We start from the raw sequence: 57,671 nt of genomic DNA on the forward strand, positions 1-57,671 counted from the left end.
CAGTCGATGCCGCTTTCCAATAGCAGTTCCAGGGTCGACAAGTCCCTGGCCACCAGTTGCGAGAGCAGCGCCTCCTTGCTCGCCACCAACTGGTACAGGGTCTTCTTGGAGATTCCGGCGGCGCGGGCGATGGCATCCATGGTGATGTTGGCGAAATTGCCGCTGCCAAGCGCCTGCGCCGCGGCATCCAACAGCGAGGTCATTTGCTCCTGGCGGCTGCGTATCGGCGGACGACCGCGCCTGACGGGCTGCTCAGTGGTTTCAGTCATTACGGAGCCTGTTGATCGGCATGGTGCAGGTGTTCCGGTGGTGGTTTCACCGAGGGGCCCCGCTTAGCACCGCCCGCCCTCGCAAACGCCTCACGCAGGGAGTCCTCGATGAGTTGCCAAGCCTCCTGCGCCGTCGCATCAGGCCCTAGATGGGTGAACATGTGGTCGCAGTCGGTGAACATTTTTTCGTTCACCACGACACCGGCCTGGCGCAATTTCTGCGCGTAGGCCTGACCCTCAGCACGCAGGATATCGTGCTCGGCGGTGATCAACGTTGTCGGGGGCATGCCCTGCAATTGCTCAACCGTCGCCAGCAATGGCGAGGCCAGAGGGTCCCGGGCCTGGGCCGGATCGCTCAGATAACAGCTATTGAAAAAGCGCACCAGACCCGCACCGAGTAAGGGTTTGTCGATGGGAGAAAGCTTCAGTCCGGGATCCTGGGCCAAGTCCAGTACCGCATAGTCAATGACCTGATGCACCACCCGCAAACGCTGATGCCCCCGCGCCAGATTGGCCACGCCGGTGGCCAGGTTGCCGCCCGCGCTGTGCCCACCGACCGCGATGCGTTGTGGGTCGATGCCCAGGGTCGTGGCCTGTTCGGCCAGCCACTCAAGCACCGCGAAGCTCTGTCGCAAACCTGCGGGAAAGGGAAACTCGGGGGCCAGGACATAGTCCAGATTGACCACCAGGCAACCCAGGTTGTGAGCCAAGCGCCGGCAATAACTGTCGTCATGCTCCGGCACCCCGGCTACGAAACCGCCGCCATGCAGGTTCAAATAGACCGGCAGAGGCTCAGTGGACGACGTATGGGGCCAATAGAACAAGGCCCGTGCCGGGCCCCACGCGGTGGGGATGAGCGTCTCGTCGAGCAAGCGCAACGGATACTGCGCCGCGTCGTAGGTGAACTTGGCTTTCATGCGTTTGGCAAAGGCGCGCAGCAGCTTGGCCTTGAGGGTTGACAGCGTGTTCATGGTCATACTCCTGAACGACTCAGTGGGCAGTCAGCAATTGATCCAGCAGACCGTGGATCATTGCGCCGTAAGGCGCGCGCATCGCCAGGTTGGACTCACCGACCGGGCTCTGCACCACCACCGCCTTGGCATGGCTGAACATACGGAAACCGTAGACCCCGTGATACGCCCCCATACCGGAGTGACCGACACCGCCAAATGGCAGCGCCTCGAACACCACGTGACTCATGACGTCATTGATCACCACACCGCCCGAAGTCGTGCGCTCCAGCACCTGCTGGCGCTCACCGGCGTCCTCGCCGAAGTAATACGCGGCAAGGGGTCGCGGTTGACCGTTGACGTAGTCGATCGCCGTGGCGAAATCGCGATAGGTCTTGATCGGCAACAGCGGGCCGAAGATTTCCTCGCGCAGCACCTGCATCTGCTCAGTGGCATCCAGCACCAGCGTCGGAGCGATCTTGCGGGTCTGGCGATCGCCCAGGTCCTCCTGCGCCGGGTTGATCTCGATCAGCCGGGCCCCTTTGGCGCGCGCATCGACCAGATAGTCCTGCAGGCGGTCGAAATTGCGTGGGTTGATGATGGAGGTGTAGTCCGGGTTGCTGTGCAGGGAGGGATACATGGCAGCGACGAAGCGCACCGCCTCGGCGACGAAGTCCTCCAGGCATTCTTCCGGTAGCAGCACGTAGTCCGGGGCCAGGCAGATTTGCCCGGCGTTGAAGGTCTTCACCGTCATGACCCGCTGCACCACCGTCGCCAGGTCGGCGCTACGGGACACCAGCACGGGTGACTTGCCGCCCAGCTCCAGGGTCACCGGCACCAGATTGTCCGAGGCTGCCCGCATGATGTGCCGGGCCACTGCCGTACCCCCGGTAAAGATCAGGTGGTCGAAGGGTTGGGCACTGAACAGCGCGCCGACTTCGGCATCGCCCAGCACCGTGGTCAGTTCATTCTCGTCAAAATATCGGGCGATCAATTGGCCCATCAATACCGACGTTCGCGGGGTCAGTTCCGAGGGCTTGAGCATGGCCCGGTTACCGGCGGCGAAAATACTCGCCAGCGGCCCGAACGCCAATACGATGGGAAAATTCCAAGGGCTGATCACACCTACCACACCCAACGGCTGGTACTCGACCCGCGCCTCGCTGCCAGGGAAAGGGGCCGGATGCGACTGCGACTGCATCCACTCGGCCAGATGCTCACGGCAATGCTTGAGGCTTGCCACGGAACCGCCAATATCGGAAAGCAGCGTCTGTTCGCGGCTGCGATTGCCGAAGTCCGCCGATACAGCCTCAACAATGGCTTCACGGTTATCCAATAGCAATGCAATGGCCCGGTCCAGTCGGTCGCGCCGTAGTTCCAGGCTCGCCGGCCCGTCGGCCAGGTGGGCCTGCTTCATCTGTGCAAGCCTGGCAGTGAGTTGTTCGGTGCCGACGGGCGCCGCGGGGTGACCGGGAATGTTCATGGCGTAGGTTCCTGCTGGTTATTGTTATTTAACAGCACTAAATACCCTGTGAGCAGGCGCACAAGCCGACTCGAAAATGGAGTATGCCAAAAAACCGAAGAAAGGAAACCGTTAGGTTTCTTAATTTTAAAGAATCGCTCATGAAAGCCATTTCCCCGTAAACAGGCATCAAAATCGATAATTCAGGGCGAGACAGGAAAAAAATGTGAATCCCACGGCTGGAGACCTTCGTGGCGCTTTAGCGCTGCTCACGAACCGCCCCTTCGCAAACTGGTTAGTTTTTATAATTATTTTCTCCACATCCTTCCATGCACCGCAGCGCCGGGCCTAACGGATGAAGTGCATTTGACTCTCCTGACTTAATGGTCCAGTTTTTTAGCTAACGGGAGGTTTCGCAGGTTTGTGACAGGCATGACCTCCCCCGCTGTTCAACTTGAATGGGCGTCCCAGTGTCAGTGATCCCCCTCGTGGTGTGTGACGACTCCAACATGGCACGCAAACAGGTGCTCCGTGCATTGCCGGCGGACTGGCCGGTTTCGGTCACCGAGGCCAGCAATGGGCGCCAGGCCATGGACGCCATACGCCAGGGCCTGGGCCAGGTGGTGCTGCTCGACCTGACCATGCCGGAGATGGATGGTTATCAGGTGTTGAGCGCCTTGCGCGCCGAAGGCTTGAAGGCGCAAGTCATCGTGATCTCCGGCGACGTCCAGGAGCAGGCGGTACAGCGCGTGCTTGAGCTGGGCGCATTGGCATTCCTGAAAAAACCATTCGATGAAAACGAGCTGCGCCAGACGCTCAGTCGGTTGGGCCTGCTGACGCAACCCGGCCAGACGCCGCCGCAAACGCGTTCGCTGACGAACACAGCCATCAGTTTTCACGATGCGTTTCGCGAGACGGTCAACGTTGCCATCGGCCAGGCAGCCGCCCTGATCGCCAACGTGCTGGGTGTGTTTGTACAGTTACCGGTACCGAACGTGAACATCCTTGAGGTCGGTGAGCTGCATATGGCGCTGAACGATGCCGGCAGCTCCCAGCAACTCACGGCCATCTGCCAGGGCTTTATCGGCAGTGGTATTGCCGGCGAAGCCCTGCTGATATTTCACGAATCGGAAATCGCCGACATCGCGCAACTGATGCAGCGCCAAAGCAGCGATTATTCCGACCTGGAAATGCTGCTGGACCTTTCCAGCGTTCTGATCGGCGCTTGCCTGAGCAGCATTGCCGATCAGATCGACGTGGTGTTCTCGCAGGGGCATCCGCAGATTCTCGGCCAGCACGCGGCCATTGAGGAGCTGATTCACGTCAACCGCAAGCACTGGAAAAAGACCCTGGCGGTGGAAATCAGCTACAGCCTGGAAGGGCACGATATTCGTTTCGACCTCTTATTGCTGTTCACGGAAGACTCGATCGAGCGGCTGACCCAAAAACTCACCTACCTGATGACCTGAGCCATGCCTGATTCCATTGATCTGAACGAGTTTCACTGGTTGCTGGCCATTGTTCAGAGCATCGATGTCGGTGTGGTGGTGCTGGACCGCGACTACCGCGTACAGGTCTGGAACACGTTCATGGAGAACCGCTCCGGGGTGCAGCCAAAGGACGCCCACAACCAGCATTTTTTCAGTCTGTTTCCCGAAATCGATCGCCAGTGGTTCAGCCGCAAGGTGGAAAGCGTCGCGGCCCTGGGCACCCCAGCGTTCACTGTCTGGGAGCAGCGTCCCTATCTGGTGCGGTTCAAGAGCTACCAGCCCATCACCGGCCAGGAAGAGTTCATGTACCAGAACACCACGCTGTTACCGTTGCGCTCGCCCGACAGCAAGATCAGTCACATCTGCCTGGTGATCTATGACGTCACCGACGTCGCCACCAACCGGCATCAACTACAGGCCGCCAATGCGCAATTGCAGCAGCTCTCCAGCACCGATCGACTGACCGGGCTGTACAACCGCGGTCATTGGGAGGCGAGCCTGAAAGCTGCCTACGCGCGGCATCAACGCTACGGCAATGCCTTGAGCCTGGTGATGCTCGATATCGACCACTTCAAACGGGTCAACGACACCTATGGCCACCAGGCCGGGGATCAGGTCATCGAGCAGGTCGCCCGGCTTTTGCACGAACATGTACGCGACTCCGACGTGGCCGGGCGTTATGGCGGCGAAGAGTTCGGTGTGGTGCTGTCGGACACCGACAAGGTCGGCGCCCGGATGTTCGCCGAGCGCCTGCGCCATGCAGTCGAGGAGCTGCAAGTGCTGTTCAACGACCAGAGCATCCGATTCACCATCAGCCTGGGAGTGGCGGACCTGAGCCAACCCGCGACCGACCACGCCGAACTGATCGCCCGGGCCGACCAGGCGCTGTACACATCGAAGAAAACCGGGCGCAATCGGGTGACGGTGTACACAGATTGAATGCGGTTTTTTCGGACCCCGCTCAGCGCCAGGGCGCAAACCAGCCCAGGCCATCCTCGGTCAGACCGCGGGGGTTGTACTCGCAGCCGATCCAGCCCTCGTAGCCGGCTTCGTCGAGCAGTTTGAACAGGTACGGGTAGTTCACTTCTCCCAGGTCGGGTTCGTGCCGATCCGGCACGCCGGCGATCTGGATATGCCCGACGCCGGCCTGGAAGCGCTGGAAACCGGCAATCAGATCGCCCTCCATGATTTGTGCATGGAACAGGTCCAGTTGCACGCGCAGGTTCGGCTCGCCCAGTTCGGCCAGGATTGCATGGCCCTCGGTCTGGCGATTGATGAAGTAACCCGGAATCGAGCGGGTGTTGATCGGCTCAATCAGCAGTGTCAGTTGGTGCTCGGCCAAACGTCGGGCGGCGTAACGCAGGTTTTCCAGATAGACCTCGCGCATGCGCGGACGCTGGCTCTCGTCACTCACCAGCCCGGCCATTGCGTGCAGTTTGGGGCAGCCCAGCGCGTGGGCGTATTCGATGGCGCGGTCGACACTTTCGCGGAATTCCGCCTCGCGCCCCGGCAACGCCGCGATACCGCGCTCGCCCGCGGCAAAATCCCCCGGCGGCAAGTTGAACAGCACTTGGCTAAGCCCGTGCTCGGCCAAACGCCCGGCCAGCTCGGCCGGTGCGAACTCATAAGGAAACAGGTATTCCACGCCCTTGAAACCGGCCTTGGCCGCCCGGCCGAAGCGATCGAGGAAGGGTGCATCGTTGAACATCATGCTGAGGTTGGCAGCGAAACGTGGCATTGCAGTCACCATTGGGCGCCGAAGGTCTGGCGCAGTTCGTCGATTTGTTCGTCGTCCAGCGACCGTACCGGCTGCTGGCGCAGCAACAGGTAGAGCTTGGCGGTTTCTTCGAGTTCTTCGATGGCGTAGGTGGCCGCCTCCAGGCTCTTGCCGGAAACGACCGGCCCGTGATTGGCCAGCAACACCGAACTGTGCTGCCCTACCAGTCCGCGAATCGCCTCGCCCAACCGCGGATCACCGGGCCGGTGGTACGGAATCAGCGGCAAGCGGCCCACGCGCATGACGAAGTAAGGTGTCAGCGGTGGCAGGCACGACGTAGCGTCCAGACAGTCCAGGCAGGACACCGCCGCCGAGTGCGTGCAATGCAAATGCACGATGGCACCCGAATCTTCGCGGCCCTCATAGACGGCACGGTGCAGGAACGCTTCCTTGGAGGCGGGTTTGCCGGCCAGGTGGTTACCTTGCCAATCGAGCTTGGCGATGTCCGCCGGGTCCAGGCGACCGAGACAGGCATTGGTCGGGGTCAGCAGCCAGCCATCGTCCAGTCGCACGCTGATATTGCCGGAGGAGCCGGGGCTGAGCCCACGCAGGTAGAGTGAGCGGCCGATCTCGACGATCTCTTCGCGCAGTTGACTTTCCTTCATGTCAGCATCTCCCAGGCCTTGATCATGAAATCGGCGCTGCCGAAATTACCGGACTTGAGCGCCAGGGTCAGCGGCCGCCCTGACTGGCCGAGCGTCTGGGTCCAGGGCACGCCGGGGTCGATGCTCGGCCCGATGCGCAAACCTTCGATGCCCAGCGCGCCGACCACTGCGCCGGAGGTTTCACCACCGGCGACCAGCAATTGACCCACGCCCTGCTGTTCGACCAGCGCACGGGCAATCGCCGCCAGGGCCGCTTCAATGCGTTCACCGACCTGCTGCGCGCCGAACTGTTGTTGCACCCGGCGAACCTCGTCGGCTGGGCTGCTGGCATAGATCAGTACCGGGCCCTGGTAGCCGGCAGCCCAGGCCAGAGCCTCGGCCACCAAGGCGTCACCGCGGGCCATCAGCTCGGCCGCCTCCAGACGAAAGGCCGGATAGACCGCTGCCGCCTGCTCGATCTGGCCGAGGGTCGCTCGCGAACAGCTACCGCTGAGAATCGCCTGACGTCCCCAACCGGCTTCCAGCCGACTGGCCTCGCCATTGGCCTGTAACAAGCCTCTGGCCTGCCAATCCTGGGCCATACCCAACGCCAGCCCCGACCCGGCCGTAACCAGCGGCAGGTCGGCACAGGCGGCGCCAAGCACCTGCAAATCTTCATTATCAATAGCGTCGCTGACGGCGATGCCCACGCCTTCAGCGCGCAACGCGGCGATCCGCTGACGGGTCGCCTCGACGCCCGCGCGCAGGGTCCGGTAGTCGATCAGGCCGACCGGGTGGCGGGTTTGCGGCTGCAACACGCGCAGCAGATTGGCATCGCGCATGGGCGTGAGTGGATGATCCTGCATCCCGCTTTCGTTGAGCAGCACGTCATTGGCGAACAGGTAGCCGTTGAACACGCTACGGCGGTTCTCCGGAAAGGCCGGACAGGCCACGGTGAAGTCGCTGCCCAGGGCTTGAAGCAGCGCATCGCTGACCGGGCCGATATTGCCCTCGGCGGTGGAGTCGAACGTCGAGCAATACTTGAAGTAGAACTGTCGGCAGCCCTGCTGGCGCAACCACTCCAGCGCCTGCAGCGACTGTGCGACTGCCTCCTCGGGCGCCAGGTTGCGCGACTTGAGCGCCACCACCAGCGCGTCAGCTTCGCCCAGCGCCAAGGGTCCACGTGGAACGCCGATGGTCTGCACAGTGCGGGCGCCGCCGCGCACGAGCATGCTGGCCAGGTCGGTCGCTCCGGTGAAGTCGTCGGCAATGCATCCGATCAGGGGCATGGTCAAATCTCCTCGTTGGCGGCGGCAGGCAGGCTGATACCGGGGAATATCTTCACCACGGCGATATCGTCCTCGCGTCCCAGCCCGGAAGCCGACGCTTGCTTGAACATCTGGTGGGCGCTGGCGGTCAGCGGCAACGGGAAGACCGCCTCCTGGGCGCTGTCGAGCACCAGGCCCAGATCCTTGACGAAAATATCCACCGCCGAGCGCGGCCGATAATCACCCGCCAGCAGATGCGGCACGCGGTTTTCGAACATCCAGGAATTGCCGGCGCTGTGACTGATCACCTCGTACAGCGCCTCGGGATCGCAGCCCTGGCGAATGCCATAGGCCATGGCTTCGGCCGCAGCGGCAATATGGACCCCGGCGAGCAACTGGTTGACCAGCTTGATCTGCGAGCCTTGCCCGGCCTCTTCACCCAGCCGGTAGACCTTGGCGGCGACCGCAGCAAGTGCGGTTTGCGCCCGTTCGAAGGCCGCTTGCGGCCCCGACGCCATAATGGTCAACTCGCCCGCCTCGGCACGCACCGCACCGCCCGAAATCGGCGCATCGAGCATCAGCACCTGGTGCTCGGCCAAGCGCTCGCTGATGCGCCGCGCAGCCGCCGCCGAGATGGTTGCACAGGCGATGACCACGGAACCCGGACGCAGCCGCGCGGCAATTCCCTGCTCGCCGAACAGCAGTTGCTCGGTCTGCGCGGCGTTGACCACCACGATGAACAGCAGATCGCTGAGCGCCGCGCTGTCACTCAGGCCGCTGACCGGCTGGCCGCCCTCGGCGCTGAAGGCCTGGCGCACGTCCTCGCGGATGTCGTAGCCCCACACGGGCAAACCGGCACGTAAAAGGGAACGCGCCATACCCAGGCCCATGGAGCCCAGGCCGACCACACCAATATTGGATATTGCTGTCACGGGTGAATCCTCTTGTGGTTGTTATCCGGACGCGTCGGCCTCGCTTCGCGCTTCACGCAGGCGGACTTCGGCGTTACGCAGGTGCGAGGAGGCTGCGGTACGTGCCGCCTCACTGTCACCGGCGGCGATGGCGGCGAGCAGCGCGTGGTGCTCCTGGTCGACCTGCTGCATGTACTGGCTGTTACGCGCCTCATTGCAACGGGTCACTCGGATCGCCTGTTGCAACAGTTGGTGCAGAAAATCGATGGTTTCGAGAAAGTGCTGGTTGCCGGTGGCGGCCACCACCGAACGGTGGAAGGCGAGGTCTTCGCGCACGCCGTCTTCACCCCGCTCGACCGCTTCGTCGAGCTCGGCCAAGGCGTTTTGCATCGCCCGCAATTGCGCATTGGTGCGCCGCGCCGCGGCCAGTTCGGCGGCCTTGATCTCCAGCGCGCTGCGCAACTCGAGGATTTCCACCACGGCCTCGAAGTTGCCCTGGGGCGGAGACAGGCGCAACGCGACACTGGGATTGGGCACGACGAAGGTGCCGCTGCCCTGGCGCGAAGTGAGCATGCCCTCGCGCTTGAGCATCGAAATAGCCTCGCGCACCACCGTGCGGCTGACACCGTATTGCTCGCACAAGGCCTGCTCGGTGGGCAGGCGGTTACCGGCGGCCAACTGGCCCTCATGGACCGCCGCACTCAGGCGTTTGGCCAGCCGTTCGGCCAGCTTGGGGGTAACGTCGTTCAGACTGTCCACTCAGATTCTCCCGGCAATCGTCGCGCTGCCCTGCCACTCGCTGTGAGCAAGAAGAAAACACGCAACGGTTGCGTCCACGTTAAATTCATCATACAACATGACAACTGCTTGTCACCTGGTTCATCAAATAACAAGAATACGGGGCGTTCGGCACGCTGCCCCGAATATTCTCCTTAAGCGGAGTGCAATACATGAAGATCCTGGTAACTGGCGGCGCTGGCTTTCTCGGCGCCCGCCTGATCGAAGCGCTGCTGGCGCCCACTGCGAGCGACCTGCTGCCCCCCGGCGCTAGCCTTGTCTCAGTCGACCTGACGCCCTGCCCCATCGATGACCCGCGTGTGGTGTCGCACACGGGCGACATCTGTGACCCGGCCTTTATCCAATCACTGATCGGTCCAGAGACCTCCCTGGTCTATCACCTGGCCGCGATCGTCAGTGGCCAGGCCGAAGCCGATTTCGACCTGGGCATGCGGGTCAATTTCGAGGCGACCCGCGCCCTGCTCGAAGCCTGCCGCCACCAGGCCCAGGCACCGCGTTTCGTGTTCGCCAGCTCACTGGCGGTATTCGGCGGGCCGATGCCCGAGCAGGTGCCCGAAGAACTCGCACCGCTGCCGCAATCGTCCTATGGCGCGCAGAAGGCAATGGCCGAACTGCTGATCAACGACTACTCGCGCAAGGGCTTCATCGATGGCCGGGTGTGTCGCCTGCCGACCATTTCCGTTCGCCCCGGCAAACCCAACGCAGCGGCCTCGTCATTTGCCAGCGGCATCTTGCGCGAGCCCCTGGCCGGCGAGGCGAGCAACTGTCCGATACCGCTGGATACCCGGATGTGGCTGTCTTCGCCGCAGACCGTGGTCGACAACCTGGTCCACGCCGCGCGCCTGGACGGCCAGGCGCTTGGCCTGCGTCGGACCCTCAACCTGCCCGGCATCAGCGTGCAGGTCAGCGAAATGCTCGACAGTCTCGCCCGTGTCGGTGGCGAGGCGGCCCGCGCGCGGGTCAGCTTTGAGCCGGACGAGCGGATCCAGCGCATCGTCTGCAGCTGGCCCGGCGACTTCGACATCCAAAGGCCGCTGCAACTGGGCTTTCGCGGTGATGCCGACTTCGACAGCGTGGTAAGGGCGCACCAGCTCAGCATGAATCACTGACCCAGACGGCCCCTGGCGGTGCCGTCGTTCCATCCAATAACAACAAGAGTGATTACCCAATGGACGCAACTTCTATCGCCGGTCCACAGCTGATGGTGAGCCTGGTCCTGGCCATCGTCATACTCATCGTGCTGGTTCTCAAGACCCGCATCCACGCCCTGCTGGCGCTGATCATCGCCGCCTCGATCGCTGGCCTGGGCGGCGGCATGGCGCCGGACGCGCTGGTCAAATCCATCACCACCGGTTTCGGTGCCACGCTGTCGACCATCGGCCTGGTCATCGGTTTCGGTGTGATGATGGGTCGCCTGCTGGAAGTCTCCGGCGCCGCCGAGCGGATGGCCTATACCTTCGTGCGTTGGCTGGGCAACAAACGCGAAGAGTGGGCGATGATGGTGACCGGCTACATCGTCTCGGTGCCGATCTTCTGCGACTCGGCGTTCGTCATCCTCAACCCGTTGGTCCGTGCGCTGGCACGCAACAGCGGCAAATCGATGCTGACCCTGGGTATTGCCCTGGCCAGCGGCCTGATGCTGACCCACCATGCGGTTCCGCCGACGCCAGGGCCGCTGGGGATTGCCGGGATCTTCAATATCGATGTGGGCTTGATGATTTTCTGGGGCGTGGTGTTCACCATTCCCGGCACCTTCGTGCTGGTGGCCTACGCGCGCTTCATGGGCCCGCGTATCGAGGCGATGATCGCGCAAAGCGGCCAGCAACCGGTCGAACCCGCCACCGCCTACCGCGAAGTGCTCGAACGCGCCGATGCCCGCGAGGCCGAGCTGCCGCCGCTGTGGCTGTCGATGCTGCCGATCGTGCTGCCCATCCTGCTGATCTTCGCCAACACCCTGGTCGTGGCCCTCGGCAAACTCAACGGTGACAGCACCCTGACCCAGAGCCTGTTCGGCCAGACCATCGCGTTTGTCGGCAACCCGGTCATTGCCGTCGGCCTCGGGGTCGTGGCAGCACTGTATGGCCTGGTGCCGCGGCGCCCGCGTGAGGAAGTCATCGCGCATATGGAGAAAGGCGTGGAAAGCGCCGGCATCATCCTGCTGGTCACTGGCGCCGGTGGTGCATTGGGTGCCGTGTTGCGCGACAGCGGTGCGGGCCAGTACATGGGCGAATGGGTCGCCACCTTGCCGCTGCCGGCGGTGTTGATCCCCTTCGTGATCGCTTCGCTGGTGCGCCTGATCCAGGGCAGCGGCACCGTCGCGATGATCACCGGCGCCTCGATTTCCGCGCCGATCCTGGCCTCGATTCCCGACGTTAACATGGTCTTCGCCGCCCAGGCGGCGGCCATTGGTTCGATGGTCTTTGGCTACTTCAACGACAGCTATTTCTGGGTAGTCAACCGCATGCTCGGGGTCACCAACGCCAAGCACCAGATGCTGACCTGGTCGGTTCCGACCACGATCGGTTGGTTCACCTCCCTGCTCACGCTGTTGCTGTTCAACGCCATTCTCGGATAACGAACGGCGAGGCAACCGGGCAGGCACTGCAAAGTCCTGCCCCGACTTGCCCCTCTGCCGTTTCCCCCTGACCAGGGCCGACCTCCCCGTACACTGGCGCCGCGGTTTCGACGACTGACGCTCAAGCGCCCGCCAGCCTTGCCGATAACCCTTGTGACGACGGTCCCCAGGCCTCGCCGCCTCTGCCGGTTGCATAGGGTCACTCTCGATGATTTTTCCGTTTAACCGTCTGCTGATGTGCTGCGTCCTGATGTTCCTGGGTGCAAGCGCAACCCTGCCAAACGCCGCCGCAGAGACTGCGCTGCGCATCGTTACGGAAGAACTGCCGCCCTATAACATGACGCAGAACGGGCGAGTGACCGGTATGAGCACCGAGGTGGTCCAGGCAGTGCTCAAGGAGGTCGGCGTAGAGGCGTCCATCCAGCCCATGCCTTGGGCGCGGGCCTACGAACTGGCGCTCAATGAAAGTAACGTATTGATCTATTCAATCGTTCGAACGCCTGCGCGCGAATCACTTTTCCAGTGGGTCGGGGCCATCGCCCCAACCCAGTGGTACATGTACTCGCTGGCTGAGCGCCCGGTAAAACTCAACTCGCTGGACGATGCACACGGTCACCAGATTGCCACCGTCAATCAGGACGTGGGTGAGCAATACCTGGTGTCAAAGGGTTTCCGCATTGGGAAAGACCTTCAGTCGAGCAACAAGTACGAACACAACTACCGCAAGCTCAAGGTCGATCACGTGGAGCTATGGATTTCCAACGAGCTCAATGCGCTGTACCTGACCCGCCAGAATGGGGAAGACCCGGATAAAGTGTTGATCCGCTCACTGCCGCTTCCCGAATTGAGCAGTCAGGATGGCTTGAGCATGGCGTTCAGTCGCAAGACGCCGGCCGCGACGGTCGAGAAATTCCGCTCAGGCCTGGAGACCATCCGCCGCAATGGCGTTTACGACGCCATCATGCGCAAGTGGTTATGACATGGCCGACGATTTTCGAACGGTCCCCCTTCACCCGCCAAAGACCAGAACATTCAGCTCATTGGGACGGCGTCTGGTTTTGGCCACGCTGGTGTTCTGCCTGTGCTTTACCTTGGCGATGGTCACGCTGCGTACCTGGCAGGCCTGGGAAAACAATCTGGCGCAGATGAATTCGGAGCTGCTCCTGATCGACCAGGTGTTCCAGAACACCTTGGCCCATGCCATTTGGGAAATGGACCGTGAGTCGCTGGACAAGCAGATCACCAGCGTCGCGAATGCGGCGCCGGTGGGACGCGTGGTACTCAATATCCTGCGACCCGGACAGTCGCCAGAAATCATCGAGTTCAATCGATATGCCAGCAATCCATCCAGCGTGGCGCCGGTGCTGCATCGTCAGCTCGTCGCGCAGCCCTATCTTGGCGCCAACGAAAAGGTCGGTGAACTGACCATCGAGGGCGATAACAACCTGCTTTGGGAACGTCTCTGGGACGAAGCCCGCAGCATCGTCATCACGCAGGTGATCCAGTCGTTGCTGCTGGCCGGGCTGGTCATGACCATGTTCAACCGTCTGGTGACCGTACACGTTGTCCATATCGCCCGGCATCTGGGAAAACTCTCACCACAAACACTCAACTTCCACCTCAAGCTGCAACGTTCGGTCCAGCGCCAGGACGAGTTGAGCCTGCTCGAATTCAAAGTCAATGCACTGCAAGACAACCTCCACGCCCATTTGGAACGCCAGCACTCGGACGAACTGGCCCTTGCAGCCAGTCGCGACCAGTTGGCCGAACTGGTCGAGGCGCGCACCTCGGAGCTCAAGGCCGCCAACCAGGCCCTCGAAGCGCTGTCGCGTCACGATGCCTTGACCGGCTTGGCCAACCGTCGTTACTTCGATGAACTGAAGGATGTCGAATTCCGCCGTGCGATCCGCCACAACACCCCGCTAGCCGTACTGATGTGCGATGTGGATTTCTTCAAGATCTACAACGACACCTACGGCCATATCAAGGGCGACGAGTGCTTGAAACAGATCGCCGGAACCCTGCGCAGTGTCTTCGGCCGCTCCGGCGAACTGACGGCTCGCCTGGGGGGTGAGGAGTTTGTCGTGGTATTGCCCAATATCAACGCCAGCCAGGCATGCGAGGCCGCCCAGCGGTTTCGTGAAAGCCTGGCTGAACTTGAACTGCCCCATGGCGGCTCAGCGGTTTCCCCTTTTGTCACCCTGAGCATCGGCGTCGCCGAGCTGGACACCAAAACCATGGACCACTTCGATCAACTGCTGCAACGCGCCGACCAGGCGCTGTACCGAGCCAAACGCCAGGGGCGCAATTGCGTCGCTTTATAAAACCATCATGTGCAGCGAGGTTTGTATGCACTATCGTCTGAAGCTCTGCTCGTGCTTGCTCCTGGCCTTGATCAGCGTGAAAAGTCACGCCGAGGCGATCGAAGTCGTGACCGAAGACTCGTTATACGCCTATCTGCGTGAAGGCGCGCTCGTCGGGCCGGGCACTCGAATAGCCGACGAAACCTTAAAAGGCGCAGGGATCAGCGATTATCGTATGTTGCTGTACCCATGGGCACGCGCTTACGAAAAAGCACTGCATGAACCCAATGTAATGATCTTCCCGCTCGATCGCACTCCGGCCCGTGAACAGATGTTCAAGTGGGTGGGTGAAATACATCGGGCGACGACCAAGCTTTACAAGCTGCGTGGACGTGACGGCATCGCCGTTGACAGCCTTGAAGACGCCAAGCAGTACACCATAGGCGTGGTGCGAAATGACGCCAAGCAGGTTTACCTGCAGCAGAAAGGCTTTACCCGGCTGGTGGTATCGGCGGACAACCACGATAACTTTCAAAAGCTGTTGAATCAGCAGATTCAGTTGCTGCCAATGCCCGAGAACACTGCGCGCCTGATGAGCAAAGATGCCCAAGTGGATTTCACCTCCCTGCAAGAGGTCTTTTCCCTGGATGAACAACCCCACCGAGTTCACATGGCGTTTAGTCTGAGCACCCCGGATGAGATCGTCACCCGGGCTCAACAGGCTTTCGCGAAGCTCAAGGCTTCAGGCGAAGTGGATCGGATCATGACCCAAGAGCGTTAGCCGGTGAGGCTAATGCTGTGCTTGCGCGCGGGGTGATTTGCTGACGCTGACCTTCCTATGGCAGGCTTGAGCCAGAGTTTTTTTCGCGGTTCACGCGGTCACTAAACGTCGGCAATGAGGCCCCTCCCATGAGCAAAGCGCCCTATGTACCGCCCAGAGTCTGGAAACACAACGCCCCGTCTGGCGGCCAGTTCGCCAACATCAACCGCCCTATCGCCGGGCCGACCCATGAAAAAGTATTGCCCGTGGGCGAACATCCGTTGCAGCTGTACTCACTGGCCACGCCCAATGGCGTGAAAGTGACCATCCTGCTGGAAGAGCTGTTGGCGCTGGGGCACACCGGCGCCGAATATGACGCCTGGCTGATTCGCATCGGCGAGGGCGACCAGTTCTCCAGTGGTTTTGTCCAGATCAACCCGAATTCAAAGATCCCAGCGTTGCTTGATCGCAGCGTGGAGCCAGCGATCCGGGTTTTCGAGTCCGGTTCGATCCTGCTGTACCTGGCGGAAAAATTCGGCGCCTTCCTGCCCACTGATCCGGCCGGGCGCACCGAAACCCTGAACTGGCTGTTCTGGCAGATGGGCGCAGCCCCCTATCTGGGCGGAGGCTTCGGTCATTTCTACGCTTACGCGCCCGATAAACTTGAATACCCCATCAATCGTTTCACCATGGAAACCAAACGCCAGCTCGATGTCCTGAATCGCCGTCTTGGCGAAAGCCAATACCTGGCCGCAGACAGCTACACCATCGCCGATATCGCGGTCTGGCCTTGGTATGGTCAATTGGTTCGCGACAACGTGTACTCGGCTGCCGAGTTCCTGGCTGCCCACGAATACACCCATGTGCAACGCTGGGCCGAGGAGATCGCCAACCGGCCTGCGGTGATCCGTGGGCAACGAGTGAACCGCACCTGGGGTGATGAAACGAGCCAAGTGCCGGAGCGGCATCGGGCTGAGGATCTGGATTAAAAGGACTGGGCCGGTCTTTCCCCGTCAGCGCCGGATAGCAACCGCGGTAGGCCGGGCGCTATCCGATCGCTGAACGCCGCGCAGATTAAACACGAATCGTGAATCCATGATTGGCTTTTCAGCCATTGAACCTGCAATCGCATTCCCTATGCTGGCATGACTGCTCATCGAGCGCGGCGCATCGTGAGGCCCTCCCGACGCGCCTTCCGATCACTCGCGAGAACCGTCATGAAAGGCCCCAGAACGCTCTACCAAAAGCATATAGATGCCCACACCGTCTGTACGCTGGATGACCACGGCCATGTGTTGCTCTACATCGACCGCCAGGTCGCCAATGAATACACCAGCCCCCAGGCCTTCAGCGGCTTGAGAGAAGCGAACAGAACGGTATGGCGCCCGTCATCGACGTTGGGCGTGGTCGATCATGTCAACCCGACCACGCCTGATCGCGTTGCGACCATGCCGGATGCGGGTGGCGCGCTTCAGGTTTCTTACTTCGAGCAGAACTGTCGAGACTTCGCAATCGAGCTGTTCGATGTCCTGGACAAGCGACAAGGCATTGAGCACGTGGTTGCCCCTGAGCAAGGCTTCATTCTTCCCGGGATGGTCGTGGCCGCAGGTGATAGCCACACAACGACCTATGGCGCGCTGGGCGCTTTTGGTTTCGGTATCGGCACCTCGGAGATTGAACACCTGCTCGCCACACAGACGTTGGTCTATAAACGTCTGAAGACCCTGCGCGTGAATGTGCACGGGCGGATGGGCGCAGGCGTCACCTCCAAAGACATCATCATGGCCTTGATCCGCGACATCGGCGCATCCGGTGCGACGGGCTACGCCATCGAGTTCTCCGGCCCCACCATCGAGTCCCTCAGCGTCGAAGCGCGCATGACCATCTGCAACATGGCTGTAGAGGCCGGTGCCCGTGGTGCTTTCATGGCACCGGACGAAAAAGTGTACGCCTATCTCAAAGACAAGCCGCGGGCCCCCAAAGGGGCGCAATGGGAGCAGGCTGTCGAAAAATGGAAAGCGCTTTATTCCGACCCGGGAGCGCATTTCGACAAGGAAGTCGAACTCGATGCCAGCGCATTGGAGCCGATGGTGACGTGGGGAACCAGCCCGGACCAGGCCGCGCCGATTGGTGAGTGCGTACCGGATCCGCGTTTGGAGAGCGACCTGATCCGCCGCCAGGACCTGCAGCGGGCACTGCGCTACATGGGCCTTGAGCCGGGAACCCGACTGGCGGGAGTGCCGATCAGTCACGCCTTTATCGGCTCCTGTACCAATGCACGCATCGAGGATCTGCGTGATGTCGCGCGCATCGTTCGGGGCCGCAAAGTAGCGGCGAGCGTGCGCGCGATGATCGTACCGGGCTCCACGCTGGTGCGTGAGCAGGCGCAAGCGGAGGGACTGGCGCAGATCTTCAAGGATGCTGGCTTCGAATGGCGCCAGTCCGGCTGCTCGATGTGCCTGGCAATGAATGATGATGTGCTGTCACCGGGCGATCGCTGCGCCTCCAGTACCAACCGTAATTTCGAGGGCCGTCAGGGCGCCGGAGCAAGAACTCACCTCATGAGCCCGGCGATGGTCGCCGCCGCAGCGATTTGCGGCCACCTCACCGACGTTCGCCAGCTGTCCATGGAGACCTGAAATGCAGCCATTCACCATCGTTCGCGGTACCGCCGCGCCGCTGCCCGCCGCGAATGTAGACACCGACGTGATCATGCCCAAACAGTTTCTCAAGGGCATCGATCGCAATGGGCTGGACCGCGGGGTCTTTTTTGACTTACGTTTCCTGGTTGATGGCGCCCCTAATCCTGCCTTCATTCTCAATCAGGCTCCCTGGGATCACGCCAGTTTCCTGATCACCGGGCCAAATTTCGGCTGTGGTTCCAGCCGCGAGCACGCGGTTTGGGGGCTGAAGCAATTGGGTATACGCGCACTGATCGGCACGAGTTTCGCCGGTATTTTCTACGACAACTGCCAGCGCAATGGTGTTCTTCTCATTCAAGTGAAGGAGTCAGAACAGCAGGAGATCAGCCATCTCGTTGGGTCACCTGAAAACTCGCAGATCACGATCGATTTGCATGCCCAGCAGATTCACCTTCAAACCGGAAAGATGATTGGGTTTGAGATCGATCCATTGCGCAAAAAAGCGCTGCTGGAAGGTCTCGATGCGATTGGCACAACGCTTGAGCATACGTCACGAATTCGCGACTTCGAGGCACGGCACCATCGTTCGAACCCCTGGCTGGCCTGAGCCTCAAGCGAACAAGGGCCTGCATCACGCGGGCCTGCGCAGCCGGACCAAGCCGTCGTCAGGGCTGGGACGCCTCAGGTAGCCGCAGCCTTTTCAGAGAGTTCTCCAGAAACTCCACACAAACGCGAAGTTTGGCCGAGTCCGCCAGCCTGGTCGGATACACCGCCCAGACGTTCGCGCTTTGGGTGTAGTCGGGCAGCACGCGGACCAGCTTGCCTTGATCCAGCAGGGGCTGAACATCCCACAACGACCGCAGAAGAATCCCGCGCCCAGCCAATGCCCATTGCAGTACGATCTCTCCGCTGTTCGACGACAGCCTGCCATTGACCCGGACGACCTCATCACGGTGGGCGTGATTCAAGTGCCAAACACCGAACGGGTTGTTCCGCTCCTTCAAGACCAGACAGTCATGATGAGCAAGATCCTTGAGCGTCATCGGGACCCCTCGCCGCTCCAGATAATCCGGCGTGGCACAGAGCACCCGTTGGTTACTGAGCAGCTTGCGGCTGATGTGATGTCCCGGCAAGTCGTCACCCACCCGGATCTCCAGATCAAAGCCTTCGGCAACGATGTCTACCACGCGGTCGAACACATCCAACCGCACCTCCAGTTCTGGATAGATCGATGACAGCTCTGCGATCGCAGGGGCGACATGATTACGGCCAAAACCAAAGCTGCTGCAAATGTGCAGCAGGCCTCGAGGGGCTTGGCGAATCTCGGTGAGCTCGCCTACGAAATCATCCATGTCGTCGAGAAAGCGCATCGCCCAGCGCCGAGTTTTTTCCCCCGCTTCTGTCAGCGCAATGCGCCGAGTGGTGCGATGCAAAAGTCGCGTGCGCAAGGTTTGTTCAAGCACTCGAATCCGTTTGCTCACAAATGCAGGTGAAAGCCCTAGCTCATCCGCAGCGCCGGCAAAACTGGATTTGCGAATCACGGTCAGGAAAACCCGAAGGTCCTCCGGCAGAGGAGTTTGAACACGAAACGTGTTTTCTGGGGTCATGACCGCCCTGCTTATTCCGCTTTTTGCGCAGAATAGCACCTATGAATGCTCGCCCGCCCGCTCGGACCTGATCAGTGCGGCGGGCCCAGGTCAATCGCGGGCCGCCACTGAGGCTCTTTCAGTTGGATTGGTTGGCCGCCTGGGCCGCTTCGATCAATTCAGTCCCGATCTGGGCTTCGAAGGCTTTCCAGGCAGGACGCACGGCATCGCGCCAGGCATCACGTTGCTGCGGGGTCAGGCTGATGATCTCGCTCTTGCCCGAATCGATGATGCCTTGCTTGGCCTGCTGATTGAGTGCCTCGGCCTGCTTGTTCACTTCGACGGTGACCTCATCGATGATCTGCTCCAGGTCATCGCGCACATCCACCGGCAAGCCATTCCAGAACTGGGTGTTGGCGATCAGCAAGTAGTTACCGATGGCATGGTTGGACTCGGTCATGTACTTCTGCACTTCATAGTATTTCTGGGAATAGATGTTCGACCAGGGGTTGTCCTGCGCATTCACCACACCCGTTTGCAGGCCCTGGTAGATCTCAGCGAAAGCCATCTTGCGCGGCACGGCGCGCAACGCGCTGTATTGCGCGGCCTGCAGGTCAGACGGCTGCACGCGAAACTTCTGCCCGCGGGCATCACTTGGCTTGACCAGCGGTTTGTTCGCGGTCAATTGACGCATGCCGTTGAGCCAGTAGGCCAGCCCGGTGATGCCTTTGCCTTCCATTGACCGGAGCAACGCCTTGCCTTTGTCCGACTGCTGAAAGCGCTGCGCCGCCGCGACGTCATCGAACAGGAACATCAAGTCGAACAACTGCAATTGCTTGGTGTATTGCTCCAGTTTCGAAGGTGCCGGCGCCAACATCTGCACCTCGCCGAGCAACAGGGCTTCCATCTCCTTGCCATCGCCGTACAACGACGAATTGGAGTAGACCTGCACTTGCACTTTACCCGGCAGGCGCTCCTCCACCAACTTCTTGAACATCAGGGCGCCCTGCCCCTTCGGCGTGCTGTCGGCGGTGATGTGGGAGAACTTGATCAGAATCGGTTCGGCGGCCTGGACAGACAACGCACCGACCAGGGCAAAGCTGGCAAGCACCCCGGTCAGGCCACGACGCACGGATGGATACTTCATGGTGAGCTCCTATTGTTTTTGTTTGAGCGTTGGGGACGCATCCCCCTCAGTCCGTTTGGACTCTAACTCCCGTCCCTGCGCGACTGAAATTCATATTTGAACAATGCTGCCTTCGGCGTTCACGAAGGCTCGACCATGGAAGCTTCCCGTTGCTCGCTGCTCATCAGGTGTTCAAGCATCTGGCGTGCTGTCATCGACAGCGCTTCCAGGCTGCGCACGGCAATCTTCAACTCGCGACGCGCCCAGGGATCGTCCAGCGCAATGACCTGCACATCGAGCGCCGGCAAATAGGTCCGCACGGCAAGCTCCGGCAGGATGCCGATCCCCATGCCGGTGTGGATCATCCGGCAAATGGCTTCGAAGCTGCGCACCTGGATCCGCAGGCGCAATGGCGTGCCCAAATGACGCGCAGCCTGCTGCAGCAGGCCGTGTAACGAGGCGTCCTGCTGCAACCCGATGAAGTCGTAGCTGACCGCTTCGTGCAGGCTGATGCGGCTGCGCTCGGCCAGCGGATGCGCGCGTGGGGTGACCAGCACCAAACGGTCGTGACGGTAGTTGAATACCTGCAGCTCGTCGGCGGGCACATGGCCGGCGAAAATGCCGATATCGGTAAGCCCTTCGCGCACCGCGCGAATGACTTCGCTGCTGACCCGCTCTTCCAGGTCGATTTTGACCTGCGGGTGCAACCGGGTAAAAGCACTGAGGTCCTCGGGTAAAAACTCTATCACCGCCGAGGTATTGGCGTGAAGGCGCACATGTCCCTTGACCCCTTCGCTGAACTCGCTGAGATCAGCGTTCAACTGCGCAAGGTTGTCCATCATATTGCGGGCGTGATGCAGCAAGGCATGCCCGGCCGGCGTCAGTTCGACACCCTTGGGCTGGCGGTAGAGCAAGGCGATACCCAACTGGTTTTCCAGGTCACTGACCCGTTTGCTCACCGCCGCCAGGGCCAGGTGCTCGCGCTCGGCAGCCTTGGTCAGACTGCGCTCATCGGCGATGGCGACGAACAGCTTGAGGGTGACGAAATCGATACGACGCATAGGCGCGGCCTCCTGTCAGTCGTGTATCACGACGTGCAGCACGATAAAGAACAGGTTCAAGGTTCTCACAGGTGGTACTTCGCAAGATACGAAGCCTGGCTTGGTCATTGATCAATTGTTCAGCTTCAGGGCCTGAGCCATCCTGCCTGACAAAGAACAGCGCACGACCCGAAGGTGCAGACATGACAGAACAACACGTAAGCAGCATGGCGCTGCAAGGCCTGAAGGTCCTGGAGATGGGCCAACTGATCGCCGGCCCGTTCGCCAGCAAGATGCTCGGGGAATTTGGTGCCCAGGTGATCAAGATCGAGCCGCCGGGTGTTGGCGACCCGCTGCGCAAGTGGCGCAAGCTCAAGGATGGCACCTCGCTCTGGTGGCATGTGCAATCGCGCAACAAGCAGTCGTTGACCCTTAACCTGAAAGCAGCGGAAGGTCAGGAGATTGTCCGCCGGCTGGTGGCCGAAGCCGATGTACTGGTCGAGAACTTTCGCCCCGGCACGCTGGAAAGTTGGGGGCTGGGCTGGGACACTCTGTCGAAGATCAACCCGCGCCTGATCATGCTGCGCATCTCCGGCTACGGGCAGACAGGTCCCTATCGCGACCGCCCCGGCTTCGGTGTCATCGGCGAGGCCATGGGCGGCCTGCGCCACCTCACCGGTCACCCGGGTCAGGCCCCGGTACGGGTCGGCATCAGCCTGGGCGATTCGTTGTCTTCCCTGTATGGGGTCATCGGCGTGCTGCTTGCTTTGCAGGAGCGCCACACCAGCGGCATGGGCCAGTTCATTGACGTGGCGTTGTACGAATCGGTGTTTGCCATGATGGAAAGCCTGGTGCCGGAGTACGACGCCTGTGGTTATATTCGCGAGCCCGCCGGCAGCGCCCTGCCGGGTATCACGCCGTCCAACTCCTATCCCTGCAACGACGGTCAATACGTACTGATCGCCGGCAACGGCGACAGTATTTACAAACGATTGATGCAACTGATCGGCCGCCCGGATCTGGCCGACGACCCGCGCCTGGCGCATAACGACGGGCGTGGCGAACACGCCGAGCGTATCGATGCGGCCATCGCCGAATGGACCCGGCAACACGATCGAGATCAGGTCCTGGAGGCACTGAATCAGGCGTTGGTGCCGGCCGGATTCCCCTACACCGCCGCCGATATCGTCAAGGACCCGCACTACCTTGCGCGCCAGATGATCGAGACCGTGCAGACCAGCGCCGGCGCGCTGAAAGTGCCGGGCGTACTGCCCAAACTCAGCCGCACCCCGGGGCGTCTCGGCGCCGGCGGCCCACAATTAGGCGAACACACCGACGACCTGCTGGCCGGTCTGGGCCTGAGCGGCGAACAGGTCCGCGGCCTGCGCGAGCGCGGCATCATCTGAACAAGGAGGCGCCTGCAAAAAAGCTTGCGCCCCCTCACCGTCACCCGGAGAACCGCCCCATGAGCAAACGCCTGTACATCCAGGAAGTCGTCACCCGCGACGGCTTCCAGAGCGAAGCCCAGTTCATCCCCAGCGCAGACAAGATCGCCCTGATCGATCGCCTGGCGCAAACCGGCCTGGCGAAAATCGAAGTCACCTCCTTCACCTCGCCCAAGGCGATTCCCAGCCTGCGCGATGCCGAAGAGGTGATGCGCGGCATCCGTCGCATGCCAGGGGTGGAATACAGCGTGCTGGTGCCCAATGTGAAGGGCTGTGAGCGGGCATTGGCCTGCGAGGTTGACGAGATCAACCTGGTGATGTCGGCCAGCGACAGCCATGGCGTGGCCAACCTGCGCATGACGGCCGAGCAATCGCTCGAGCAGTTCCGCCAGATCATCGCCGTCAGCCAGGGAAGCGGCGTGTTCATCAACGCCTCGTTGTCGACCGCCTTCGGCTGCCCGTTCGAAGGCCAGGTCGCCGAAGCGCGGGTCCATGGACTGATCCAGCGCTTGCTGGACATCGGCGTGCAGGGCGTAACCTTGTGTGACACCACAGGCATGGCCGATCCGGCACAGGTCGCGCGCATCTGCCGTGAAGCCCTGGCGCGCTGGCCGCACACCCCGTTTACCCTGCACTTTCACAACACCCGAGGCATGGGGCTGGCCAATGCGCTGGCGGCGCTGGAGGCCGGCATCGATCGTTTCGATGCCTCCCTCGGTGGGCTGGGCGGCTGCCCCTATGCGCCGGGTGCCAGCGGGAATATTTGCAGCGAGGATCTGGTGCACATGTTCCAGCGCATGGGACTGGACACCGGCGTCGACCTGGACAAGTTACTGGCGGCGGCGGCCACCCTGCCAACGCTGGTCGGCCACCCGGTGCCTGGGGCAATCCTCAAGGCCGGCAAGTCCGACCGACGCTATGCAAAAGCTCAATAGAACCCAGGCCGGCAGCCTCGGCCCGAGGCTACCGCACCGATAGGCAAGCGCCTCAGCGCGCACTCCAGCGTCCGCCAAATTGTTATGGCGTCCTGCACAGACCATTCAAACCTGCTGGCTTTATCGCCAGCGTACCCGCCTTGTAAGCTCCATCTCGATCCCATTGACGACAAAGCCCGCGAGTCATTGCCGATATCGATCGGGTTGAACCCGAGGGTGTCCCTCGCCAATCAGTGTCTTCGATGTCGCCACGGATCTTCTCTTTGCAGACTGGGAGTCAACGATGAAGCTACAGGTCAATGAACGCGAACTGGAGGTGGATGCGCCCGACGATATGCCGCTGTTGTGGGTCGTTCGAGACCTGATGAACATGACCGGTACCAAGTTCGGCTGCGGGATGGGTTTATGCGGCGCCTGCACCGTGCATATCGACGGCTCGCCCCAGCGCAGTTGCATCACGCCTGTCGGTGCCCTGGCCGGTAAAAAGATCACCACCATCGAAGGCCTGTCAGCCGATATCAGCCATCCGGTTCAGCGTGCCTGGACCGAACTGGATGTCGTCCAGTGCGGCTATTGCCAGTCCGGCCAGATCATGGCCGCCGCGGCATTGCTGACAAGCAACCCTGCCCCCACCGACGCCGACATCGATCAGGCCATGGCCGGGAATATCTGTCGCTGCGGCACATACCAGCGCATTCGTTTGGCCATCCACCGCGCCGCCGACTTGAGCAAGGCCTGACCCCATTCCATCAGCCACCTTTCAGCCAGGGAGTGCTCTGCAATGAATGCCACGATTGTCTCTTCTCGTCGCAGTTTTCTTAAGTCTGGTGCCGTGCTTGGCAGTGGCCTGATTGTCGGTTTCACGGTGCCCGCTGGCAAACGCCTGATGGCGCAAGACCTGGAGTCCGCCGAATTCGCGCCCAATGCCTTCCTGCGCATAGCACCGGATGACAGCATCACCATTTTGCTGGCTCATGCCGAAATGGGCCAGGGGGTCTGGACCACCCTGACCCTGCTCATCGCCGAAGAACTGGACGCTGACTGGAGCACACTCAAGGTCGAGCATGCGCCGGCCGCCGCCGTCTATGCCAGTCTCCGGCGGGGGTTTCAGGGCACGGTCGGCTCTTCCAGCATTCGTGATGAGTTCGAGCGTTATCGCCGGGCGGGCGCAATGGCGCGGACGCTGTTGATCCAGGCGGCGGCCATTCGTCTCGGCCAGGCACCCAGCTCATTGAGCACAGAGCATGGCGAGGTCATCGCCGGCAATACCCGTCTGCGCTATGGTGAACTGGCCGAACAGGCCGCCACGCTGCCGTCGCCAGATCCGGCGACGCTGCCCCTGAAAGATCCGGCGGCGTGGACGCTGATCGGCAAGGGCGCCTTACGGCTGGACTCGCCAGAAAAGATCAGCGGGCGCGCGAAGTATGGCATCGACATCCAGTTCGACGGCTTGCTCTGCGCCGTGGTTGCACGGGCGCCGATGCTCGGCGGCAGGGTCCGCACCTTCGATGCGACCCAGGCCAAGGCACTGCCTGGCGTACGCCATGTGGTTCAGATCCCCAGCGGCATTGCGGTCGTCGCTGATCATTACTGGGCGGCCAAGCGCGGGCGCGATGCGCTGCAAGTGCAATGGGAGGCTGCAAGCGGCACCGTCATCCTCGACAGCGATCAGCAACGCCAGGATTTAACCGCCCTGACCCACACAGCGGGCCAGGTCGTCACGCAACACGGCGAGGTCGAGTCAGCACAGAAGACGGGCCAAAAAATAATCGAGATGACATACACCGTGCCCTACCTCGCGCACGCCACAATGGAGCCACTCAACTGCACCGTGAAGCTCAGCGACGACGGCTGTGACATCTGGGTCGGCAGCCAGATGCAAACGTTCAATCAACGAACCGCCGCGAAGATCACCGGTCTTGCCCCTGAGCAAATACGTATTCACACCACCTTCCTGGGCGGCGGTTTTGGCAGGCGGGCGTTGCAGGATTTCATTGCCGAAGCGGTGGAGGTCGCCAAGGCTGTGAACGTGCCGGTGAAAACCCTCTGGAGCCGCGAGGATGACATGCAAGGTGGATACTACCGTTCAGCCTTCGCACAACACCTGCGTGTTGCCCTGGGGTCGGACGGGCGACCGGTGGCCTGGTCGCAAACCTCGGCGGGGCAGTCGATATTTCCGGATGCGCCGGGCATTCATCCGACGTCTGTCGAAGGCATGAGCGACTCGCCCTACATCATGCGCAGCCCGGCGTATCGGGTCGAAGCGCACTCCCCCCGGTCGAACATTCCCGTGTGGTACTGGCGCTCCGTTGGCCATAGCCACAACGCGTTCGTCATGGAGAGCGCGGTGGATGAACTGGCACACGCCGCCGGGCAGGACCCATTGGCGTATCGACGCCTGCTGCTTGAATCGGACCCACGGCACCTGGGCGTGTTGAACCTTGCCGCCGAACGCTTCGGTTGGGGGCGCACGCCGGCACCGGGGCGCGGCCATGGCCTCGCCGTGCATCAATCATTTGGCAGCTACTGTGCTCAAGCGGTGGAGGTTTCCATCGAAGGTGGGAATATCCGCGTACATCGCGTGGTGTGCGCGATCGACTGCGGCATCCCAGTCAACCCTGACAACATCAAGGCACAGATGGAAAGCGCTATTGTCTTCGGTCTCAGTGCAGCGTTGTTCGGGCAGATGAGCATCAAGGAGGGCCGGGTCCAACAGTCCAACTTTCACGATTACCGGGTGCTGCGTATCAACGAAATGCCGCAGATCGAGGCGCATGTACTGCCCAGCACCGAGAGCCCTGGCGGTGTAGGCGAACCGGCAACGCCCCCTATCGCTGCGGCCGTGGCCAACGCGGTTTTCGCGCTGACGGGTCAACGCTTGCGTGACCTGCCGTTGCGTCCATCGAGCAGCGCATGAAGCGAAGGCCGTCAGGTCAGGGGGCCAAAACGTTCGACATAAAGAGCGCTCACCCACTCGACAAACACCTTGAGTCGTGGGGAGAGCTGGCGGTGATAGGGATACAGCACCGAAATCGGCAGTCCTGGACTGGGCCAGTCACTGAGGACCTCGACCAACGCCCCTGACGCCAGGTATTGCTCCACGCGAAAGCGCGGCACCTGGATCAGTCCGCAGCCGTTCAACGCACAGCAGCAGTAAGACTCGGCGTCATTGACTGAAATCCAGCCGCCCGGCTCCAGCTCGACCACTTGGCCGTCAATGACGAAGGTGAAGGGGTAACGTATGTCGTGGTTGCTGGCAAAGAAGCCCACGGCCTGATGTTCAGCAAGCTGCTGTGGAAACATAGGCGTGCCGTGTTCGGCCAGATAGCCGGGGCTGGCACAGACGACTTCAGGCATCAACGCCAGCCGCTTGGCCACCAGCGAAGAATCACGCGGATTACCTGCACGGACCACGCAATCGACGCCTTCGCTGACCAGGTCCACCAACCGGTCACCGCAGCTGATGACCAGATTGATTTCGGGATAGCGCCGATGAAAATCCTGGATGTTCGGGAGGATGATCCGGGTCGCATGGCTCCCGTGCAAATCCAGACGCAAGGTGCCACGTGGATTCGCCACGACCGTGCTGAGTGAAGACTCGGCATCCTCCAGATCGGCGAGCACCGCCTTGCACCGCTCATAGAAGGCCTGGCCGTCGAGTGTCGGCCGAACCTGCCGGGTTGTTCGCTCGAGCAGACGCGCCCCGAGCTGGCGCTCCAGTTGCTTGATGGCCAGCGTCGCAGTCGCCCGCGGGATATCCAGACCATTGGCTGCACGAGTAAAGCTGCCTTGCTCGATGATGCGGATGAACAGTTGCAAGGCATCGAATTTGTCCATCGTTGACGCCTTTTTTATGGGTGAGGGATGAACAGTCTTACCTGCGATACCTGACTAATCCAGCCCTTCGAAGCAATCAGTATTACTTTTACGACGGCGCAAGGGGGACACGGTGCGCCGATTGTTCATGGGAGCTGAATTGTCATTGCAGCCCGGTCGATTTATCCATCGACAGGAAGACACCACAATCTTCTCGTCAGCCTTTTGATAAAACCACCCCAGGACATCATTCAGATGAAACCGACCTCTCATGCTCCCCATGCTGAACAGCCCTCGAAGCTGCTCCTCCCGGCCCTGGGTATTTTTTACCAATCAGGCGAGCCTCTGGCTTATGCAATGCTCAGGTTATGCCTGGGCATCATCATGGTGACCCATGGCTTGCCCAAGCTCTTGGGAACTTCACACGGGTCGATGGCCGATCCCATGGCCGGTTCGATTCACCTGATCGAAAACGTGCTGCATTTGCCATTCCCCCAGCTATTGGGCCTGTTCGTTGCCTGGCTTGAAGGTTTGGGTGGGTTGCTGCTGGCGCTAGGATTGGCGACCCGGCCATTGGCGGTGGCGATGGCCATACAGATGGCGGCGATCGCTTACATCCTTGGCCCGAACTGGCCCTGGATAGACCGAGGCATCGAATACCCGGTATTAATGGGCTTTCTTTTCACGTATATCTCCTTCAAAGGGGGCGGTCGTCATTCACTGGATCGCATTCTGGGTCGTGAACTTTGACGGCTGCGCAGCGCTTATCGACCGGCATCGGCTGACAGTCGATAACGGATTGCGGTGAGACGATGCGCAAAGGGCTCCCCCTTGTTCAATCATCGTTAAAGGGAGCGCTGGGATCCCTTTCACCCGGTGCTCCAGGTTTCTGGATCGTGGCGCAGTTCGAGTCATAGCGCTGCCCCTCGAGTTGGGAACGTGCAAACGCAAACGCTTCATTCAACGAGCCATGCATCACCCCGTCATGCCCCAGTCCTTCATAGCGCTGCCAGGTAACCTGGTTTCCAGCAGCGCACAGTGCCGCCACAACCGCATACTGTCGTACCGGAGTGATGGTCTCATCCGCCTGGCCGGTGGCAATCAGCAATGGAAAAGCAATCGTTGCCTGGGGCATATCGGTGGTGGGAGTGCGCAGAGCGCTCAACGATTGCGCACTGATGGTCAGCAGTTGCGAAAATGAACTGATTTTCAGCTCCCGCGATTTGAGGGCAATTTCCCGCGTACAGCTTTGCCGGGCAACGTCGAGAAGCTCAAGCCCTGCAGGTGTCAGCAAGTCATCAATTCGGGGCGCGTTTTCGCGTAAGCCGCCCGTCGCCAATGACAGGAACACGGTGTTGGAATGGCGCGCCTCTAGCGCGATGGGCCCGGCGGGGAATGTGCTGTTGGGCGCCGTGATGACCGCGCCAAGGATCTTGAGCTCCGGTGCATAGCTGGCGGCGAGTATTGACGCGCCCAGAGCAGCGCCTCCTCCCTGGGACTGCCCTGCCAGGATCGTGCGGTTGGAAATGACACCAGGCTTGCGTGCGCGGGCGGCACGAACCGCATCCAGGACGGAGCTTCCTTCTGCCTGCCAGACCGTATACGGGTGAGGCCCCGGACCTCCCAGGCCTTGATAATCCGTTGCCACGACGGCGAATCCGCGCTCCAGCCAACGATTGAGGTACGCAGCGTCACGTGCTCTGAACCCGGTCCACGAGGGCGCGCATATGTCGGCGATCCCCAGCGTACCGTGCGCCCAGGCCAAGAGTGGCCAACCTTCAGCCGGAGCAGGACCGCTCGGCAGAAACAGCGTGCCGCTGACAGGCACCTGACCTGAGTTCCAGCGCTGGTCCGTGGAACTGTAGAGCATGCGGATAGTTTGCGCCGCCGCGGGCACCCTCTCCTGCGGCTTCAGCGTTTCGCTCCTCAGCAAAACACCGGGCGCAGTGGGCATTGGATCCTGCCAGCGATAAAACGGAGAAAGATCCATATCACCGGCGGCACGACCGACCGGGAGTTCACCGGCAGCCATTGCGTTGAACGCAAGGGTAACGATGCCCCCAAGACAAATCCGTGTGAGAAGTGAAGAAGCAAGGGCTCGAAAAATCAGCATTTAGCGTTCGCCTCATGATGAAGAAGGCGCCAGACCAAAACCTGGGGCCACGGGGGTCAATGTTCAGAGTCAGGTTGATTGGCCGGACAGCGATCTACGCGAGTGCCTTACGCAACGCAGTGGCTTGCGCAAAAATCACATCCCGTACGACCGGTGCAACTTCGTTGAATCGCATGAAACCGTGGGTCATGTTCGCCAGGATTTCCAGGCTCGTAGCCACACCGGCAGCCCGCAATTTATCCGCCAGCTCACAGTTCTCGTCGTACAACGGATCTAGGCTTCCGACGATCAGGCGCACAGGCGGAAGTCCCGTCAAGTCTGCGGTGATCGGCTGCACGCGCCAGTCATCTTCATCCTCAGCCAGGTAGCTCGCCCAGTAGGCGCTCATCGTTTTGGCAGACAAGCTCTGCCCTCCATATCCACCCAGTCTCTGCCACGAATCGGAAGAAACACGTCGAGAATAGGAGCCGTAAAACAGCATCAACTGTCGCAGCGCATCCAGTCCGGCGTCGCGCAGGGCAAGGGCGGTACCCAGGGCCAGGTTGGCGCCCGCCGAGTCTCCACCCAGGGCATAACCGCGCACCGGACAATGAGTGATGACCCCCAGGTTGATGACCCTGCTGACAATCGACACCACCTCGTTAAACGCCACCGGAAAACGGTATTCCGGCGAGAGGGCATAGCCGATGGACAACACCGCCATACCGCTGTCACGCACCCACTGACGTAGAGGAGCGTCCCAATCGGCGAGCGTTCCGTGCCGGAATCCTCCGCCGTGGCAATAGAACATCAGCCACGGCGTGTCATCGTCCTCCGGCCAATACAGCTTGCACGGAACAACCCGACAATTGACCGAAAACTCCAACATGCGCTCGTAGGACAGAGGCACGCTGGGTCGCGACGCCCATGCGCCAATTCGTTCCAACTGAGCGCGAACCTTGTGGATCTCCCCTTCGACCACAGGGAGCAGACCCAATTGACGTAACGTACCCGCGACGCCAACCAAGTCTGGATGAACCTCATTCGGATCGACGAGCACACCGTCGTTCCCCTCGCCGCCCACTTTCGGGTTTTCGCACTTCCCACCGAGCCTGGACATCGTCCCCCCTGATTATCTGTTGTCTGGCGCCGCGTTGAATGACGGCGCCATTTGGCACCGGCCTTGATGCCGGGCTCAGGCTGATGATTGTTCGGCTGCGAGGAGTGCGTCCCTCACCATGAAGGCCCATTGCGCGCCATGCATATCACGATCCTGAAGCGCCCCCTGTATCACAGGGCGCGGCAGGCTGATCTTGATGACATTCAGAGCCTCAATCCGAAACACGCTGATCGATTCGACGCTCCGGCGAAAGAGCTGAGCAATGGCCGGCGCTTGCAGTTTCGGTTCGGCAGCCAGCCGGGCAAAAACGTCCGAGTCCTGACAAAACACATCAATGGTCAAAGAAAAGGGCCCGGCGTTCTTGGAGCGGATTTCGTAGCCAAGTGCTTCCATGGTATTCATTTCACGCTGCCTCAATGGTTTTCATGTCAAATCGAAAAGGTGCCAACGGATTCGCCACGACCATCACATGGCTGAGCACGAACTCATAGACCACCCCGCGATCCATCGAGGCCGGAGAGAAAGGGAACGCATGGGTCGGCAGGTCTTTGTCACCTGGCAACGGGAAGTGCAGCAGGTAAGGATTGAGCAAAGCGACGATGTCTTTCGTGCGCTCGGCCGTCGCGGAAGTCGCCATGGCCATGACGCCTATTTCCACTGGGGTGGCGGATCGCGATTCAAATTCACCCAATGCCGCGTTCCTGCCAATCGCACGAAACTGCAGGTCGTAGTCGCCCGATCCGATGTTCAGATGTTTTTCTATTCGCTGGCGCATCACTGCATCGAGACAGGCCAGCCATTCATCGAAGCGCTCAAGGTATTCGGTGTCCCGGACAATACTCATGACAACCGATTGAAACCCGCAAGGCGCCGCACCTTCCAGCTTGACGGTGTAGTCTTCACTGGGTTGCCAGATCGAGCCTTCTACCCGCACGGTTCGTTCGTCGATGGCGGTGTAGACAGCCCCCTCGACATTCAGCACACCACCGGGCTCGACGAGCACGTAGGGATTGCTGTTCTCATAGAGCATATGAGCCATCACCGATCGAGGCGTCAGCCGGGCACCCTCGCCGATCGCCTCAATGGTGAACCCCGTTTCGTCAATGGTTGCCATGACCACGGCCTGGGCGGGTGTGGTGGTGCAGGACGCGCCGCACTCTAAAATCTTTCCGGCGTGCCAGGCGGCCCCTTGATGCCCCCCTCGCATGATCGGTAGCGAGGCCATGATGGCGGTGTCCGTGGAGCGGCCGGCCAGGATAATATCCGCGCCTTCCTCGAGCGCATGAATGAACGGCTCCACGCCCATGAGAGCGACGATTCGGGAACAGCGATCCACCAGGGCATCATCAATAAAATCAAGCTGCAACGGTTTGATCCGTTTCTCCCATAACGCTGTTTTCACAACGCTTGCTGGCTGCTCGCTGTAGATACCCGCAATACGTACGGTCTGCCCCAACTCTGCGGCAACCTCCTCACAGAGCCCGCGCATCAAATCGACACCGGCGTCGGAACCACAGGTCCCACAACTGCCGATGATTAGCGGGATCCCCAGCTTCTCCCGGGCCTGCATGAAGACCCGAAGCTCTGCGCGCAATATCGAAGCGGAGGACTTTGTCGCGCCGGTCCCGAGATAGTGAGGGCCCGAGTCGGTGGACCCGGCATCCATTGCAATCACATCGGGACATTCCAGAAGCGCTTTCTCAAACGCCTCCCTTGGAAATCCAGTGCCGATTGCACCCGTTGGCGTAAGTACCTTGATCTTGGCGTTCATATATTTTCCTTTGGAACGGTCTGTCGACGTCCGTCTGCAATGACACAGTGCTCAGGCGGGCTACGGCCTTCCAGAACCGCCACCACACACTGGGCTGCAATTAGATTGGTGCGATTCAAGCCTTCCACCGTAGAGGCGCCGGCATGGGGGGTCACAACCACGTTGGGCAGTTGGATGAGCTGCTCTGTCACTGCCGACAGCGAAGGATCGGACTCGCTTTCGAACACATCGAGTCCCGCTCCCGCGATCGCTTCCTGTTGCAGGGCTTGCAGCAGATCCGCGTCGCGCACCAGCCCACCTCGGGCGGTATTGATAAGTACCGCAGAAGCTTTCATTGACTGCAAAGCGCGGCTGTCAATCATTCCCCGGGTGTGCGGGTTAAGGGGGGCATGAAGCGTAATAAAATCACTTTCCTGAAACAGGGTTTCCAGGTCTACGAAGCAGCTTTGCCCCCCGTTGGATTTTTCCGAACTGTCTGGACGGGGGGCATAAATCAGCGGTTTGACTTCGAACCCGGCGAGACGCAGCAAGACGCCTTTACCGATTCTGCCCAACCCGACGATGCCGACCGTTTTGCGATACAGGTCACCGCCCAACGGAATGCTCCAATCATTGGCAGCCAGGCCCGCCTGACACTGTTTCAGCTTGCGGCACACCGCGAGCATCAGCGCAATCGTATGGTCAGCAACGCTTGCATCATTGCCACCGACGGCGATCGTGGCGACCTTGCCGGCCGCCTCCACCGCTGCCGTATCGATGCGCTCATAGCCCACGCCACGACGGGAGATCACTTTGAGCCGAGGGAGCGCGCCGAGCAGGCTGGCGGTCACATTTGCGTGCCCTAAAATCCACCCGTCAGCGTCGACCAAGAGGTCGATCAACTGACGCTCATTTAAACTTCCGTCCGCAACGCCCGGCGCAAGTTCTGCGAGGATGACTTCGCAACCGCAATGCGTGAGGAAATCAATGGTCGCCGAATCAAAAAAACGCTGAGTGACCACGACCCGATGACGAAATCTAGGCATCGCACACCTCTCGACAGGGTTTGAATAACCCGTATTCCATGAACACACTCCGCTCAAAACGCATAATCCAGGTACACCCGGGCTTCTGAGCCATTGACCACGTTATTGGGTTGGGCGGAAACAAGCGCAACGAAGTCCTGGTCGATTCGGTAATCGATATAAATCAGTCCCACGGACAGGCCGGCGTATTCTTTTTCATCGAACCGATAATAAACGCGGTATTCGTTTTGCCTTTCCCACACATCCGTTTTCTGGCCACTGAAAGGGTTCACGGCGTCAAAGTTTCCTTGCTTATAGAGCGCCATGACTTTAAACCCATCCAATGATGCCCCGAGGAGTGAAATACCGCTCAGGTCGTACTCGGCGCCTACTTGCCAGGTTCTTTCACCATGATTGTTGAAATCGTTGCCGGAACGGGTCCACGCATCCATTCTTCCATCCACATTATCTGCATGATCAAAGTAGGCATAGCCAAGGTTGCCATTGCTCAGCTCGGCTTTTGTTTCGGAGAAGGAAACACCCAGGCGCAACTTATCAAGCAATAGACCGAGATTGACGTTTAACCACGTAGCCTCTTTATCATAGGCCGCATCACCGGCGGACCAATCTTGCTCCCACAATCGTCCGGCTTTCTGGAACCGATAATACTGGGTGTCTAAAATGACCCCTGCCGTTTCACCGATAGGTGCCTGCAGGGTCAAGCCATAACGGGTATTTTCATTGAAGTCCTTTGACACACCACGGGCATAGCTCAACTCAACGGCCTTTAGATCGTAGTTGACCCCATAGGTGTAGACGTTGCTTATTTCCTCACCCGACTGGCTGAGCAGCTTTCCGAACGCCTGCCTGTCCCGGGGAGAACTTCGATCGATGTAAGCCGCTTCGAAAGCCATCGTTCCGGGCAACGGCCCGATGCCCATGTCAGTCAAGTTGAAATGGGCACGCGCGCCCTGATAGGAACCTGGCACGAGTCGCGTGTCATTGCTGACCAGGGTGCCGGCGTCAAATCGGCCTCGACCTATTTGCGAATCCGCGTTCCATCCCTCGCCGACGTGGCGCAACTTCAAGTAACTTTGCCCGATTTTTGCAAAACCACCGTTAGAACCGTCGTCATTATCGAACAGGTCACGGCTGTCCTGCTCGGAATCAATCATGGCCACTCCGTACAGGGACGCATCAAAGCCAACGACGCCGCCCCAGTAGTTAGAGTTGTAGTCCAGGATCGCGCCGACCCCTAGCCCACCCAACTCGGAACCGGTCGAAAACCCACCGAAGTTATCCTCAATCAGATCGTTGGATATTCGAGTATTGATATACGCAGATCGGAGATAAGCATTCAACTTGCCTTCATGCTGAAATCTATCCGGATAGCTAATACTTGCGGAGAAACAACTGCCCGATGCCAACAGCGTAGCAAGATAAGTCGTTGCGACGGCTTTAGTCGATTTCATGATCACCTCAATTATTATTTTTATTTTCTCAATGAGCAGGCGTGAGCTGGCACTGCTTCAAATAAGCAGTGCGGGCGTACAGGTGAATCTTTAAATAATTGCTCTTGTAACGATGGCCGTTGCAATGAGCGTGAGGCTGCTGCCGATTGCCCACAGCAAGCAGTATCTTTGCATCTCCCCCATGTCCCGCTGGATAATCCCACTGATGAGATAAACAGCGGCAACGAGTGGACTTAATGCGTGAACCGGTTGCCCCAGCACCGAGGCGCGGGCGATGTGCATCGGGTCAATGCCATATTCGGCGCCCGCCGCGCCAAGCACTGGCAAGATCCCAAAGAAGAACGCGTCATTGGAAAGCAGGAAATTAAGAGGCAAGGCCACAAGGGCGGTAATAATACTGAAGTACTGTCCGCTACCGTCAGGAACCATCTGCACGATCCGCGCCGACATCCCATCGACCATTCCCGTGCCGGAAAGAATGCCCGTGAAGACCCCTGAAGCGAATATCAGAGCAATGACCGTTAACACACTCTCAGAATGCGCTGCGATTCTCGCCTTCTGTTCCGCCAAGCGCGGATAGTTGATCAGCAACGCCAGGGAAAAACCAACCATCATCACCAAAGGCAAAGGCGCCAATCCTGTTCCCATGGCGTACATCAGCGCAGCCGTGAGTGCCAGGTTCACCCAAAACAGCTTTGGTTTGTGCGTGGCTGATTCAATAATGGGCAAAGGCGGTTCTTCTGAGGCGGTCCCCTTTGCAACAGGCGTCCACCCCAAGCGACGCCGCTCTTTTCGGCCTATCCACACAGCGACGACGAACGCGTAGGCAAGGCCTGCAAACATGGCGGGGACAAGCCCCAGGAAAATTTCACTCACATCCAGATGCAGAGCACTGGCCGCCCGCGCTACCGGCCCACCCCAGGGAATAATGTTCACAACGGTATTGGTCAATAAAAGCATCAGCGCAAGGATCAGCGGATTTATCCCGAGGCGAAGGTAGAGCGGCAAAAACGCCGTTGTTACGATCAGCACCGTCGTTGCCCCATCCCCATCGAAAGAGATGACCGACGACAGCAAAGCGGTGCCGAGCACCACCCGAAGGGGGTCATTTCCCACATAACGCAAGATCCGGCGAACCGCGGGCTCGAACAGCCCCGCGTCGAACATGATTGCGAAATACAGGATTGCAAACATCAACATCAGTGCCGTTGGCGCTACTTGCTGGACGCCGTCCATCACCATGCCGCCCAGCTCCGGTCCTGCACCGCTGGCCAGGCCGAAAGCAATCGGGATGAGGATGAGCGCCGTCACAGCAGAAAGTCGCTTGCTGATGATCAACGCCATAAACGTGATGACCATTGCGAAACCTAACCAAGCCATGCCTATCACCTTTTCTTGTTTTTTTTATCAATGTCGTAGCAAATCAATGTGAACGACCGGCCACTCCCGAAGAATCTACATAGGGGAGAAAACACTGTAAATCTTGATTTTTTTCGTCAACATCCAGCAAATGCTGGGGCAAATGTGCCGGTGGTACGGCATCGAAGCGACACGAGGCAGATTTTTGATTCCCGCCTCCGTTGGACCCTCCTGGTAGACCGGCTATTGTTCCCCCCATCGAAAACACGGCGAAATGGATATCCTGGTGGACATTGACGCAAGGCGGGTATATTTAATGAATATGTACAAACCGCCATCAACCTGTTCGGATCCATCATGCCTGATCAAGAAGACCTTTACCTTTCGGCAGAAGAAGCGGCTGGAATGCTGGGGGTCAGCCTGCCAACGCTTTATGCCTACGTCAGCCGCAAGAACATTCGGTCCGTCAAGATCGCCAATACGCCCAAGCGGCGCTATTGGGCCGAAGACATCCAGCGCTTGGTGAAAAGCCCCGCGGGACACGCTGCAAAGCGCTCGTCGTCATCGGACAGCGCCATTACCTTGATCACCGATGACGGGCTCTTCTACAGGGGGCACGACGTCGTCGAGCTCGCCGACCACGCCACGGTTGAGGAGGTCGCCGGATTGATGTGGCAGGTGCCATCGGCGTTCGGACCGTCGCTACCTCGCGCACCGAAGGATAGCGCCAAATTGCTGAAGATCTATGAGCATATGTCAGCGCCGGAAAAGGCCATTGCGCTTTTCCCTCTGGTGCAAAGGGAGAACCCCAAAGCCTTCGATCTTTCCATCGACAGCTATGCACGCACCGGCGCCGATGTCGTGAGATGGTTCGCCGCGCTGGTCGTGGGTGCGACCCAGCCAAGCACGCAGCCCTTGCACGAATTTATTACCCAGGCCTGCGGAGCCCCGCCGGCCCATGCCGATCTGATCAGGCGCCTTCTGATCCTCAGCGTCGATCATGAACTGGACCACGCCACTCACAGCGTTCGCGTTGCGGCAACGACCGGCGCCACACCCTATTACGCGGCGATCGCAGGACTCGCGGCCGCCAGGGGGCATAAGATCGCCTATGGCAGAAACGAAGCCGCCAGCAGAATGATCGAGGAAATATGTACAGCCGCAGATCCCACCCAACCGATCTTGCAACGCTACAGCCAGGAGGGGCACATCATAGGGTTTGGACCTAATGTCCACTCAATCAGGGACCCACGCGCGACCAACCTGATGAAGGCGTTGACCGCCGCCTTCGAGGGCGACAGTGAATTTGCAAAGCTACAGAAAGCTTTTTCCGTCGCCTCGGAACTCGTCGCCTACCCACCGGAGTTCATTCTCCTGGTGAGCTTCATCGGCAGAAAGCTTGGGTTGCACCGGCAGGAGATCGCACTGGCCGGTGTCGGAAGATTGATCGGCTGGATAGCCCATGCCAGCGAGCAATACAATCAGCATCATGACGCTCGCCCCCGCGCTCGTTACACGGGGACTCTGCCAAGAGCGACCCATCTCGCCAGTGACTAACCAGAGACGACCATGGCTGCAAACAGCGCTGTAAATTCGGATTGGTGTTGAAGTTCAGCAACATACCTCAGCACCTTGGCCTGTGCCGACTCATCAAGATGCGGTGAGGCCATCCTTCTGAATTTCCGTTCAAAATCGCTATCGGTCATCGGTGTTTCGACGGACCCAGGACCGCTGATCATCTCGCTCACGACGATTTCACCTGACACCAGCGTGACGCTGACCCGGTTGGCAAGATGACGCGGGAACAACGCGGTGAGCGCACCGTCCTCCACCACGGTGATCTTACCCATCAGAGCAATCACCGCGGGGTCAGCTATTTTTGCGGACGAATACGAGCCCAGGGTAATGTCACCGTCGAGCAGCGACCGGGCCACGTTGTAGGGCAAACTGTGGTCCGCCGTCTCCCGCGTCTTGGGCAACCATTTTTCAGGGGTGTCAGCCAACACTCGACGGTTGAACTCGGAGGTTTCGATAACGATGCAAGCGATATCGTCGAGATCGTCAATCCGAGCCCGTATATCCAGGGCTGCCCACACGGCGGTGTGCAACTCGCCGTTGGTGGGAAAGGTCTTGGTCAGGGAACGCCGTATAGCGTAATCACCATTTTCGGGCGTACCAAAACGATCCGTATCCAGGTCGAACGGCCCTGAGACCAATTTGAAAAAACCCATGTCACCCTCAAACACTGGCGACGGGCCTGTCATGCCGTGACGCGACAGTTGGGCAGCGAAGATCGCATTACGGGCAGCGTTTGCGGCCGAGCAGCCCTTCCAGTCCGACAGGGAGCCACTGCGAACCTGGCGCATGGCCAGATGAGCGCTCAACGCTATATTGATTGCCTGTTCGGTCTGCGCCACATCCAGCTTCATCAAGCTGGAAGCCGCCGCGGCCATCGCCACATTTATATAGTTGACGTGGTCCCAGCCGCGCTTGTTCAGACTGGCCGCGTCCTGCAGTCGCATCTGGATTTCATAGGCCAGCACAATGGCCGAAATGAGTTCTGCCCCAGTGGCCCCCTCAGCCTGTGCAAGCGCGAGGCAGGCTGGAATATTGTCACTCGGATGGCCCGGCTCCAGCCCCATGTAGCCGTCGTTGTAGTCCAGGAAACGCACCATCACGCCATTGGCAAACGCCGCGATCTCTGGCGTCGTTTGGATTGTTGTTCCGAATACGCTGGACGACTTCGCGGAATTGGCAGCGGCATAACACACGGCGGCATTCACAGGCCCCGCTCCGTAAGCGCCCAATATGCATGCCAGGCTGTCAATGAAGCGCTGTCGCACGAGCGCGGTGATTTCTTCAGGCAGACACTGATGCCTGAACTTATGCGCGTACTCTGCAAGTTGCAGCGCAATAGTCGTATCGCTCATGGTTGCCTCTGTTCTGTACAGGGGTTGGGTCTTCGCCGGTGACGGCGACGGCGTCACCTATTGCAAAGTGACGCGTGAGGTACTCAGTCCAGAACGACGTCGAGTAAACGCACATATTGCTGGCCGGCATGCATGTCACGCTCCACCATCCCGCCTTGCGGTGTAGCCCGCGGGTAGGAAATCTTGACCATTTCCAGGTCAGCCACGGGAATATGTTTTACCCGCGCCGGATCGGTGCCATAAAGCCTTGCGAATTGTGCCGATGAAAGTGCAGCACTTTGCGAGTAACGCTCGAAGTTTTCGCGTCCGTCAAAAAATATATCGAAGGTGATCCAGAACGGTCCGGCTTGTTTGGATCGAACATGCCGACATACATCACGTAACTTAACCATTATCCCAGCCCCTTCTCAGCCAATACCGATTTGCAAAGATCAACCCATTGAATACGTACCAACTCAAAGGGATCCTCCAACTGCACCACGTGGTTTAATTTGAACTCATAAATCTGGCCGCGGGGTATATCGGCCGGGGTGAAAGCAAAGCCGTAAGAAGGCAATTCCTTGCCCATTACGCTGGGGTAGTGAAAAAAGTAGGGATTGCACGCTTGGGCAATTGTATTGGCCATTTCTTGAGTCGCCGCAGTGGCGACAAATAGCATGCCTATTTCCGGCGGAGGCAAAGTTCCAACGGGGGGTTGTACGCCGGTGACGCCGTTCCAGCCGTACATTCGCAGAGAGATATGAAACTCGCCCAACTCCTGCGGCGGGATGGATTGACGTGTCCGGGTGTACAGGGCTTCTAACAGGCGGTCGTGAAACCCATCAATATCATTGAGTACATCGGGGTCCTGGATACCCACTAACATGATTGTCTGATAGAGACCGGCCGCGGCGCCCTCCAGCTTCATGGTGTAGGGCATCGTCTCCCATTCAGACCCTACGACACGAACGGCTCGCTCGTTCAGCTTCTGGTAGCGCGCTTGTGACACGTTGAGGATACCGCCGGGTTCCACCAAGCGAAACGGGTCGCTGTTTTCATAAAGCATGTGTGCAGAGACGCTATGGGGCGTGCACTGATTGTCTTTGCTTAATGGCTCAACGTCGAAACCCTGCGCATCAACACTGAGCAATATTCCCGAACCCAATGTCGGGTTAACGGCGCACTGGACACCACACTCCCCCGTTTTGCCGGCATGCCAGGACGGGCCCCAGGGCGCGCCCTTCCAGATCGGATAACAGGCGATTACAGCAGTATCGGTCGAACGCCCCGCCAAGATGATATCGGCGCCCGCCTCCAGCGCGGCGATGAACGGCTCCACGCCCAGGGCCGCCACAATGTGTTCACAGCTGTCCACCGTAGCGTCATCGAGCTCACCGTGAGGCGGGAGCGGTTTGATCCGCCCCTGTGCGTTCAACTTCTTTACGGTCTCCCTGTCCTGCTCACAATAGATGAGCGCAATCTTTGGCGTTACGCCCAACTCTCCTGCCACCTCCAGGACTATATCGCGCGTCCAGTCCAGGTTGAGATCACCACCGGCCTGCCCTGCCGTGCCGACAATTATCGGTACCCCGGACCACGCCTGCGCCTTCATTAATATCGTCAAGTCGCGTTTGACCGCCCCTCGGTTATTCTTCGACTTTCCAAGTGCGAGATAAGCGGCGCCGCTGTCGGTAGAACCGGCGTCCGTGGCAATTGCTTGCGCACCGGCCACCAGCCCATAAGTAATTTCTTCTTCACGAACGCCCGCGCCCAATGAACCACAAGGCACTATCACCTTGACGCAACCTTCAAATACCTGCCCCATACAACCCTCTTCCCATTCGCTTAGTCAGGCAATAATAAGGGCTGTAATCGTGTTGACAAGTGGACAGAAATTATCAATATAGGCCGGCCTTCCAATTGTCTATCGGGTGTTATTTCTGGCGTTCCCCACCATTAATTCGGCGACGGAAATATACTTTAGCGCTGTAACTCAACGCCGCTGAAAGTTCGTTTAACCCTGCACACTTCCCAAGATAGAACTTCAATTTTCGACGTGATCGAGCAACGCGATGAGCGGCATTGCTGATGATGAACAAGCACTCTCGCCGCGCGCCCCTCTTGCGCGCCTTGGGTTATGTTTCGACGGCGCTGGCGCTGGCACCCACGCCCAGCGCCTGCTGTCGATTGTCGGCACGCTGTCCCAGCTGCCAGCCCAGGTAGGCCCATAACAGCGCGCAACCGGCGCCAATCAGCGCCGCCAGGCCGCTGCCCTGCCCCAGCATGTCGAGCAGGCTCTTGGCCCAACCGCTCACGGCGTCACCCCCGCGATACACCACGGTGTCGATGAAGTTCTTGGCCTTGTATTTACTCTCGGCGTCCAAGGGTGCGAACAACATTTCCCGACCCGGTCGGACGAACGCGTATTCACCGATTCGTCGCACGATCATCAATGCTGCAAGCAGCGCAAAGCCGGGGGCCAGCGCAAGGCCGACGAACCCGATGCACATGAGCAGCGGCACGATCGCCAGCAACGCACGCACCCCCAACTTGGGCGCAATGCGTCCGGTGATGAACAACTGAGACACCAGGGCGCCTGCCTGCACGATGAAATCAATGGTGCCGAAAACCCGGACTTGCGCCTCGCGACTCGGGAAATGCTCGGCCACCAGGCGCGCCTGCTCGAAGTAGAGAAAGGTGGTGACCGTCGCCAATAGCACGACGAATCCGGCAATCCCCAACAGGTAGGGTGACCTGAGCACCGCCGTCAAACCGCTGAACGGGTTGCCCTGCAGTGGCTGCCTGGGGCTTTGCGTCGGTGCCGCACCGGGTCGACCAGCCCCGCCCTTCTCGCGCCAGCCCATCAACGCGCGCTTCAATATCAACGTGACACCGAGCAACAGGACCGCCAGAAACATCAACCCCGATGCGCCGATGGCGTCAATCAGTGCGGCGCTCAGGGCCGGCCCCAGCAGCCCGCCGATGCTCGCGCCGGCCGCGATGAAAGCAAATAAACGCTTGGCCTGCTCACTGTCGAATACATCCGCCATCAGGCTCCAGGCCACGGACACCACGAACAGGTTATAAACCGATATCCATACGTAAAAAGTCCGGGCCAGCCAGACACTGTCCGATTGAAACTCAAACAGTTCAACGAACATCAGCAGGTTGATCCCGAAGAAGCCATACACCCAATCGACGAGGCGCAGGCGCGGGACCCTTGAGCTGACCCAGGCAAACAGTGGAACGGCCGCCAGCATCACCAGGAAAGTCGCCGTGAACAGCCATTGCAGATTCTCCACGCCCGCCGCGATACCCATCGATTCACGTATCGGGCGCAGCATGAAGTAGCCGGTGAAAAGGCAGAGAAACAACAAGAACCCGCACAGCGCCGGGCGCAGCTCATCATCACGGGCGTTAACGGCGTGGCTCAGCCGATGCAGGTAGGAAGGCGTACTCATGGAAGCTCCTGGAAGGCGCAACAGGCCAGAGGGGCTGGGCACGGAACGGATTGCCGTGCCCAAGCGTTGATCAGCGGTAGGTAACGCCGGTCAGTTGCTCGGAGATGCTCCAGAGCCGTTCGGCATCTGCCTCATCGGTGGCGGCCGGCGGCATCCTGGCGAAGCCCAGCGGGCCGCGTTTTTCATCGTCACCGGTCGGCCCGTAATAGGCACCACCCACCGCCTCAGGCGCGGTGGCGGCATACAGAGTGGGCAACGCACCCTGTGCAGCTGAATGGTAGGCGTCGCGATCCTTGGCCCATCGCTGGCCGAACTCGCTGTTCAGACCCGGTCCACGCGCGACCAACTCGGTGACGGCGACGCCAGGGTGCGCAGCAATACTGCGAATGTCCCAATCTTCGGCCTCGCTGCGCTGCTGCAAGGCCAATGTCCAGTGGAGGATGGCCAGTTTGGATTGCGCATAAGCGGCCAGTGGCTGGTACTGCTGCTCGGCTTGCAAGTCGTTGAAGTTCATTGTTCCGCGAGCCGCGGCGATGCTTGACAGGCTCACCACGCGGGCGTCCTGGCTTTGACGTAACAACGGCACCAGCAAGCCGGTCAACGCAAAGTGCCCCAGGTAGTTGGTCGCCAACTGGAGCTCGAAGCCATCCGCAGAAACTCCCCGCTCAGGAGGCGCCATGACGGCGGCATTGTTGATCAACACATCCAGGCGCGGCAGTCTCTGGTTCAGACGCTGGGCCAGGTCGCGTACCGATGAAAGATTGGCCAGATCCACGGCCTCGAACTGCACCTTGGCGTCGGGTACGGACTGTTTGATTTGCGCAATGGCCTGCGCGCCCCGCTCCGGGTTGCGCGCAGCAATGATCACGTCGGCACCGGCGCGCGCCAGTGCCAGTGCGTCCTCGTAGCCCATGCCGCTCGTGCCGCCGGTGATCAGGACAATTCGACCTTTCTGGGAAGGCATGTCGCGGGTCGACCAGTCCGGTTTCGGCTCGGCGCGACTGGACGCATCGATACTGACCGCGCTGAGCAGCACGGCACCAACGGTGAGTGTTCGAGCCAGCTTCACCAGTCGGCTCAAATGATTCGATAGGCCAGTTTCGGTTGCTGCTGTTCTGATGCTCATGGTTTTAGCCCTTTATTTGGATGAAGAACCAGCACCGCCGGACGGTCACTGGAGCGTGCACACCTCAGACTGCTGCAGAAAGCTGACGCGCTTGGTGACCCCCTGGGTATTCACGTAGGTCATCTTGGCGCGCACGACCTCGCACACCTGCGACTTCGGTTCTTCAATGCGGATGACCCTGGCGATGTCCAGCGGCATGCCATATTCGTAGGCGGGAACATCGTTTTTTTCTTCGGCAAACAGAGGCAAACCGCTCAGAGTGATAAATGCCAGAAGACTGGCAATCGACACGTTTTGAATGTTCATAGTGGACTCCACGACTGTCCTTACCGGGATGGTCGTAGCACTCTAAGGAGGGGCGACTGACGTCAAGGTGACTGCTGACTGACAGGAAGATGTCAAACACCGGCGAGCCACGCCGGGCATCGCGTGACGATGACTAGCGGGCTGCTTGGCTGATCAGGGAAAATCCAAAGGTATTGAAGCCATCCTTGCTGTGGGCGAACACTCGTCCACCGTGCATGGACGCTATTGCCCGCACAATGGACAGACCCAGGCCATGGTGCGCGTCGCTTCGCGCCCGGGCGACATCGGCGCGATAGAAGCGCTCGAACAAGCGCTGCAGGTGCACGTCGTCAATGGGCTCCCCGGCGTTGGAAACGCTCACCTCAACCTGCATGCCGTGGCTGACCAGATTCACCGTGATGGTGCTCCCCGGTACCGCGTAACGTGCTGCGTTGTGCAGCAGATTGGCCAGGGAGCGATGAAACAGGCGCCGGTCGATGCGCACGCACATGTCGCCTTCGATCGCCACGTTCAGATGTTTGTCGAGCAACACGGGCTCAAGGTATTCCACCGTCTTTGACGCCTCCTCGTAGAGCGAGACATCACTGAGCTCGGTTGCACGCTGCCCACTTTCCGCACCCGCCAGGAACAGCATGTCATTGACGATGGTGCCCATGCGTTCAAGCTCTTCCAGATTCGACTGCAGCAGATCCTGAAGCTCAGCCACATCACGGCCGTGAGCCAACGCGACCTGGGTCTGCCCGATCAGGTTGGTCAGAGGCGTTCTCAGCTCATGGGCGACATTGGCATTGAACCCTTCGAGCTGGCACCAGGCGGCCTCCTGGCGAGCCAGGGCGCCGTTGAACGACACCGCCAGTTCCTGTAACTCGTCGGGCAGTGCCTCGGTGTCCAGTCGCTGCTTTGAATCACCCGGCGGCAGGCTGTTGGCCTGACGGCTCAAGCGCCTGACCGGTCCCAGACCGAAACGCGCGATCCAGTAACCCAGCAGCGCGACCAGTACCACGCCCAGCGCCGACGTCAGGATCAGCGTCTTGGTGAAATGGTCCAGGGTCTTCATGAACGGCGTTGAATCGAGCCCCACGATAAAGCGCAACTCCGGGCGGTTCCCCATGGCGGGGATGGTCTTGACTTGCAGCACCATGGGACGATCCCGTTCGGGTATCGCCATGCTGAAGAATCCATCCGGGCGCTTCGACCAATCCTGGCCGTCCGGCATCCCCCCGCCATAGCTGTAGGCCGGGTTGTCCACCAGGACCCAATAACGCACCCGCTCATCTGTGGGCGTCAGGCCGTCCAGCTTTTCACGCAAGCCGATCCAGAACGCCGGTGAATCGTATTTTGCGAGCACGGGATCAAGGACGGAATGACGCAGGATCAACTCGTTTTGCATCTGCTCTTCGAGCGACGTCTTCAAGGAACAGCGCAGCAGCGTCGCGCTGATCGCGGTGATCAGCATGACCGAAAGCGCAAACATCAGGGCGAGCCGCTTGGCTATCGATCCTTTCATCATGACGTACCATTTTGTCTGCCGTCGGCTTCACGGCTTTCCAGTACATAGCCCATGCCCCGCACGGTATGCAGCAGTTTGCGCGAATAAGGCACATCGACCTTGGCCCGGACACGCTTGATCGCCACTTCGACGACGTTGGCATCACTGTCGAAATTCATGTCCCAGACCTGCTCGGCAATCATCATTTTGGAAAGAATCTCTCCTTGATGGCGCGCCAGCAGGCTCAACAGACAAAACTCCTTGGCCGTCAGATCCAGCCGCAGGCCGGCCCTGGTCACCTTGCGCGCTTGCAGGTCGACCTCCAGGTCGTCGATGCGCAGATGGGTCAGGTCAGCCGAGTCTGCGGTGCGCCGACGGATCAATGCCTGGACGCGGGCGACCAGTTCGGCAAAGGAAAAGGGTTTGCTGAGATAGTCATCAGCGCCTTCGCGCAATCCGCGAACGCGATCATCCACCGTGCCCCTGGCCGACAACATGATGACCGGGGTTTTTTTCTGCAGGCGCAAGCCCTCCAGTACGCCATAACCGTCCTTGCCCGGTAACATGACATCAAGGATCACGACGTCATATTCCATTTCCAACGCGTAATGCAGCCCATCGATACCGTTACTCGCCACATCAACAATGTAGCCGAGCTCACTCAGGCCACGATGCACATAGGAGGAAGTCTTTTCTTCGTCCTCGACGATGAGCAGGCGCATCAGGTAACTCCTCTCGGGAAGCGGGACAACCGGGCAAACAGGAGCCCGGTTTGGGTTATTTTTGCACACGACCTGCAAAGTAGCCTGTAGCTACCCTCCGCCAGTCTAGACAATGAAGGTGTCCGCAAACTGACCGTTTCCTGACATTTTTGTCAGAATCGGCTGACAAGCTTGTTCAAAGGCCTGTAGAGGTGGCCCGCTCGGATCCCTTGCGGGTGTGTAGATGGATCCATTGCTGGACATCATCCAGGCAAGTAAACACCACCGGCACCACCAGCAGACTCAGCAAAGTCGAGGTCACCAGCCCACCCATCACCACGATAGCCATGGGCGATCGAAAACTCGGATCGGCGCCCCAGCCTAGCGCGATTGGCGTCATGCCCGCCCCCATTGCCATTGTCGTCATGATGATCGGTCGGACCCGCTTGCTACACGCATCGATGATCGCTTCCCAGCGATCCAGGCCATGGTGACGGCGTGCCAGAACGATGTAGTCGATCAGCAGAATCGAGTTCTTCGTCGCAATGCCCATCAACATGATCAGCCCGATCATCGATGGCATTGATAACGCCGACTGGCTGGCGAAAAGCGCCAGGATCGCACCAGGGACGCAAAGTATGAGTGCGACGAGGACAGTCAGCGGTTGCACGAAATCCTTGAGCAACAGCACCAGCACCATGTAGATGCACAACACGCCCGTGAGCATGGCGATACCGAAACCCGAGGCAAGCTCGCCCATTGCTTCGGCATCCCCCCTGGCAGTCTGCACAACACCCGGCGGCAGGTCCCGCAAGCTCGGCAGGGAAAGCACAGCCTGCTCGATGTCACCCAGCGGCTGGCCGCTCGCCTCGATTTCGAAATTGATGTTGCGCATGCGGTCGTAACGCACTATTTGCGCCGAGCCACTGCCGATTTCGAGGGTCGCAACGCTTTCCAACGGTACAGGGCCACGCGCGCCGGGTACCGGCAGACGCTTGAGTATTTCGATGTCCTGACGAGCGGCAGCGGACAGGCGCACGACAATCGGCACTTGCCGCTCGCTGAAATTGAGCTTGGCCAGTTCCTGATCATAATCACCAAGCGTTGCAACGCGCAGCGTGTCAGCGATGTCTGCCGATGTGACGCCAAGGTCGGCTGCGCGCGCAAAGTCGGGCCGCACAACCAATTCAGGACGTAGCAGGCTGGCGGTCGAGGTGACCGCGCCAATAACCTGCGGGAGGGTTCGCAACTCCCGCTCCACCTGCTGCGCGTGCCGGGCGAGCGCAAGCCCATCCTCACCGGCGAGGACAAGCAGGTAGCTTTCCGACTCGTCCATGGCGACCTTGACGCGCGCGCCGGGAAGGATGGCAAGTGCCTCACGAAGCTGGTTTTCGATCTGCTGCCGGGTCAGCCCTGGTCGCTCATTGCGGTGCGTCAGTTCAAGCGTCAAGACGGCCGTACGCACATTGACGCCAGAACTGTCGGCGTGCTCGGTCGGGCCGGCTCCAGCATTACCAGCGCCGATGGCGGTATAAACCTTCTGCACATGCCGGTTTTGCTCGGCAATCCCTCGCGCCCGTTCGGCAAGCAAGAGCGTGTCATCGAGCTTGCTACCGGGAGCGAGCGTCAGCGTCACTTGCGTTTGCCAGTCGTCGTCGGGAGGGATGAAGGTGCTCGGCAGCAAGGGTACAAGCAGCAGCGCGCCGACAAAAACCAGCGCCGCGGTGGTGAGCGTCAATGCGCGATGGCCCAGGCACCAGCGTACCCAGCACAGATACACGCTCACCCATCGTGACTGCTGGCGGGGTGGGTGCTTCGGTGTACGAAGCAGGTAGGCTGACATCATCGGCGTCAGCAGGCGAGCCACCACCAGGGAGAAGAACACAGCGGTCGCCGCCGTCCAGCCGAATTGAACGAAGAACTGACCGACCGTGCCGCTCATGAAGGCGGTGGGCAGGAATACGGCAATGAGCGTGAACGTCGTGGCGATCACCGCCAAGCCGATTTCGTCGGCAGCGTCCATGGCCGCCTGATAGGGTTTCTTACCCATCTGCAGATGGCGGCCGATGTTCTCGACTTCGACGATGGCATCGTCCACCAGAACGCCGATCACCAACGACAGGGACAGCAGCGTTACGGTGTTGAGGGTGAACCCCATCCAGTGCATCACGGCAAATGTCGGTATCACCGAGAGTGGCAAGGCGACCGCCGAAACGAACGTCGCCCGCCAGTCCCGCAGAAACAGGAACACCACCAACACCGCAAGCGCTGCGCCCTCGTAGAGCAAATGCAGCGACCCGTCGTAATTCTCGATCACCGGATCGACAAAGTTGAACGCCTGAGCGATGACGATACCGGGATACTGGGTAACGAGCGTATCGAGCGCTGCGCGTACCCCCTTGTCGACCTCCACTTCGCCAGCCCCTCTTGCGCGGGCAATTTCGAAGCCGACCACCGGCTCGCCATTCAGAAGCGCGGCCGAGCGTGGTTCGGCGACGGTATCGGAAACCGTGCCGACCTGGTCGAGCCGGATACGCCGGCCATCGTTCAAAGTGATCTCAAGCGCGGCAACCTCTTGCGCCGACTGCACAGTGGCAAGGGTGCGCACTGTCTGCTCGGCCCCGCCCAGGTCGACCCTGCCGCCCGATGCCTCTTGCTGGACGCGGCGCAGTTGGCGAGAGATGTTCAAGGCCGAGGTGTTTAGCGCCAGCAGGCGAACCGGGTCCAGATCGATGCGTATTTCCCGGGTTACACCACCAACGCGTGTGACGGCACCGACCCCGGGAACCGCCAGCAAGGTTTTGCTGAGGGTGTTGTCAACAAACCACGACAGCGACTCCGCATCCATGTGGCTTGCCGAAACCGTGTAGGTCAGGATCGGAGAGCTGGCAAAGTCGACTTTTCTAATCACCGGGTCGCGCAGATCGGCCGGGAGATCGGCCCTTACCCGTGCAACCGCGTCGCGCACGTCGTCGAGCGCTTCCTGCAGCGGCTTCTCCAAACGAAACTCGACCGTGACTTGCGCATTGCCATCCGTCAACGTGCTCTGGATGTGCTTGACGCCCTGCACCGTCGCCAGGGAGTCCTCGATCCTGCGGGCGACATCGTTCTCCAGTTGTACCGGCGAAGCCCCTGGCAGCTCGAGCGAGACGGTGACCATGGGAAAATCGATGTCGGGGAAGTTCTGGACCTTCAACGCCGAAAATCCCATCAGGCCTGCAAAAGTCAGCAAGATAAACAACAGGATTGACGGCGTCGGATTGCGGATCGCCCACGACGATGCATTAAGGCTCATGGCGCGCTCCGGCTTGCTTCGCTGACGACAACCGAACCGGAAGCGGATGCTGCTCGCGCCGGGTCCACGGCGGGCGGTTCCTGGACGACCCGGACCTGATCGCCGTCGCTGAGAAAGCCAACACCGGCCACGACCACCTGGGCCGTCGCATCGATCCCGCCGCTGATTGCGATGCGCTCCCCGGCGCGCGGCCCCACCGTCACCCGCTTCTGGATAACCCTGGATGCCGCCCCTACTTGCCATACATAACTGAAACCGTCGCGTTGCAACACGGCGCTCTGCGGTAATGTCAGCAGGCGCGCCACACCCAATTCGAAGTCGCCCTGAGCAAACATGCCGGCACGCGCCGCGCCGTCCGCAGGCAGGTCGACGAACACCAACCCGTTGCGAGTTTGCATATCGACTATGGGCGCGACCTGTCGCAGCGTGCCCTCAACCGGCGCGCCGCTGGCGAGGGTCACCCGTGCCAGCTGACCCGGCTTGAGTTTCACCAGCTCAGCTGCCGCGACTTCTGCGCGCCATTCAAGCCGCGCGTTGCGAATCAAACGAAACAGCTCTTCCCCGGCAGGCAGTACGGCGCCAACCGTTGCGCTGCGAGCCGAAATCACGCCGTCGTCGGGCGCCAACACCCGAGTCTGGGCGAGGCGCAGGCGTTGCACCCTCTCCACTGCCCTGCTCGCGTTGAGTCGCGCCTGAGCCCTACGCTCTGCCGTCACATACTGCTGAACCTGCTGGGCCGACAGCGCACCGCCGTCTTGCAACGCCCGGGCACGCCGGGCGTTAGCGGCGGCTTCAGCGAGTGTCGCCCGCGCTTCGGCGCTGGCGGCGCGACTCTGCGCAAGCTCGGCGGCCACGGTGTCGGATGCGAACACGGCGAGCACCTGGCCACGCCGAACCAGGTCGCCGACATTCACATTGACCTCGGCCAGTCGCAGGCCATCCGCCTCGGTCCCGATACTCGCTTCCTGCCACGCCATGATGTTGCCGTGTGCGCGGACCCGGATCGGTAGCATGGCCGGCTGGAGCGTCGTGACGGTCACCGTGAGCGCCGGCCTGGACGACGTTTGCACCTTGGCGCTGTCGAGCGTCTCACCCGCAGATCCGATCGCCAGCGCTGTCATCACACCCATGATCGAGCAAAGCGTCGTCACCACAATCAGTAAGGCGTGCCGTGTTTTTCTTTTCATGGAGATCGAATTCCTGCGCAAGGTATCGCGTGATCGCAACGCTCGCGGGGTGCTGGTCGGCGCGTCGGGCGCTGAAGCGTCACACTCCCATTGGCGTGGTTGCCTCGGGGTGCCCACTATCGGATAGGGAATCTTTCGCGATGCTTACCAGCCAGAGAATCGGTGTCGGTTGATGGGTAAGTGTCCAGTAAGAAGAACTTTTCGACGATAGGGTCGTTTTCATCCTATTGATCTGGAGAACCCCATGCATTGCACGCCCCTGCCAACCTCTAAAGCTGCAAGTGCAACCCGGCTGACCGCCACCTCGTCAGCCTTGGTGCTCGGTCTGTGCTCATCCATGACCGTCCTCGCCGCTGAGTCGGCAAACGCCGAGCCCTCTTCATCCTGGGGCCTTGGCATGGGGGCGGTCAGCAGCCAATCGCCGTACAAGGGCGTCGACCGTGAAAGTCAGGCCATCCCGTTGATCTACTTTGAAAATGACTACGTGCGCGTATTCGGCCCTACCGCCGAGATCAAGCTGCCGGGTTTCACTATCAACGACTCCCAGCAACTGGATCTGAGCATCGTCGGTGAATACGATTTCAGTGGGTATGACGACGACGATGCCCGTTTCCTGGATGGCATGAGTGACCGTAAAGGTGGCTTCTGGGCTGGCGCCAAGGTGCAGTGGCGCAACCCGCTGGCCGATGTCAGCGCCCAGTGGCTGGCGGACGTATCGGGCAACAGCAAGGGCCAGCGTTTTACCCTGGGTCTTGAGAGATCCTGGCAATGGGCTGAGCACCTCACGCTCACGCCGCGAATGGCGGCGATATGGCAGGACCAAAAGTACGTTGATTACTATTTTGGCGTTCGCGAAAGTGAAGCTCGCATTGATCGAGCAGCCTATGATGGAAAATCCGGCCTCAATACCGAACTGGGCGTTCGTGGAAACTATATGTTCGATGACCATCACTCCGTATTCCTTGACATCAAGGCCACGAACCTCGCCGATGAGATCAAGGACAGCCCGCTGGTAGACCGTTCTACCGAAAACAGCGTGCTCTTCGGCTACCTGTACCGCTTCTGATGAGTCGTATTCTGCTGGTCGAAGACCACGAGCGATTGGCGCATCTGGTGTGCAAAGGCCTGGCGAGCGCCGGCATCGCCGTCGATGTGGTCAATCGCATCGATGGCGCGTGGGCGGCTATCGGGCGGGTCCCCTACCAGGCACTGATTCTTGATCGCGGCTTGCCGGACGGCGACGGGCTCGTCCTGTTGCAGCGCTTGCGCAACGCCGGGCTTGGCGTGCCCTGCCTTGTCCTCACGGCGCGCGACGCACTGCATGACCGTGTCGCAGGCCTGGATGCTGGAGCAGATGACTATCTGCCCAAGCCGTTCGCCATGGATGAGATGGTCGCGCGAGTGCGGGCGTTGCTAAGGCGTCCGGTGGACTGTCGTCCACTCGCGCCGAGTCATGGTGACCTGAGCCTGCAACCCGATACCGGCGTCATGAGCTGTGCCGGCCAAAGCATTCCTCTGGCGCCGGCGGAAATGCAGATCATGCTGTTGCTGTTGCGAAAGCCAGGGGAAATCGTGCGGCGCACCGCGATAGAAGCGGCAGGCTGGGGCTTGAGCGAAGCCGTGACGCCTAACGCCCTGGATGTGGCCCTTCACCGGATCCGCCGCAAGCTGCTTGCCATCGGCTCCCGCCAACGAATCATCAATCTCAGAGGTCTCGGTTATGCCCTTCGTCAAGAAGACGTGGAGCAATAGCATCAGCTTCAAGGTGCTGCTCGCCTACGTGGTCGGCGTGGGGTTGAGCATCCTGCTGATTGCGTTGGGAGCGCTCGCGCTTATCACGTCCAAGAGCGATATCTTGTTGACCACCGACGTCGCCGAGCGCACCCAAGATCTGGCCGGCAAGCTCCAGTTCGATGCCACTGGCCGACCCATCGGATTCGACAGCACTGAGAGTGACCGAATCTGGACCTTCGATAGTCTGAGGCGGGAAATCGGCCACCGCGTGCTGGACTCAACGGGCAAGGTGGCCCTGACCTCCACCGACGCGACGTTTTGGTCTTCAGTGGCAACGGCTCCTCCATCGCAGCAGCCGAGATTCAAGTTCGAGCGTGAAGGCATCGTCATGTACGCCGCCACCGCGGCTGTCGAGCATCAAGGCAAGACCTGGTATCTGCAATTTGCTGCCAGCGAGAGGCTCATGGATTTGCTCCATGGAGGATTTGCCTGGCCATTCATGGGGGCCGGGATCGCGCTGTTCAGCCTGGTGCTGCTGTTCGTCTTCGGCGCCTGCGCTTATTTCACGTTGGGCTACACCCTCAAACCCTTGCGTGAAGCGTCGGAGTCAGCGGCTGCCATCTCCCCTCGTTCCCTGCACTCGCGGTTGCAGGTCAAAACCGTGCCGTCCGAGGTCGAGCCGCTGATCACCAGCTTCAACCAGGCGCTTGCGCGCCTGGAGCAAGGTTATCGTATCCAGCAGGAGTTCCTTGCAACCGCAGCGCACGAGTTGAAAACACCGCTGGCGCTGATTCGCGCGCAAATCGAACTGATGCAAGACCATCACCCCCGCAACGCCCTGCTCAATGACGTGGCGCATATGACCCGGCAAGTCCAGCAACTGCTGCTCCTGACCGAAGCCAGTGAGGTTCAGAATTACAGTTTTGCCACGGTGGAAATCGCCGATGTCGCCAAGGAAGCCTGCGGCTATCTGCAGCGTATGGCCGAGGCCGTCGACGTACGTCTTGTTCTGATTGACGAGACGCCCGCCGGCGGCCAATGGCAGGCCGATCGAAGCGCACTCTTCACGTTGCTCAAGAATCTGCTGGAAAATGCCATTCAACACGCCCCCCGAGGTACTGAGGTCAAGGTGCACGTCAGTGCGGATACACTCAGGGTGCGCGATTGGGGGCCGGGCGTTGATCGCGAGCAATTGCCGCACTTGTTCACGCGCTTCTGGCGCGGGCCGCATCGCCGTGACCACGGCGCAGGGCTTGGCCTGACGATCTGCCAGGAAATTGCACGGGCCCATGGTTGGAGGCTGTCTGCAAAGCGAGGCGAGCCGGGCCTGCTGTTTGAGTTGTCTTGGCCGGAGCGGTTGGATGCCCCTGCCCGGCTTTGAGTACCCGCGCTCGTGCGAACGCCCCGCCCTCGCCCCTCAGATAAACGCCAGGGCAGCCCGTGCATCCACGACAGCAGCCAACATCAGTCACCTCGTCAGAGTATAAAACGGCCCGCCCCCCACTCAGGGCGGGCAGAAACTCAGCTGTGGTAGGTCGGATTCTCGATCAACAGCGCCATGCCCTGGCCACCGCCGACACATGCTGCGGCTATCCCGTAACGCAGATTGTGCTGACGCAACTGCCTGGCCAGGGTCATGACCAACCGCAAGCCGGTAGCAGCCAGTGGATGCCCGACAGCCAAAGAGCCACCCTGGACGTTGAGCCGGGTCTGATCCAGTTCCAACTCCTGCGCGACCGCCAGTACCTGCGCCGCCTGGGCTTCGTTGATCTCGAAACGACCAATGTCATCAAGACTCAATCCACTGCGTTGCAGCAACAGACGAATCGCGGGTGCCGGGCCGATACCCATGAACTCCGGCGCCACCCCGACCACCGCGCTGGCCAGCAAGCGAGCCAGGGGCCTACGCGTGCAGGCTGAGCCCCGTCCTACCAGGGCCGCCGCTGCGCCATCGACGACCGCGCAGCTGTTACCGGCGGTTTGTACGCCACCCACATGTAACGCCCGCAGGCGCGACAGCGCCGAGAAGTCAGTGGGTCGTGGATGGCTGTCCTGGGTGACGATACTGGTGCGACGCGGCAGCTTGATGCCCCTTGGCTGATAGCCTTCCAGTTCGAACACCTGGTTATCGATGGGTACGATCTCCTCACACCAGGCGCCTTCGCGCTGTGCCTGCAAGGCTCGCTGATGACTGTCGCAAGCATAACGGTCCACCGCCTCGCGACACAGATCATAGCGTCGCGCCAGGTGGTCGGCGGTGGCGATCATGTCCAACCCGGGGGCCGGGTCGTACAGGGCTTCCCAGAGAAAATCCTTGAATTGCACCCCGCCACCGAGACGAAACCCATCCCGGTGTGTGTAGGCGGCAATCGGATTGCGTGACATCGATTCACTGGCCACGCATAAGGCTAATTGAACGCCATCACGCAACTGTTTAGCAGCCTGGCGCAACAGTTCAAAGCCGGTGGCGCAGATGCGCTGCACCCCCAGCGCAGGAACCGTTTGCGCCACGCCGCTGTACAACCCGATGTGCCGCGGCAATAAATAGGCATCAAAGCTGGCTTGGGCCATGGAGCCGGCCAGCACGCTGTCTACGGCCAGAGGATCGATGCCGGCCCGGCCCAGCACCTCCCGACCGACCTTGATCCCAAGATCGATAGGCGAAACCTGAGCCAGGGCTCCCCCAAGATCAACCCAGGGGGTGCGCACCGCATCGAAAATGGCTACATCGACAAAGGTGGAATATTGCCCTGCACTGCTCATGCCCTGAGTTCCATGGCTTTTGCTCTCTCTTTGCGCACTTGAAGGTGAGCAAAAACCTAACCCGTCATTTTAGTTAATTCAAGTAACCATTACTCAAATTAACTAAATATGCTTCGGGTCGGTGGGTGAGAAGTCGTCGAGCAGTTCGATGAAGGATTGTCGCAACCAGCGGTTGGCCGGGTCATGATGGAAACGCGTATGCCAGTAAAGGTGTATGTCGTATCCGCAAATATCCCATGGCAGCGGCACCAGGCGCACATCGGTGATGTCGGCAAACCTCCGTCCGACTGCCAAGGGTACAGTGGCGATCATGTCAGATTCGGCCACCAGAAATGGCACGCCCATGAACCGTGGCAGGCTGAAACGCACCCGACGGGTGATGCCGTGGCTTGCCAGCTCACGATCCAGTCCGCTCATTCCACGCCCGTCAGGCTGGACCGCGACATGCAATGCGCTCTGGTATTGCTCGGCGCTCATGCTGTCACCGATGGTCGGGTGATCGCGACGAACGATGCAGACAAACGAATGGCGATACAACGCACGATGCCGGATCGAGGTATTGAGCAAGCGCGGAAAATAACCGATTGCCGCGTCCACCTCGCCGGCATCCAGCCCCTCCTCCAACTGCTCCGAAGACAACGCCAGGGTCCGAATTTTTAAATGCGGCGCTTTACTGTCGAGCATTCGCATCAATCTGGGCAGAAACACCATCTCACCGATGTCCGACATGCACAGCACCAATTGGCGCTCGGAGTGTTCGGCAACGAACCCGGTGGATGGCAACACCTCGCTGCTGACCATCTCCAGGATCCGTTGCACCGGCTCGGCGATCTGCAGGGCCCTCGCAGTAGGTTGCATGCCACGTGAAGTGCGAATGAACAATGGGTCATCGAACAGCGTGCGTAACTTGGCCAACGCGAAGCTCATGGCCGGCTGACTGAGCCCCATGAGATCACCGGCCAGGGTCACGCTTTGCTTTTTGCGCAGCGCATCGAAGACTTTCAGCAGGTTGAGATCGACGTCCTTGATATCCATATTTTGGATTTTATCTATAAGTAAAATAAGGTTTTCGGATTCTAGGTCGAAGCCTAGACTCGGTACAAGATCGTTAAGGTAATTAACCGAATCGACCTCTAATAAAAACAACGGAGCGAATCATGCCCAAGAAGCTACGCAGTAATTTCCCCTACGGATCCTACTTGTGGGCTGTGCGTGCCGCCCAGTGGCGCGCCTTGGGAATTGAGGAGAGCGAGCTGGAAAAACCGAAAATCGCCATCGTGAACTCGTCGTCGAACCTGGCGATCTGCTTCAGTCATCTGGACGGCATCGCTGCCACCCTCAAGCAATCGGTACGCGATGCCGGTGCGCTGCCCTTCGAAATTCGTACAGCCGCGCCCAGTGATTTCATCACCGGTGCCGGTGCGGGAGGAGCCTATATGCTCGCCGCCCGAGACCTCATCACCAATGATATTGAAGTAGCGGTCGAAGGTGCTCAGCTCGACGGCATGATCTGCCTGGCCTCTTGCGACAAAACGGTACCCGGCCAATTGATGGCTGCCGCCCGGTTGAACATCCCGACGCTGATCGTAGTGTGCGGGTATCAGCCAAGCGGCGAATATAAAGGCCAGCACGTCGATATCGAAGATGTCTTCATCAGCTCCATGCACGTGGTCACCGGCAAACTGCCGGTCGAGGAACTGGCCGGCATGGCACGCAACGCCATCAAGGGGCCCGGGGTCTGTTCGGGCATGGGCACGGCCAACTCCATGCACCTGGTATGTGAAGCCTTGGGCATGGCCTTGCCCGGCAGTTCCCCTATTGCAGCGAATAGCCCGCAGATGTTCGATTTCGTTCACCAGGCAGGCAAGCGCATCGTGGAAATGATCGAGGAGGATCTGAAGCCTCGCGACATCCTGACTCCTGCTGCGTTTGCCAACGCCGTTGCGACCATTCTCGCCGCGGGAGGCTCGGTCAACACCATCAAACATATGCAGGCGGTGGCGGCTGAAGGTGGCATTGACGTAGACGTGTACCAACTCTTCAGGGAACTGGGGAAAAAGATACCGGTGCTGGTCGGCGTACGCCCCGTGGGCGAACACAGCATTGAGCAAATGGAAGCGGCAGGTGGTGGCCGCGGGCTGCTCA

The 57,671-nt window shown here is 60.1% G+C and carries 51 protein-coding genes (2 of these 51 only partly in view); 20 read left to right on the top strand and 31 right to left on the bottom strand.

Going from position 1 to position 57,671, the window contains the following annotated elements:
• The 3 genes in view from BM132_RS08615 to BM132_RS08625 are tightly spaced (at most 19 nt apart) and all read right to left on the bottom strand, a layout consistent with a single transcriptional unit that may run on beyond the window.
• Positions 1–269 carry the 5' end (the start) of a TetR/AcrR family transcriptional regulator gene (locus BM132_RS08615; RefSeq protein ID WP_092454624.1) on the bottom strand. Its footprint begins 391 nt before the window's first position, so 269 of the gene's 660 nt are visible here — the first part of the coding sequence; the start codon lies at positions 267–269; its stop codon lies beyond the left edge, outside the window.
• Complete coding sequence (locus tag BM132_RS08620; protein ID WP_092454626.1) at positions 269–1,240, bottom strand: alpha/beta hydrolase; 972 nt, start codon at positions 1,238–1,240, stop codon at positions 269–271. Before BM132_RS08620 ends, BM132_RS08615 begins: the two co-directional genes overlap by 1 nt.
• 19 nt (positions 1,241–1,259) lie before the next feature.
• Complete coding sequence (locus tag BM132_RS08625; protein ID WP_092454628.1) at positions 1,260–2,702, bottom strand: coniferyl aldehyde dehydrogenase; 1,443 nt, start codon at positions 2,700–2,702, stop codon at positions 1,260–1,262.
• Between the two features lie 437 nt (positions 2,703–3,139).
• On the opposite strand from BM132_RS08625, the gene BM132_RS08630 reads away from it, so the two are divergent.
• Together BM132_RS08630 and BM132_RS08635 are read left to right on the top strand one after the other, a co-directional pair.
• A complete protein-coding gene (locus BM132_RS08630) occupies positions 3,140–4,150 on the top strand; it encodes a response regulator (RefSeq protein WP_092454630.1) in 1,011 nt (336 codons plus the stop codon).
• Between the two features lie 3 nt (positions 4,151–4,153).
• Complete coding sequence (locus tag BM132_RS08635; RefSeq protein ID WP_092454632.1) at positions 4,154–5,110, top strand: sensor domain-containing diguanylate cyclase; 957 nt, start codon at positions 4,154–4,156, stop codon at positions 5,108–5,110.
• Between the two features lie 22 nt (positions 5,111–5,132).
• On the opposite strand, the gene otnI is transcribed toward BM132_RS08635, so the two are convergent.
• The 5 genes from otnI to BM132_RS08660 are packed head-to-tail and all read right to left on the bottom strand — an operon-like array spanning position 5,133 to position 9,470.
• Entirely contained in the window at positions 5,133–5,909 is a 777-nt protein-coding gene (otnI, locus tag BM132_RS08640; protein WP_092454634.1) for a 2-oxo-tetronate isomerase, read from the bottom strand.
• A 5-nt stretch (positions 5,910–5,914) separates the two neighbouring features.
• On the bottom strand, positions 5,915–6,553 hold the full coding sequence (gene otnC / locus BM132_RS08645; RefSeq protein ID WP_092454636.1) for a 3-oxo-tetronate 4-phosphate decarboxylase: 639 nt from the start codon (positions 6,551–6,553) through the stop codon (positions 5,915–5,917).
• On the bottom strand, positions 6,550–7,821 hold the full coding sequence (gene otnK, locus BM132_RS08650; protein WP_092454638.1) for a 3-oxo-tetronate kinase: 1,272 nt from the start codon (positions 7,819–7,821) through the stop codon (positions 6,550–6,552). The genes otnC and otnK overlap by 4 nt, the downstream gene beginning before the upstream one ends.
• Positions 7,822–7,823: 2 nt before the next feature.
• The gene (gene ltnD / locus BM132_RS08655; protein WP_092454641.1) at positions 7,824–8,732 is read right to left on the bottom strand and encodes an L-threonate dehydrogenase; all 909 of its coding nucleotides are present in this window, start codon (positions 8,730–8,732) and stop codon (positions 7,824–7,826) included.
• A 21-nt stretch (positions 8,733–8,753) separates the two neighbouring features.
• The gene (locus tag BM132_RS08660; RefSeq protein WP_256244223.1) at positions 8,754–9,470 is read right to left on the bottom strand and encodes a FadR/GntR family transcriptional regulator; all 717 of its coding nucleotides are present in this window, start codon (positions 9,468–9,470) and stop codon (positions 8,754–8,756) included.
• A gap of 191 nt (positions 9,471–9,661) precedes the next feature.
• Between BM132_RS08660 and denD the strand changes: the two genes are divergently transcribed.
• The 8 genes from denD (at position 9,662) to leuD (ending at position 18,396) form a co-directional block, all read left to right on the top strand.
• Positions 9,662–10,618 (top strand): D-erythronate dehydrogenase, encoded by a 957-nt coding sequence (gene denD / locus BM132_RS08665; protein WP_092454642.1) that lies wholly within the window; start codon positions 9,662–9,664, stop codon positions 10,616–10,618.
• A gap of 59 nt (positions 10,619–10,677) precedes the next feature.
• Entirely contained in the window at positions 10,678–12,084 is a 1,407-nt protein-coding gene (locus BM132_RS08670) for a GntP family permease (protein WP_092454644.1), read from the top strand.
• Positions 12,085–12,292: 208 nt separating this feature from the next.
• The gene (locus BM132_RS08675) at positions 12,293–13,063 is read left to right on the top strand and encodes a substrate-binding periplasmic protein (RefSeq protein WP_092454646.1); all 771 of its coding nucleotides are present in this window, start codon (positions 12,293–12,295) and stop codon (positions 13,061–13,063) included.
• Between the two features lies 1 nt (position 13,064).
• On the top strand, positions 13,065–14,408 hold the full coding sequence (locus BM132_RS08680; RefSeq protein WP_092396583.1) for a diguanylate cyclase: 1,344 nt from the start codon (positions 13,065–13,067) through the stop codon (positions 14,406–14,408).
• A gap of 106 nt (positions 14,409–14,514) precedes the next feature.
• Complete coding sequence (locus BM132_RS08685; RefSeq protein WP_256244224.1) at positions 14,515–15,168, top strand: substrate-binding periplasmic protein; 654 nt, start codon at positions 14,515–14,517, stop codon at positions 15,166–15,168.
• A 128-nt stretch (positions 15,169–15,296) separates the two neighbouring features.
• On the top strand, positions 15,297–16,136 hold the full coding sequence (gene yghU, locus BM132_RS08690; protein ID WP_092396579.1) for a glutathione-dependent disulfide-bond oxidoreductase: 840 nt from the start codon (positions 15,297–15,299) through the stop codon (positions 16,134–16,136).
• 228 nt (positions 16,137–16,364) lie between these two features.
• Positions 16,365–17,786, top strand: a complete 1,422-nt coding sequence (leuC, locus tag BM132_RS08695) for a 3-isopropylmalate dehydratase large subunit (RefSeq protein WP_092454648.1) — start codon at positions 16,365–16,367, stop codon at positions 17,784–17,786.
• Between the two features lies 1 nt (position 17,787).
• On the top strand, positions 17,788–18,396 hold the full coding sequence (leuD, locus tag BM132_RS08700) for a 3-isopropylmalate dehydratase small subunit (RefSeq protein WP_092454650.1): 609 nt from the start codon (positions 17,788–17,790) through the stop codon (positions 18,394–18,396).
• Between the two features lie 58 nt (positions 18,397–18,454).
• On the opposite strand, the gene BM132_RS08705 is transcribed toward leuD, so the two are convergent.
• The 3 genes from BM132_RS08705 to BM132_RS08715 all read right to left on the bottom strand — a co-directional run bounded on the left by BM132_RS08705 (position 18,455) and on the right by BM132_RS08715 (position 21,562).
• Positions 18,455–19,396 (bottom strand): LysR substrate-binding domain-containing protein, encoded by a 942-nt coding sequence (locus BM132_RS08705; RefSeq protein WP_092454651.1) that lies wholly within the window; start codon positions 19,394–19,396, stop codon positions 18,455–18,457.
• 118 nt (positions 19,397–19,514) lie between these two features.
• Positions 19,515–20,522 carry a TRAP transporter substrate-binding protein gene (locus BM132_RS08710; protein WP_092454653.1) on the bottom strand — a complete coding sequence of 336 codons (1,008 nt, stop codon included), beginning with the start codon at positions 20,520–20,522 and terminating at the stop codon, positions 19,515–19,517.
• 119 nt (positions 20,523–20,641) lie between these two features.
• Positions 20,642–21,562 (bottom strand): LysR family transcriptional regulator, encoded by a 921-nt coding sequence (locus BM132_RS08715; protein ID WP_092396569.1) that lies wholly within the window; start codon positions 21,560–21,562, stop codon positions 20,642–20,644.
• A 182-nt stretch (positions 21,563–21,744) separates the two neighbouring features.
• On the opposite strand from BM132_RS08715, the gene BM132_RS08720 reads away from it, so the two are divergent.
• From BM132_RS08720 to BM132_RS08735, 4 genes are all read left to right on the top strand, one after another.
• Positions 21,745–22,947: a CaiB/BaiF CoA transferase family protein gene (locus BM132_RS08720; protein WP_092396567.1), complete on the top strand. Its 1,203-nt coding sequence runs from the start codon at positions 21,745–21,747 to the stop codon at positions 22,945–22,947.
• A 59-nt stretch (positions 22,948–23,006) separates the two neighbouring features.
• On the top strand, positions 23,007–23,921 hold the full coding sequence (locus BM132_RS08725) for a hydroxymethylglutaryl-CoA lyase (protein ID WP_092454655.1): 915 nt from the start codon (positions 23,007–23,009) through the stop codon (positions 23,919–23,921).
• A 283-nt stretch (positions 23,922–24,204) separates the two neighbouring features.
• Positions 24,205–24,660, top strand: a complete 456-nt coding sequence (locus BM132_RS08730; protein WP_092396563.1) for a (2Fe-2S)-binding protein — start codon at positions 24,205–24,207, stop codon at positions 24,658–24,660.
• Between the two features lie 42 nt (positions 24,661–24,702).
• Positions 24,703–26,838 carry a xanthine dehydrogenase family protein molybdopterin-binding subunit gene (locus BM132_RS08735; protein ID WP_092454657.1) on the top strand — a complete coding sequence of 712 codons (2,136 nt, stop codon included), beginning with the start codon at positions 24,703–24,705 and terminating at the stop codon, positions 26,836–26,838.
• Between the two features lie 11 nt (positions 26,839–26,849).
• On the opposite strand, the gene BM132_RS08740 is transcribed toward BM132_RS08735, so the two are convergent.
• Complete coding sequence (locus BM132_RS08740) at positions 26,850–27,758, bottom strand: LysR family transcriptional regulator (RefSeq protein WP_092396559.1); 909 nt, start codon at positions 27,756–27,758, stop codon at positions 26,850–26,852.
• Positions 27,759–27,992: 234 nt separating this feature from the next.
• On the opposite strand from BM132_RS08740, the gene BM132_RS08745 reads away from it, so the two are divergent.
• Entirely contained in the window at positions 27,993–28,487 is a 495-nt protein-coding gene (locus tag BM132_RS08745; protein WP_092454658.1) for a DoxX family protein, read from the top strand.
• Between the two features lie 85 nt (positions 28,488–28,572).
• On the opposite strand, the gene BM132_RS08750 is transcribed toward BM132_RS08745, so the two are convergent.
• The 7 genes from BM132_RS08750 to BM132_RS08780 all read right to left on the bottom strand — a co-directional run bounded on the left by BM132_RS08750 (position 28,573) and on the right by BM132_RS08780 (position 36,576).
• Positions 28,573–29,850 (bottom strand): lipase family protein, encoded by a 1,278-nt coding sequence (locus tag BM132_RS08750; RefSeq protein ID WP_092454660.1) that lies wholly within the window; start codon positions 29,848–29,850, stop codon positions 28,573–28,575.
• Between the two features lie 94 nt (positions 29,851–29,944).
• Positions 29,945–30,949, bottom strand: coding sequence for an alpha/beta hydrolase (locus BM132_RS08755; RefSeq protein ID WP_092454662.1), 1,005 nt, complete (start codon positions 30,947–30,949; stop codon positions 29,945–29,947).
• Positions 30,950–31,024: 75 nt separating this feature from the next.
• Positions 31,025–31,351, bottom strand: coding sequence for a DUF4387 family protein (locus tag BM132_RS08760; RefSeq protein WP_092454664.1), 327 nt, complete (start codon positions 31,349–31,351; stop codon positions 31,025–31,027).
• A 1-nt stretch (position 31,352) separates the two neighbouring features.
• Positions 31,353–32,720 (bottom strand): acyclic terpene utilization AtuA family protein, encoded by a 1,368-nt coding sequence (locus BM132_RS08765; RefSeq protein WP_092454666.1) that lies wholly within the window; start codon positions 32,718–32,720, stop codon positions 31,353–31,355.
• Positions 32,717–33,745 (bottom strand): phosphoglycerate dehydrogenase, encoded by a 1,029-nt coding sequence (locus BM132_RS08770; RefSeq protein ID WP_092454668.1) that lies wholly within the window; start codon positions 33,743–33,745, stop codon positions 32,717–32,719. Before BM132_RS08770 ends, BM132_RS08765 begins: the two co-directional genes overlap by 4 nt.
• 53 nt (positions 33,746–33,798) lie before the next feature.
• The gene (locus tag BM132_RS08775) at positions 33,799–35,196 is read right to left on the bottom strand and encodes an OprD family outer membrane porin (RefSeq protein ID WP_092454670.1); all 1,398 of its coding nucleotides are present in this window, start codon (positions 35,194–35,196) and stop codon (positions 33,799–33,801) included.
• A gap of 90 nt (positions 35,197–35,286) precedes the next feature.
• Complete coding sequence (locus tag BM132_RS08780) at positions 35,287–36,576, bottom strand: CitMHS family transporter (protein ID WP_092396543.1); 1,290 nt, start codon at positions 36,574–36,576, stop codon at positions 35,287–35,289.
• A 336-nt stretch (positions 36,577–36,912) separates the two neighbouring features.
• Here BM132_RS08780 and BM132_RS08785 point away from each other — a divergent pair, with 336 nt between their 5' ends.
• A complete protein-coding gene (locus tag BM132_RS08785) occupies positions 36,913–38,112 on the top strand; it encodes a citrate synthase (protein ID WP_092396541.1) in 1,200 nt (399 codons plus the stop codon).
• On the opposite strand, the gene BM132_RS08790 is transcribed toward BM132_RS08785, so the two are convergent.
• The 10 genes from BM132_RS08790 to BM132_RS08835 all read right to left on the bottom strand — a co-directional run bounded on the left by BM132_RS08790 (position 38,109) and on the right by BM132_RS08835 (position 51,029).
• Positions 38,109–39,485, bottom strand: a complete 1,377-nt coding sequence (locus BM132_RS08790; protein WP_177193321.1) for an MmgE/PrpD family protein — start codon at positions 39,483–39,485, stop codon at positions 38,109–38,111. The two genes, BM132_RS08785 and BM132_RS08790, sit on opposite strands and share 4 nt — an antisense overlap.
• Positions 39,486–39,568: 83 nt before the next feature.
• Entirely contained in the window at positions 39,569–39,877 is a 309-nt protein-coding gene (locus BM132_RS08795; protein WP_092396539.1) for a DUF4387 domain-containing protein, read from the bottom strand.
• Entirely contained in the window at positions 39,877–41,289 is a 1,413-nt protein-coding gene (locus tag BM132_RS08800; protein WP_092454672.1) for an acyclic terpene utilization AtuA family protein, read from the bottom strand. Before BM132_RS08800 ends, BM132_RS08795 begins: the two co-directional genes overlap by 1 nt.
• Positions 41,290–41,599: 310 nt before the next feature.
• Positions 41,600–42,925, bottom strand: a complete 1,326-nt coding sequence (locus BM132_RS08805; RefSeq protein ID WP_092454674.1) for an NTP/NDP exchange transporter — start codon at positions 42,923–42,925, stop codon at positions 41,600–41,602.
• A gap of 70 nt (positions 42,926–42,995) precedes the next feature.
• The gene (locus tag BM132_RS08810; RefSeq protein ID WP_092396533.1) at positions 42,996–44,051 is read right to left on the bottom strand and encodes an oxidoreductase; all 1,056 of its coding nucleotides are present in this window, start codon (positions 44,049–44,051) and stop codon (positions 42,996–42,998) included.
• Positions 44,052–44,096: 45 nt separating this feature from the next.
• A complete protein-coding gene (locus tag BM132_RS08815) occupies positions 44,097–44,357 on the bottom strand; it encodes a DUF2790 domain-containing protein (protein ID WP_092396531.1) in 261 nt (86 codons plus the stop codon).
• Between the two features lie 133 nt (positions 44,358–44,490).
• Positions 44,491–45,864 (bottom strand): heavy metal sensor histidine kinase, encoded by a 1,374-nt coding sequence (locus tag BM132_RS08820; protein ID WP_092454676.1) that lies wholly within the window; start codon positions 45,862–45,864, stop codon positions 44,491–44,493.
• Positions 45,864–46,568, bottom strand: coding sequence for a heavy metal response regulator transcription factor (locus BM132_RS08825; protein WP_092396527.1), 705 nt, complete (start codon positions 46,566–46,568; stop codon positions 45,864–45,866). Before BM132_RS08825 ends, BM132_RS08820 begins: the two co-directional genes overlap by 1 nt.
• Positions 46,569–46,743: 175 nt before the next feature.
• Complete coding sequence (locus tag BM132_RS08830; RefSeq protein WP_092454678.1) at positions 46,744–49,842, bottom strand: efflux RND transporter permease subunit; 3,099 nt, start codon at positions 49,840–49,842, stop codon at positions 46,744–46,746.
• Positions 49,839–51,029: an efflux RND transporter periplasmic adaptor subunit gene (locus BM132_RS08835; protein WP_256244236.1), complete on the bottom strand. Its 1,191-nt coding sequence runs from the start codon at positions 51,027–51,029 to the stop codon at positions 49,839–49,841. The genes BM132_RS08830 and BM132_RS08835 overlap by 4 nt, the downstream gene beginning before the upstream one ends.
• A 244-nt stretch (positions 51,030–51,273) precedes the next feature.
• Here BM132_RS08835 and BM132_RS08840 point away from each other — a divergent pair, with 244 nt between their 5' ends.
• The 3 genes from BM132_RS08840 to BM132_RS08850 are packed head-to-tail and all read left to right on the top strand — an operon-like array spanning position 51,274 to position 54,144.
• Positions 51,274–52,095, top strand: a complete 822-nt coding sequence (locus tag BM132_RS08840; RefSeq protein WP_256244238.1) for a MipA/OmpV family protein — start codon at positions 51,274–51,276, stop codon at positions 52,093–52,095.
• On the top strand, positions 52,095–52,781 hold the full coding sequence (locus BM132_RS08845; RefSeq protein WP_092396523.1) for a response regulator transcription factor: 687 nt from the start codon (positions 52,095–52,097) through the stop codon (positions 52,779–52,781). The genes BM132_RS08840 and BM132_RS08845 overlap by 1 nt, the downstream gene beginning before the upstream one ends.
• The gene (locus tag BM132_RS08850) at positions 52,702–54,144 is read left to right on the top strand and encodes a sensor histidine kinase (RefSeq protein WP_256244239.1); all 1,443 of its coding nucleotides are present in this window, start codon (positions 52,702–52,704) and stop codon (positions 54,142–54,144) included. The genes BM132_RS08845 and BM132_RS08850 overlap by 80 nt, the downstream gene beginning before the upstream one ends.
• 140 nt (positions 54,145–54,284) lie before the next feature.
• On the opposite strand, the gene BM132_RS08855 is transcribed toward BM132_RS08850, so the two are convergent.
• Both BM132_RS08855 and BM132_RS08860 read right to left on the bottom strand, forming a co-directional pair.
• On the bottom strand, positions 54,285–55,526 hold the full coding sequence (locus BM132_RS08855; RefSeq protein ID WP_092454682.1) for a thiolase family protein: 1,242 nt from the start codon (positions 55,524–55,526) through the stop codon (positions 54,285–54,287).
• Between the two features lie 102 nt (positions 55,527–55,628).
• On the bottom strand, positions 55,629–56,561 hold the full coding sequence (locus BM132_RS08860; protein ID WP_092454684.1) for a LysR family transcriptional regulator: 933 nt from the start codon (positions 56,559–56,561) through the stop codon (positions 55,629–55,631).
• Positions 56,562–56,683: 122 nt separating this feature from the next.
• Here BM132_RS08860 and BM132_RS08865 point away from each other — a divergent pair, with 122 nt between their 5' ends.
• Positions 56,684–57,671, top strand: the 5' portion of a protein-coding gene (locus tag BM132_RS08865; protein WP_092454686.1) for a dihydroxy-acid dehydratase. It continues 725 nt past the right edge of the window; the window shows 988 of its 1,713 coding nt (coding positions 1–988); it begins with the start codon at positions 56,684–56,686; its stop codon lies off the right edge, out of view.

The sequence above is a fragment of the Pseudomonas sp. NFACC45 genome, assembly GCF_900113505.1.
Lineage (GTDB): Bacteria > Pseudomonadota > Gammaproteobacteria > Pseudomonadales > Pseudomonadaceae > Aquipseudomonas > Aquipseudomonas tehranensis.

Coding starts and splice junctions, on each gene's coding strand:
- BM132_RS08825 (WP_092396527.1), bottom strand. CDS start 46,568: ATGCGCCTGCTCATCGTCGAGGACGAAGAAAAGACTTCCTCCTATGTG.
- BM132_RS08670 (WP_092454644.1), top strand. CDS start 10,678: ATGGACGCAACTTCTATCGCCGGTCCACAGCTGATGGTGAGCCTGGTC.
- BM132_RS08620 (WP_092454626.1), bottom strand. CDS start 1,240: ATGAACACGCTGTCAACCCTCAAGGCCAAGCTGCTGCGCGCCTTTGCC.
- BM132_RS08740 (WP_092396559.1), bottom strand. CDS start 27,758: ATGGACAAATTCGATGCCTTGCAACTGTTCATCCGCATCATCGAGCAA.
- yghU (WP_092396579.1), top strand. CDS start 15,297: ATGAGCAAAGCGCCCTATGTACCGCCCAGAGTCTGGAAACACAACGCC.
- BM132_RS08725 (WP_092454655.1), top strand. CDS start 23,007: ATGAGCAAACGCCTGTACATCCAGGAAGTCGTCACCCGCGACGGCTTC.
- BM132_RS08630 (WP_092454630.1), top strand. CDS start 3,140: ATGGGCGTCCCAGTGTCAGTGATCCCCCTCGTGGTGTGTGACGACTCC.
- BM132_RS08710 (WP_092454653.1), bottom strand. CDS start 20,522: ATGAAGTATCCATCCGTGCGTCGTGGCCTGACCGGGGTGCTTGCCAGC.
- denD (WP_092454642.1), top strand. CDS start 9,662: ATGAAGATCCTGGTAACTGGCGGCGCTGGCTTTCTCGGCGCCCGCCTG.
- BM132_RS08730 (WP_092396563.1), top strand. CDS start 24,205: ATGAAGCTACAGGTCAATGAACGCGAACTGGAGGTGGATGCGCCCGAC.
- BM132_RS08715 (WP_092396569.1), bottom strand. CDS start 21,562: ATGCGTCGTATCGATTTCGTCACCCTCAAGCTGTTCGTCGCCATCGCC.
- BM132_RS08760 (WP_092454664.1), bottom strand. CDS start 31,351: ATGAATACCATGGAAGCACTTGGCTACGAAATCCGCTCCAAGAACGCC.
- otnC (WP_092454636.1), bottom strand. CDS start 6,553: ATGAAGGAAAGTCAACTGCGCGAAGAGATCGTCGAGATCGGCCGCTCA.
- BM132_RS08800 (WP_092454672.1), bottom strand. CDS start 41,289: ATGGGGCAGGTATTTGAAGGTTGCGTCAAGGTGATAGTGCCTTGTGGT.
- BM132_RS08765 (WP_092454666.1), bottom strand. CDS start 32,720: ATGAACGCCAAGATCAAGGTACTTACGCCAACGGGTGCAATCGGCACT.
- BM132_RS08625 (WP_092454628.1), bottom strand. CDS start 2,702: ATGAACATTCCCGGTCACCCCGCGGCGCCCGTCGGCACCGAACAACTC.
- BM132_RS08775 (WP_092454670.1), bottom strand. CDS start 35,196: ATGAAATCGACTAAAGCCGTCGCAACGACTTATCTTGCTACGCTGTTG.
- BM132_RS08755 (WP_092454662.1), bottom strand. CDS start 30,949: ATGTCCAGGCTCGGTGGGAAGTGCGAAAACCCGAAAGTGGGCGGCGAG.
- BM132_RS08745 (WP_092454658.1), top strand. CDS start 27,993: ATGAAACCGACCTCTCATGCTCCCCATGCTGAACAGCCCTCGAAGCTG.
- BM132_RS08680 (WP_092396583.1), top strand. CDS start 13,065: ATGGCCGACGATTTTCGAACGGTCCCCCTTCACCCGCCAAAGACCAGA.
- BM132_RS08820 (WP_092454676.1), bottom strand. CDS start 45,864: ATGAAAGGATCGATAGCCAAGCGGCTCGCCCTGATGTTTGCGCTTTCG.
- BM132_RS08720 (WP_092396567.1), top strand. CDS start 21,745: ATGACAGAACAACACGTAAGCAGCATGGCGCTGCAAGGCCTGAAGGTC.
- BM132_RS08810 (WP_092396533.1), bottom strand. CDS start 44,051: ATGAGCATCAGAACAGCAGCAACCGAAACTGGCCTATCGAATCATTTG.
- BM132_RS08835 (WP_256244236.1), bottom strand. CDS start 51,029: ATGAAAAGAAAAACACGGCACGCCTTACTGATTGTGGTGACGACGCTT.
- leuC (WP_092454648.1), top strand. CDS start 16,365: ATGAAAGGCCCCAGAACGCTCTACCAAAAGCATATAGATGCCCACACC.
- BM132_RS08735 (WP_092454657.1), top strand. CDS start 24,703: ATGAATGCCACGATTGTCTCTTCTCGTCGCAGTTTTCTTAAGTCTGGT.
- BM132_RS08705 (WP_092454651.1), bottom strand. CDS start 19,396: ATGACCCCAGAAAACACGTTTCGTGTTCAAACTCCTCTGCCGGAGGAC.
- BM132_RS08780 (WP_092396543.1), bottom strand. CDS start 36,576: ATGGCTTGGTTAGGTTTCGCAATGGTCATCACGTTTATGGCGTTGATC.
- otnI (WP_092454634.1), bottom strand. CDS start 5,909: ATGCCACGTTTCGCTGCCAACCTCAGCATGATGTTCAACGATGCACCC.
- BM132_RS08675 (WP_092454646.1), top strand. CDS start 12,293: ATGATTTTTCCGTTTAACCGTCTGCTGATGTGCTGCGTCCTGATGTTC.
- BM132_RS08750 (WP_092454660.1), bottom strand. CDS start 29,850: ATGCTGATTTTTCGAGCCCTTGCTTCTTCACTTCTCACACGGATTTGT.
- BM132_RS08635 (WP_092454632.1), top strand. CDS start 4,154: ATGCCTGATTCCATTGATCTGAACGAGTTTCACTGGTTGCTGGCCATT.
- BM132_RS08830 (WP_092454678.1), bottom strand. CDS start 49,842: ATGAGCCTTAATGCATCGTCGTGGGCGATCCGCAATCCGACGCCGTCA.
- BM132_RS08790 (WP_177193321.1), bottom strand. CDS start 39,485: ATGAGCGATACGACTATTGCGCTGCAACTTGCAGAGTACGCGCATAAG.
- BM132_RS08840 (WP_256244238.1), top strand. CDS start 51,274: ATGCATTGCACGCCCCTGCCAACCTCTAAAGCTGCAAGTGCAACCCGG.
- BM132_RS08815 (WP_092396531.1), bottom strand. CDS start 44,357: ATGAACATTCAAAACGTGTCGATTGCCAGTCTTCTGGCATTTATCACT.
- BM132_RS08785 (WP_092396541.1), top strand. CDS start 36,913: ATGCCTGATCAAGAAGACCTTTACCTTTCGGCAGAAGAAGCGGCTGGA.
- otnK (WP_092454638.1), bottom strand. CDS start 7,821: ATGCCCCTGATCGGATGCATTGCCGACGACTTCACCGGAGCGACCGAC.
- BM132_RS08770 (WP_092454668.1), bottom strand. CDS start 33,745: ATGCCTAGATTTCGTCATCGGGTCGTGGTCACTCAGCGTTTTTTTGAT.
- BM132_RS08855 (WP_092454682.1), bottom strand. CDS start 55,526: ATGAGCAGTGCAGGGCAATATTCCACCTTTGTCGATGTAGCCATTTTC.
- BM132_RS08805 (WP_092454674.1), bottom strand. CDS start 42,925: ATGAGTACGCCTTCCTACCTGCATCGGCTGAGCCACGCCGTTAACGCC.
- BM132_RS08845 (WP_092396523.1), top strand. CDS start 52,095: ATGAGTCGTATTCTGCTGGTCGAAGACCACGAGCGATTGGCGCATCTG.
- leuD (WP_092454650.1), top strand. CDS start 17,788: ATGCAGCCATTCACCATCGTTCGCGGTACCGCCGCGCCGCTGCCCGCC.
- BM132_RS08860 (WP_092454684.1), bottom strand. CDS start 56,561: ATGGATATCAAGGACGTCGATCTCAACCTGCTGAAAGTCTTCGATGCG.
- BM132_RS08795 (WP_092396539.1), bottom strand. CDS start 39,877: ATGGTTAAGTTACGTGATGTATGTCGGCATGTTCGATCCAAACAAGCC.